At 71.6% G+C, this 52,463-nt stretch carries 34 protein-coding genes and 2 pseudogenes; 20 read left to right on the top strand and 16 right to left on the bottom strand.

All coding sequences use genetic code 11. From position 1 onward, the window contains the following. The 6 genes from Manayef4_RS10915 to Manayef4_RS10890 all read left to right on the top strand — a co-directional run. Nucleotides 1-1,792, top strand: a 1,792-nt coding sequence (locus Manayef4_RS10915; RefSeq protein WP_139140061.1) for an SDR family NAD(P)-dependent oxidoreductase, incomplete at its 5' end; no start/stop codon positions are given. Then, nucleotides 1,785-6,992, top strand: a complete 5,208-nt coding sequence (locus Manayef4_RS10910) for a type I polyketide synthase (RefSeq protein WP_070131506.1) — start codon at nucleotides 1,785-1,787, stop codon at nucleotides 6,990-6,992. The genes Manayef4_RS10915 and Manayef4_RS10910, both read left to right, overlap by 8 nt. After that, on the top strand, nucleotides 6,992-7,372 hold the full coding sequence (locus Manayef4_RS10905) for a phosphopantetheine-binding protein (protein WP_254665580.1): 381 nt from the start codon (nucleotides 6,992-6,994) through the stop codon (nucleotides 7,370-7,372). Before Manayef4_RS10910 ends, Manayef4_RS10905 begins: the two co-directional genes overlap by 1 nt. A gap of 6 nt (nucleotides 7,373-7,378) precedes the next feature. Beyond that, nucleotides 7,379-8,332 (top strand): alpha/beta fold hydrolase, encoded by a 954-nt coding sequence (locus Manayef4_RS10900; RefSeq protein WP_070131505.1) that lies wholly within the window; start codon nucleotides 7,379-7,381, stop codon nucleotides 8,330-8,332. A 10-nt stretch (nucleotides 8,333-8,342) separates the two neighbouring features. After that, nucleotides 8,343-9,533: a glycosyltransferase gene (locus Manayef4_RS10895; protein ID WP_070131510.1), complete on the top strand. Its 1,191-nt coding sequence runs from the start codon at nucleotides 8,343-8,345 to the stop codon at nucleotides 9,531-9,533. A gap of 61 nt (nucleotides 9,534-9,594) precedes the next feature. Next, on the top strand, nucleotides 9,595-11,457 hold the full coding sequence (locus Manayef4_RS10890; protein WP_070131504.1) for a class I SAM-dependent methyltransferase: 1,863 nt from the start codon (nucleotides 9,595-9,597) through the stop codon (nucleotides 11,455-11,457). Between the two features lie 77 nt (nucleotides 11,458-11,534). On the opposite strand, the gene Manayef4_RS10885 is transcribed toward Manayef4_RS10890, so the two are convergent. The 3 genes from Manayef4_RS10885 to Manayef4_RS10875 all read right to left on the bottom strand — a co-directional run bounded on the left by Manayef4_RS10885 (nucleotide 11,535) and on the right by Manayef4_RS10875 (nucleotide 18,459). Then, complete coding sequence (locus Manayef4_RS10885) at nucleotides 11,535-12,458, bottom strand: type IV toxin-antitoxin system AbiEi family antitoxin domain-containing protein (RefSeq protein WP_254665579.1); 924 nt, start codon at nucleotides 12,456-12,458, stop codon at nucleotides 11,535-11,537. 101 nt (nucleotides 12,459-12,559) lie between these two features. After that, nucleotides 12,560-14,893, bottom strand: coding sequence for a hypothetical protein (locus tag Manayef4_RS10880; protein WP_070131509.1), 2,334 nt, complete (start codon nucleotides 14,891-14,893; stop codon nucleotides 12,560-12,562). A 254-nt stretch (nucleotides 14,894-15,147) separates the two neighbouring features. Further along, nucleotides 15,148-18,459 carry an ATP-binding protein gene (locus tag Manayef4_RS10875; protein WP_070131502.1) on the bottom strand — a complete coding sequence of 1,104 codons (3,312 nt, stop codon included), beginning with the start codon at nucleotides 18,457-18,459 and terminating at the stop codon, nucleotides 15,148-15,150. 870 nt (nucleotides 18,460-19,329) lie between these two features. Here Manayef4_RS10875 and Manayef4_RS10870 point away from each other — a divergent pair. Next, nucleotides 19,330-19,983, top strand: coding sequence for a L,D-transpeptidase family protein (locus Manayef4_RS10870; protein WP_023841019.1), 654 nt, complete (start codon nucleotides 19,330-19,332; stop codon nucleotides 19,981-19,983). Nucleotides 19,984-20,057: 74 nt separating this feature from the next. Here the strand turns inward: Manayef4_RS10870 and gnd are convergent, their stop codons facing one another. Next, nucleotides 20,058-21,074 carry a phosphogluconate dehydrogenase (NAD(+)-dependent, decarboxylating) gene (gene gnd, locus Manayef4_RS10865; RefSeq protein WP_070131508.1) on the bottom strand — a complete coding sequence of 339 codons (1,017 nt, stop codon included), beginning with the start codon at nucleotides 21,072-21,074 and terminating at the stop codon, nucleotides 20,058-20,060. A 294-nt stretch (nucleotides 21,075-21,368) separates the two neighbouring features. On the opposite strand from gnd, the gene Manayef4_RS10860 reads away from it, so the two are divergent. Further along, complete coding sequence (locus Manayef4_RS10860) at nucleotides 21,369-22,850, top strand: NAD(P)/FAD-dependent oxidoreductase (protein ID WP_011435389.1); 1,482 nt, start codon at nucleotides 21,369-21,371, stop codon at nucleotides 22,848-22,850. Between the two features lie 79 nt (nucleotides 22,851-22,929). Here Manayef4_RS10860 and Manayef4_RS10855 read toward each other — a convergent pair whose 3' ends face one another. Further along, complete coding sequence (locus Manayef4_RS10855; protein WP_070131501.1) at nucleotides 22,930-24,717, bottom strand: glycerol-3-phosphate dehydrogenase/oxidase; 1,788 nt, start codon at nucleotides 24,715-24,717, stop codon at nucleotides 22,930-22,932. Nucleotides 24,718-24,978: 261 nt separating this feature from the next. Here Manayef4_RS10855 and Manayef4_RS10850 point away from each other — a divergent pair, with 261 nt between their 5' ends. Together Manayef4_RS10850 and Manayef4_RS10845 are read left to right on the top strand one after the other, a co-directional pair. Next, nucleotides 24,979-26,157 (top strand): acyl-CoA dehydrogenase family protein, encoded by a 1,179-nt coding sequence (locus Manayef4_RS10850; RefSeq protein WP_070131500.1) that lies wholly within the window; start codon nucleotides 24,979-24,981, stop codon nucleotides 26,155-26,157. Between the two features lie 87 nt (nucleotides 26,158-26,244). After that, nucleotides 26,245-27,354, top strand: coding sequence for an acyl-CoA dehydrogenase family protein (locus tag Manayef4_RS10845; protein WP_011435392.1), 1,110 nt, complete (start codon nucleotides 26,245-26,247; stop codon nucleotides 27,352-27,354). Nucleotides 27,355-27,393: 39 nt separating this feature from the next. On the opposite strand, the gene Manayef4_RS10840 is transcribed toward Manayef4_RS10845, so the two are convergent. Then, the gene (locus Manayef4_RS10840; RefSeq protein ID WP_070131499.1) at nucleotides 27,394-29,076 is read right to left on the bottom strand and encodes a glycerol-3-phosphate dehydrogenase/oxidase; all 1,683 of its coding nucleotides are present in this window, start codon (nucleotides 29,074-29,076) and stop codon (nucleotides 27,394-27,396) included. Then, a complete protein-coding gene (locus Manayef4_RS10835; RefSeq protein ID WP_070131498.1) occupies nucleotides 29,073-29,699 on the bottom strand; it encodes a TetR/AcrR family transcriptional regulator in 627 nt (208 codons plus the stop codon). Before Manayef4_RS10835 ends, Manayef4_RS10840 begins: the two co-directional genes overlap by 4 nt. Before the next feature lie 169 nt (nucleotides 29,700-29,868). Between Manayef4_RS10835 and Manayef4_RS10830 the strand changes: the two genes are divergently transcribed. The 5 genes from Manayef4_RS10830 to Manayef4_RS10815 all read left to right on the top strand — a co-directional run bounded on the left by Manayef4_RS10830 (nucleotide 29,869) and on the right by Manayef4_RS10815 (nucleotide 37,457). After that, entirely contained in the window at nucleotides 29,869-31,506 is a 1,638-nt protein-coding gene (locus tag Manayef4_RS10830) for an FAD-binding oxidoreductase (protein ID WP_023841016.1), read from the top strand. Nucleotides 31,507-31,571: 65 nt separating this feature from the next. Then, complete coding sequence (locus tag Manayef4_RS24955; RefSeq protein WP_023841015.1) at nucleotides 31,572-31,727, top strand: hypothetical protein; 156 nt, start codon at nucleotides 31,572-31,574, stop codon at nucleotides 31,725-31,727. A gap of 113 nt (nucleotides 31,728-31,840) precedes the next feature. Next, nucleotides 31,841-32,647 (top strand): SDR family NAD(P)-dependent oxidoreductase, encoded by an 807-nt coding sequence (locus tag Manayef4_RS10825; protein WP_083282395.1) that lies wholly within the window; start codon nucleotides 31,841-31,843, stop codon nucleotides 32,645-32,647. Between the two features lie 274 nt (nucleotides 32,648-32,921). Continuing rightward, nucleotides 32,922-34,091: a DUF2993 domain-containing protein gene (locus tag Manayef4_RS10820; protein ID WP_070131497.1), complete on the top strand. Its 1,170-nt coding sequence runs from the start codon at nucleotides 32,922-32,924 to the stop codon at nucleotides 34,089-34,091. 810 nt (nucleotides 34,092-34,901) lie between these two features. Then, nucleotides 34,902-37,457 carry an ATP-binding cassette domain-containing protein gene (locus tag Manayef4_RS10815; RefSeq protein ID WP_070131496.1) on the top strand — a complete coding sequence of 852 codons (2,556 nt, stop codon included), beginning with the start codon at nucleotides 34,902-34,904 and terminating at the stop codon, nucleotides 37,455-37,457. 679 nt (nucleotides 37,458-38,136) lie between these two features. Here Manayef4_RS10815 and Manayef4_RS10810 read toward each other — a convergent pair. Then, nucleotides 38,137-40,341 carry a protein kinase gene (locus tag Manayef4_RS10810; protein ID WP_070131495.1) on the bottom strand — a complete coding sequence of 735 codons (2,205 nt, stop codon included), beginning with the start codon at nucleotides 40,339-40,341 and terminating at the stop codon, nucleotides 38,137-38,139. Nucleotides 40,342-40,969: 628 nt separating this feature from the next. Beyond that, nucleotides 40,970-42,010 (bottom strand): nitroreductase family protein, encoded by a 1,041-nt coding sequence (locus Manayef4_RS10805; RefSeq protein WP_011435401.1) that lies wholly within the window; start codon nucleotides 42,008-42,010, stop codon nucleotides 40,970-40,972. Nucleotides 42,011-42,252: 242 nt separating this feature from the next. Between Manayef4_RS10805 and Manayef4_RS10800 the strand changes: the two genes are divergently transcribed. The 3 genes from Manayef4_RS10800 to Manayef4_RS10790 all read left to right on the top strand — a co-directional run bounded on the left by Manayef4_RS10800 (nucleotide 42,253) and on the right by Manayef4_RS10790 (nucleotide 46,490). Beyond that, the gene (locus Manayef4_RS10800) at nucleotides 42,253-42,912 is read left to right on the top strand and encodes a hypothetical protein (protein ID WP_070131494.1); all 660 of its coding nucleotides are present in this window, start codon (nucleotides 42,253-42,255) and stop codon (nucleotides 42,910-42,912) included. Nucleotides 42,913-43,000: 88 nt separating this feature from the next. Continuing rightward, entirely contained in the window at nucleotides 43,001-43,570 is a 570-nt protein-coding gene (locus tag Manayef4_RS10795) for a type 1 glutamine amidotransferase domain-containing protein (RefSeq protein ID WP_011435403.1), read from the top strand. Nucleotides 43,571-44,000: 430 nt separating this feature from the next. Next, complete coding sequence (locus Manayef4_RS10790; protein ID WP_070131493.1) at nucleotides 44,001-46,490, top strand: ATP-binding domain-containing protein; 2,490 nt, start codon at nucleotides 44,001-44,003, stop codon at nucleotides 46,488-46,490. 73 nt (nucleotides 46,491-46,563) lie between these two features. On the opposite strand, the gene Manayef4_RS25375 is transcribed toward Manayef4_RS10790, so the two are convergent. From Manayef4_RS25375 to Manayef4_RS10780, 3 genes and pseudogenes are all read right to left on the bottom strand, one after another. Then, on the bottom strand, nucleotides 46,564-47,094 hold the full coding sequence (locus Manayef4_RS25375) for an IS630 family transposase (RefSeq protein WP_255361190.1): 531 nt from the start codon (nucleotides 47,092-47,094) through the stop codon (nucleotides 46,564-46,566). Between the two features lie 76 nt (nucleotides 47,095-47,170). After that, nucleotides 47,171-47,353, bottom strand: a pseudogene (locus tag Manayef4_RS26640) (helix-turn-helix domain-containing protein); the annotation flags it as partial. A 131-nt stretch (nucleotides 47,354-47,484) separates the two neighbouring features. Further along, nucleotides 47,485-47,679 carry a hypothetical protein gene (locus Manayef4_RS10780; protein ID WP_023841010.1) on the bottom strand — a complete coding sequence of 65 codons (195 nt, stop codon included), beginning with the start codon at nucleotides 47,677-47,679 and terminating at the stop codon, nucleotides 47,485-47,487. A 127-nt stretch (nucleotides 47,680-47,806) separates the two neighbouring features. Between Manayef4_RS10780 and Manayef4_RS10775 the strand changes: the two genes are divergently transcribed. Beyond that, nucleotides 47,807-48,844, top strand: a complete 1,038-nt coding sequence (locus tag Manayef4_RS10775) for a helix-turn-helix domain-containing protein (protein ID WP_070131492.1) — start codon at nucleotides 47,807-47,809, stop codon at nucleotides 48,842-48,844. 103 nt (nucleotides 48,845-48,947) lie between these two features. On the opposite strand, the gene Manayef4_RS10770 is transcribed toward Manayef4_RS10775, so the two are convergent. From Manayef4_RS10770 to Manayef4_RS10760, 3 genes are all read right to left on the bottom strand, one after another. Beyond that, nucleotides 48,948-49,667, bottom strand: coding sequence for a hypothetical protein (locus Manayef4_RS10770; RefSeq protein WP_070131491.1), 720 nt, complete (start codon nucleotides 49,665-49,667; stop codon nucleotides 48,948-48,950). A gap of 417 nt (nucleotides 49,668-50,084) precedes the next feature. Continuing rightward, a complete protein-coding gene (locus tag Manayef4_RS10765) occupies nucleotides 50,085-50,357 on the bottom strand; it encodes an RNA-directed DNA polymerase (protein ID WP_070131490.1) in 273 nt (90 codons plus the stop codon). A 621-nt stretch (nucleotides 50,358-50,978) separates the two neighbouring features. Next, the gene (locus Manayef4_RS10760) at nucleotides 50,979-51,434 is read right to left on the bottom strand and encodes a transposase (RefSeq protein WP_011435410.1); all 456 of its coding nucleotides are present in this window, start codon (nucleotides 51,432-51,434) and stop codon (nucleotides 50,979-50,981) included. A gap of 77 nt (nucleotides 51,435-51,511) precedes the next feature. Here Manayef4_RS10760 and Manayef4_RS25940 point away from each other — a divergent pair, with 77 nt between their 5' ends. Continuing rightward, nucleotides 51,512-52,045, top strand: a complete 534-nt coding sequence (locus Manayef4_RS25940; protein WP_011435411.1) for an IS30 family transposase — start codon at nucleotides 51,512-51,514, stop codon at nucleotides 52,043-52,045. A gap of 38 nt (nucleotides 52,046-52,083) precedes the next feature. Here Manayef4_RS25940 and Manayef4_RS26635 read toward each other — a convergent pair. Beyond that, nucleotides 52,084-52,463 (bottom strand): annotated as a pseudogene (locus Manayef4_RS26635) (transposase family protein); the annotation flags it as partial.

The raw sequence follows: 52,463 nt of genomic DNA, 5'->3' as shown, positions 1-52,463 counted from the left end.
GGCGGCGATCAAGACTGTCCGCGGCATCGTCGACTGGATCGTCGCGTCGGTGGATCCGGATGCCGCCGGCGCGACCGAACCGGCCGAGCCCACCGGGCCCGGTCGGTCCGCCGGAGTCGCGAAGTCCGGGGGGGCCGGCTCGACAGCCGCGATCCCGCTACGGCGGTTCGTTGTCGAACCGGAGATCGTCCCCGTGCCCTCGACCCCGGAGCCGGTCGGACGTGCCGGGTCGCTGGCCGGGGCCCGCTTCCTTCTCGTCGAGGGTGGTCTCGGGGTCGGACTCGAGCTCGCCACGTTGCTGGAGCAGGCGGGTGCCGAGGCCCGCATCCTCGCTGCCGACGACCGGGGCCTGGTCGGTCAGGTTCGAGCCGGCGCCGGCGCGGACGGCCTGGTGTGGATCGCCTCGATCGATCCCGGTGCCGGCGACCACGCCGTTCTTCCTGCCGCGTTCGCGGCACTGCGGGCCGCGGCCCTCGGCGGCAGCCGGCGGATGCTCGTCGCGACCGGGCACGGCGGGCGCTTCGGTCGCCCGTCGCCCCACGGCACCGGAGCGCTCGCCCCGGGCGACGCCGGGGACGAGGGGATCCAGCTGACCCCGGGGATGGGCCTCGCCGGCCTGGTGCGCACGATCGCCTGGGAGGTTCCCGACATCGCGGTCCGCCTCGTCGACGTCGAACCGAAGGACGAACCGCGTCGGATCGCCGAGAGCCTGCTCGTCGAGCTGCTCACCCCCGGCGGGCCGTCCGTGGTGGGTTACCGTGACGGGGTCCGCGCGACCCCGCGGATCCGGCCGGTGGAGCTGGGCGTCGCGGGCGACGTCGGCGACGTGGGTGCGGCGGGCTATGCGGGCGAACTGCCCGCCGAGCTCGGTCCCTCCTCGGTGGTGCTGCTCACCGGTGGCGCGCGGGGTATCACGGCGGCCGTCGCCGTGGAGCTCRCCCGGCGCAGCGGCTGCGCCATCGAGCTGATCGGGCGTACCCCACCGCCCACCGGACCGGAGGATCCGGTGACGGCGGATGCGCTCGACGCCCCGGCGCTGCGCCGCGCGCTTGTCGCCACCGGCGTCCGCCGGCCGGCCGAGATCGAGTCCCAGGTGGCCCGGTTGCTCGCCGAGCGGGAGGTGCGCACCACGCTGGAGGTCCTTGGTCGGCTGGCCTCGTCGGTGCGTTACCACGCGATGGACGTGCGTGACGGTGCCGCCGTTGCCTCGGTCGTGGCCGACGTCTACGCCCGCCACGGTCGCCTCGACGGCGTGGTGCACGGTGCGGGCATCCTGGCGGACCGACTCCTGCGGGACAAGACGCCCGAGTCGTTCGACCAGGTGTACCGAACGAAGATCGACGGTGCCCGGGCGCTGCTGGCGGCGCTGCGGGACGACGTCGGCTTCGTCGTCCTGTTCGGGAGTGTCGCGGGCGTCTTCGGCAACCGCGGCCAGGTCGACTACGCCGCCGCGAACGACGCCCTGGACACGCTCGCCGGTGCCTGTGCGGGCCGCTTCGCCGGCCGGGTGGTCAGCGTCGACTGGGGTCCCTGGGGATCCGCGCGGGACTTCGTGGCACGGGCCGGCGGACCGGCCCCCGCGGTGACCGGGGGCGCGGTGGCCGGTGCGGCCGGTGTGACCGGCGGTGGGATGGTCTCCCCGGAGCTTGCCCGGGAGTACGCGCGCCGTGGCATCGGCCTGATCGATCCCGCCGACGGGGTGGYCGCCCTGCTGCGGGAGCTGGCCGCTCCGGCGGGCACGCCCGCGCAGGTCGTCTACATGTGCGCCTCGGTGGAGTCGTTCGATGCCTGAGCCCGGTGCCGGGCCGGGGGGGCGGTCGGCGTCGGGATCCCGGTCCGCGTCCGGGGGCGGCGCCCCACCCATCGCCCTGGTCGGGATGGCGGCGCTGTTCCCCGGCGCCGGCGACCTCGGCACCTTCTGGGGCAACATCGTCGGGGGTGTCGACGCGATCCGGGAGGTGTCGCCGGAGCGTTTCGACGTTGACGACTACTTCCGCCCCGACCTGTTTCGCCCCGACCTGCCCCGCGGTGACCGTCCCGGCGCCGGACCGGGCGGTGTGGGCAGACCCGGCGGTGTGGGCAGCCCCGGCGGTGCCAGCGACGCCTTCTACTGCCGGCGTGGCGGTTTCGTCGAGGAGTTCGCGTCGTTCGATCCGGCCGCGTTCGGCATCATGCCGCTGGCCGTCGACTGGGCCGAACCCGACCAGCTGCTGTCCCTGCGGCTCGCCGCCGAGGCGATCACGGACGCCGGCGGTCCCGAGCGGTTGGGGGACGCCGAGCGTGTCGGGGTGGTGCTCGGCCGCGGCGGCTACGTCGGTCCCGGGGTCGCCAAGCTCGAACAGCGGGTGCGCACCTCCCGCCAGATTGTCACGACGCTGCGCGAGATCCTGCCCGACCTGCCGGCCGAGRCCGTCGAACGGGTCCGGGAGGCGTTCGTCGCCCAGCTCGGACCGCAGCGCCCCGAGGCGTCCATCGGGCTGGTGCCGAACCTCGCCGCCTCCCGCATCGCCAACCGGCTCGACCTGCGCGGACCCGCCTACACCGTGGACGGGGCCTGCGCGTCATCGCTCATCGCCGTCGACATGGCGATGCGTGACCTCGGGTCCGGCCGGACCKACGCGATGATCGTCGGTGGCGCCCACATCGTGCACGAGGCGTCGTTCTGGAGCGTCTTCACCCTGCTGCGGGCGTTGTCCCCGAGTGAGATCATCCGTCCCTTCGACCGGCGGGCCGACGGCATTCTCATCGGCGAGGGCGTCGGCATGGTCGTCCTCAAGCGGCTTGCCGACGCCGAGCGCGACGGCGATCGGATCTACGCGGTGCTGCGGGGATCGGGCACGTCCAGTGACGGCCGGTCCGCCTCGCTGATGGCCCCGGCCGTCGAAGGCCAGACGCTCGCCGTCCGCCGGGCCTGGGCGGATGCCGGGCTCGACCCGACGGCGCCGGGTGCGATCGGCCTCGTCGAGGCGCACGGCACGGCCACCCCCACCGGCGACGCTGTGGAGCTCGCCACCCTCAGCCGGATCTTTGGCACCGCGTCGGGCGGACCGGCCGGGCCGGGTCGGGCGGACATCGGGATCGGTTCCGTCAAGTCCATGATCGGTCACGCGATGCCGGCCGCGGGCGCGGCCGCTCTGATCAAGACCGCGCTGGCGCTGCACCACCGGGTCCTGCCGCCCACGCTKCACTGCGACGAGCCGCATCCGGCGTTCGTGGGCAGCCGGTTCGCGCCGGTGCGCGCCGTCGTCGAGTGGGACGCCCCGGCCGGCGGCGGTCCCCGCCGAGCGGGGGTCAACGCCTTCGGGTTCGGCGGCATCAACGCCCATCTGGTGCTGGAGGAGGCGCCGGCACCCGCGGCGGTGACGGCGGCCCGTACGTTCGCCGCCCCGGCGGTGACCACGGTGGACCGGGCAGCCGACCCGGACGTCGGTCCGGACGTCGAACCGGTGCTGCTGTTCGCCGGGGCCGACGCGGCTGACCTGCTGGCCCAGCTCGACGTCCCGGACGCGGAACTGCTCGCCCGCGACGACGCCGCGACCCCGCCGACCGGTGGGCCGTGGCGGCTGGCCCTGGTCGCGCCGACCGCCCGTCGGCTGGCGCTCGCCCGCACCGTCGTCGAGCGCGGCACCCCCTGGCGGGGACGCAACGACCTGTGGTTCACCCCGGCAGGGATGTTCGCCCCCGCGCGGGCGGGTGGGGACTCCCCGGCGCAGACCGCTTTCCTGTTCTGCGGCTTGGAGGACAAGTTCACCCCGCGGATCGACGATGTCTGCGAACACTTCGGGCTGACGAAGCCGACCCTCGACGACACCGGGATGCTCGGCCGGCATGGCGTCGCGAGCGTTGAGGTCGGCCGGATCCTCGATGTGGCGCTGCGGCGGCTCGGGATCATCCCGGACCTCGTCGGCGGCCACAGCATCGGCGAGTGGAACGCGATGATCTCCTGCGGGCTGATCACCGACGAGTACACCGACGACTTCCTCGCCGGCTTCGACCCGACAGCCCTGGAGGTGCCGGGGGTCGTCTTCGGCGCGCTCGGCTGCGGCGCGCAGCGCGCGACGGAGGTCATCGCCGGGCTCGACGAGGTCGTCGTCTCCCACGACAACTGCCCGCATCAGTCGATCATCTGTGGGCGGGAGGACAGCGTGCGTACCACGCTGGACCGGCTGCGCCGCGACGGCGTGCTGGGCCAGATCCTGCCGTTCCGGTCAGGGTTCCACTCCCCGTTCCTCGAACCGTACCTGGACCCGATGCGGGCGCGGCTCGCCCGCACCACGTTCGTCGAGGCGAGCGTGCCGATCTGGTCGGCGACCACGGTGGCGCCCTACCCGAGCGACCACGACGCCATCCGCGCGCTCGCTCTTCGACACCTGGTCGAACCGGTACGCTTCCGCCAGCTCGTCGAGCGGCTGCGCGAGCGCGGGGTGYGTGCCTTCATCCAGGTCGGAGTGGGCAGCGTCGCGGGATTCGTCGACGACACCCTGCCCGGCAACGACCATCTCTCGTTGGTCACGAATACCGTGAAGCGTCCCGGGCTGGACCAGCTGCGGCGGGTCGCGGCGGCGATGTGGGCGGAAGGCGCCGCGCCCCGGATGGACCTGCTGCCCTGCCGGTCGCGACCCGCGCCGGCGGTGCCGCCGCTCCCCCGGGCGGCCAACGGACCGCACCGCGTCGGCGCCCCGGTGCGGTTGAGCCTCGGCACCCCCCTGATCCGCCTCGGCGGCGGGGCCGGCGACCTGCTCAACCCGGGCAGTGCCGATCGGACCCACCGGAACCCGCCGGCCTGGGCCGAAGGTGACGTGCCGACGCATCCGGTGATTGCCGAGCTGCGGGCCGCGCTCGCCGAGGCGGACGCGGTGATGTCCACCGTGGTCGACCGCTGGTCGCATGGGGCGACGCCGGCTCGGGTCCCCCCGCCCGGATCGGGGGGCAGGGCGATCCCGGGCGATGCGATCCCGGGCGGYGTGCGGTCGGGCGGCGTGCGCGGTGGTGCTCGGTTCCGCGCCGACGATGCTCCCCGGGGCGGTGGCACGTCCGGCGGTGCCGGCGGAAACGGCGACGCGGGTTCGACGGGCGTCCCTCCTCGCCGCGGCGCGAGCGCGGCCGACGGCGGGGCGGCCGGTCGGGGCACGGGCGCCGATCGGACGTCCGCGGTGGGCTGGGTACCCGTGCCCCGTGACAGTCCCGAACCCGGGCCGCGGATGTTCCGGCGACGGCTGTCGCTGGCGTCGATGCCGCACATCGTCGACCACTGCTTCTACCGTCAGCCGCCGGGCTGGGCGGACATATCCGATCTGTTCCCGGTCGTGCCGATGACCGAGGTCCTCGAGCTCATGATCGGCGAGGCCGCCGCGCTGCTGCCGGGCCGGGTGCCGGTCGGTGTCCGAGACGTCCGGGCGTTGCGCTGGCTCGCGATCGAGCCGGCGGTGGAGGTGTCCATTGCGCTCGCCCCCGCGGGGCCGGACGCGGTGCGGGTGACCGTGGACGGCTACGCCCGCGGCACGGTGCTGTTCGCAGCGGACCACCTGCCGCCGCCCGAGTCAACCGCGATCACCGCCGATCTGTCCGTGGGCCGGACGGGCCCGACGCTGCCCGTCGAGCGGCCCCCGCGGCATCGTGGCAGGGATCTCTACGGGGCCCGGTTCCTCTTCCACGGTCCCGGCTACCAGGGCATCCATCGGATCGAGGCGATCGCCCCGACCGGTATCCGGGGGCGTCTGCGGGTGCCGTCGGCGTCCGGCGCCCTGCTCGACAACGTGGGCCAGCTCTTCGGCTACTGGGCGATGGAGCATCTGTCCGACGACTCCCTCCTGCTCCCGCAGTCCCTGGCCGACGTGCAGTTCCACGGCCCGGCACCGGTGGAGGGCGACCTGGTGGACTGCGTCGTACGGATCCGGCAGGTGGCCGAGCGCACGGTGACCGCGGACATGGAGGTGCGGCGGGCCGACGGACGTGTCTGGGCGGTCATCACCGGGTGGACCGACCGCCGGTTCGCCAACGACGACGTGCTCTGGGCGATGGTGCGTGYGCCGGAGTTGAACACGGTGGCCCAGCCCTCCGGTGAGGGCTGGGTGGTCGCCGTGGACCGCTGGCCCGACGCGGCCTCGCGGGAACTGATCGTGCGCCACTACGCCGATGCCGCCGAGCGTGCCCGGCTCGCCGCGCTCAACCCCAGGGCGGCACGCGGCCGGCTGTTGGGACGGATCGCCGCCCAGGACGCAGTCCGGCGATGGCTGTGGGAACGGGGAGCGGGGCCCGTCTGGGGGATCGAGGTCGGGATCCGTAACGACGACGTGGGTGCCCCGGTCATCACCTCCCTGCCGGCGCGGCCGGGTGTCCCAGCGTTCGACCCCCCGGGGGTGTCGCTCGCCCACAAGCCGGAGCTCGCCGTGGCCTTGGTCGCTGCGGACGGGGAGGTTGGCATCGATCTTGAGCGGATCGTGTCCCGCGCCGCCGGGGTCGAGAAGGCGGCCCTGGCGCCCACCGAACTGCGCCTGCTCGACCGGGTCGCCGGCACCGATCCTCACCGGCGGGCCGTGTGGTTCACCCGGCTGTGGGCGGCGAAGGAGGCGGCGGCGAAGGCCGACGGAACGGGCCTCGCTGGCCGTCCACGTCGGTTCGTCGTGGACGGCCCCCATCCCTTCCCGGGGAAGGCCCATTCCCCGGGAAGGGATGGGCTCGCATCCTCCCCGGTGGGGGGCACCCCGCCCGACCTGGTCCGGGTCACCGTCTACGGGGATGGTCCCGACGGGTCGGTGCCGGAGYGGACCCGGTGGGTGGCGTTGCGTACGGTGGACGCCRCCGGCCGGATTCAGCCGGAACCGACCGRCCCGGCGCCCCGCGAGGGCGGGGTATCGCCGTCGCGGCGTCAGGACGCTGTGGGCGATGACGTCTCCACCGGAAGAGTCGATATCGCTACCGTCAGTTATGTAGTCGCCTGGACCTCCCCCGAGGTCGAGGCGCATGGTCTCCAGAGCCAGAAGGAGTGTTGATGATGTCTGCGCAGAGCACGACGAGGCAGGGTCCTCCCGGCCCGGATCCGGACGACCGCACCGACGCCGTCACGCGGGCCGAGGCCGAGGCCCGGATCCTCGGCGAGGTCACGGAGCTCCTGCGGGAGGTGATCGGGGAGGAGTACGTCGTGGACATGGAGATCACGATGRCCACCTCGTTCAATCAGGATCTCGAGCTGGAGAGCATCGAGTTCGTGGCGCTGGCCGACCGGCTGCGTGGGCGCTACGGCGAGGCGGTGGACTTCGTCGRCCTCCTTGCCGACATGGACGTCGACCAGGTGATCAACATGCGGGTCGGCGAGGTCGTCCACTTCATCGTCGACAGCCTCCCGACGCTGGCGCCGGCGGGATCGGCCTGAAGGCCCGTGGCTGAGATCATCGCGAACGGGATCCGGCTGCACGTGCAGCGACTGGCGCCCAGGGGCGGAGCGTCCACGGACTCGCCGGTCGTCGTGATGGTGCACGGCATGGTGATGGACAACATCTCCAGCTTCTACTTCACGCTGGGCAACTGCCTCGCCGATGCCGGCTGCGACGTCATCTGCTACGACCTGCGCGGCCATGGGCGCAGCGAGCGGACCCGCGGCGGCTACGAGCTGGCGGACTCGATGGCCGATCTGCTCGGGCTGCTCGACGAGCTCGGGGTGGATCGCCCGGTGCACCTGGTGGGTAACAGTTACGGCGCCACGATGGCGCTGGCTTTCGGGCTGGAGTTCACCTCCCGGGTGGCGAGCCTGACGCTGATCGAGCCGCCGTTCCTGATCGAGGGTCTTGGCGAGGAGATGGCCCGATCGCTGACCCAGATCCTCGTCGCGATGACCGACGAGGAGGTCCAGGAGTGGTTGGACAACGGCGCCGGACGCGTGGCCAGCCGCGCCACCCGGGCCGCGCAGCGGCTGCTGCAGGAGACGACGATCRCCACCGACATGCTGGCGACTCCGCCGTTCTCCACCGAGGCGCTGGCCGCGCTGAACGTCCCGGTGCTCGCGGTGTACGGGGAGAACTCCGACATCATCGGGCAGGCTGCGGGCCTGGCCGCGCTGGTGCCCGAGTGCACCCTGATCGTCCTGGAGCACCACACGCACATGGTGCTGCGGGAGGYCGCGCACTACCTGCGGGACCTGCTGCGGTGGTGGTTGTTCCGCCGCCAGACGCCGCCGCCGCCCTACGTGCGCGCGAACGGCCGGCGCTTCGCCACCCCGGACTGGGTGACGCAGCGGGTGCCGCCGCCCGATCTCAACGCCGAGCGCCGGCCGGCCCCGATYTCGGCCGACGCGGCAGTTGCGGCCGGCGAGGGGCGTGAGGGGCGAGGGGCGTGAGAAGAGTCTGATGAGCCGCGTGCTGTTCGTGGTGCCGCCCCTGACCGGGCATGTCAACCCGGCGGTCGGGGTCGCCGCCGAGCTGGCCGCCCGTGGTCACGAGGTGGCGCTCGCCGGGTACGCGGGCGTCATCGGATCGTTGATCCCGCCGGAGCTGGCCCTGCTGGCGTTACCCGAGGCGGGCCTGGGCGAGAAGTGGTCCCGGATCCAGGACGCGTCTCGGGCGCTGCGGGGGCCGGCGTCGCTGAAGTTCCTGTGGGAGGACTTCCTGCTCCCGCTCGGCTCGATGATGGCCCCGGCGATCGACAGGATCATCGACGACTTCCAGCCCGACCTGCTCGTCATCGACCAGCAGGCGGTGGGCGCCGCGCTCGTCGCCCGTCGCCGGGGCCTGCGCTGGGCGACCCTCGCGGCGACCTCCGCCGAGTTCGACAATCCTTACGGGGTGCTCGCGGGCCTGGGGCAGTGGGTCGTCGACCGCCTGCGGGAGTTCCAGACCGGGCACGGAGTGCCGCCCGACGAGGCTGCCATCGGGGACCTGCGCTTCTCCGAGGCGTTGACCCTCGTCTTCTCCGTCCGGGAAATGCTGCACAATCCCGGGATCCCGGACTACGCGGTCTTCGTCGGCAGCGCGGTCGGGAAACGGGCCGGGGCGGGCGAGTTCCCCTGGGACTGGCTCGACCCGGCCCGCCGGGCGGTGCTCGTCTCCCTCGGCACGGTGACCCGGGAGGCCGGCGGTCGGTTTCTGCGGGCGGCGGCCGAGGGGCTGCTCGGCCTRCCCGAGCGGGTACAGGCGATCGTCGTCGCCACACCCGGGCTCGTTGACGACCTCGCCGCCGCGGCGCCCGACGATCTGCTGGTCGCGCCGTTCGTGCCGCAGGTCGCGTTACTTCCGCGGTTGTCGGCGGTGGTGTGCCACGCCGGCAACAACACCGTCTGTGAGTCGCTGTCACACGGGGTTCCGCTGGTGGTCGCCCCGGTTCGCGACGATCAGCCGATCATCGGCGAGCAGGTCGTCCGTAACGGGGCCGGGGTGCGCGTCAAGTTCGGTCGGGCCGGACCCACCGCCGTGYGTTCCGCGGTGACGGCCGTGCTGGACGATCCGTCGTACCGGGCCGCCGCCGCCCGGATGCGGGCCGCCTTCGCCGCGGCCGGCGGGGTGGCCGCCGCCGCCGATCACCTTGAGAAGCTGGCGGTCTGATGCTCGGTCTGGCGGTCCGGTGATCGGTCTCGTGGTCTGATGCTCGAACGGTTCTGACGTCGTGCTGACATGGTTGCCGATCCTGGTGTGTGCCGGTCTGGCGATCAACGGTGTGCGGCTGCGCGGTCGGCTGCGTCGTCTCGACACCCTGCCGGCCTCCGGTCGCCCGGTGGACCCCGCGCATGAGTTCCTCGTCGCGACCGGGGTCCGCCTCTCCGACAGCGGCCGACGGGCGGCCAGTTACCACGCCAGCCGGGACCGGCTCGACGTGCTCGACCTCGTCCCGGCGGACCTGACGGCCGAACGGGCGCTCGACCTCGCCCGGATGGTCGACACCCGCACCTACCGGGCCGACCGCTGCGTGCCCGGCCGCGGCGCCTTCCAGGCGCTGCTGGTCCACTCCGAGATTCTCCAGCGGGCTGGGATCACCCGCCGGGACGGTTTCGACCCGGTGGAGCTCGTCGACATCACCGAGCGGCTGAAGACCTTCGCCTCCGGCTCGACGGATCTGGCGGTGCTGCCGGGGCTGCGTGCCGCCCGGGACGACGCGGCGATGCGTGTCCGCGTCCAGCAGCGGGCCTACCGGTTCACCCGGCAGAACCAGCTCTTCCCGTTCGTACCCCAGATCGCCACCGCGATCGGCTTCCATGTGAACCAGCCGTTCSGCCTCGCGGCCATGGCGCTGTTCTGGTTCCAGCCGTTCTTCGTCTGCGCCGGCCGGGTGCCGCTGTCCCCGCGCGATCTCATTCGTTCTCCCATCGTGCGCATCCTCGGYGGGGTGCTGTTCGTGGTCGACTCCGTGCGGGCCGGCCGGGCGCAGGCCGTGAAGGCGGCTGAGGCGAAGGCCGCCGGGCTTCCTCCGGACCCGGTCAAGCATGCGGCCAGGCAGGAGACCGCCGCCAGCCGCGCCTCCTACTCCCAGGACGTCCAGGCCGGCCTCGACCGGTTCCTGCGCCACGACCGGGCCGACTGCCCCTGGTGCGGATCGGTCGAGCTCGCCACCCGGGTGGAGTCGCCGGACCTGCTCCTGCGCAAGCCCGGTTCCTTCCGGCTGGACGGCTGCGAGCGCTGCGGGCATGTCTTCCTCAACCCGTCGTTGAGCCCGGCCGGGCGTGAGTTCTACGACCGGGACCGCTACGACGGCCTGCGCACCGATGTCGCCGAGCAGGTCCTGGCCGCGATCGCCCGCGAGCGGCGCGAGCAGGCTGCCGCCGTCCGACCGTTCGTGGTGCCACGGACCTGGCTGGACGTGGGGGCCCGGTACGGTCACTTCGCCAACGCGGCCCGAGAGGTGTGGCCGAGGACGGTGTTTGACGGGCTCGACACCTTTCCCGGCCTGGCCAAGGGCCTGGCGCGCGGCTGGATCGACCACGCCCACTACGGCCGTTTCTCCGACGTCGTCGACAGCCTCGCCGGCCGGTACGACGTCATCAGCATGTTCGACTACCTGGAACGCCGCGACGACCCGTCGGCGGAGCTCGACGCCGTCGCGAAGGCGTTGCCGCCTGGCGGGCACGTCGTCTGCGAGCTGGCCAACGCCGACTGCCGGCAGGCCCGCTGGCTCGGCCGGTTCTGGCCCGGCTGGGCGGTCCCCGAGCGCGCCCACTTCATCCCCGCGGAGAACCTGATCGCCGCGCTGGAGGACCGGGGGCTGCGGCCGGTCGCGGTGCGCTTCGCCGCGGCGCGCCGTCCCGGTGGGCTGACCGGCGCCCTGCTGCTCGCCGTGGCCATGATCGCGCCACGCCCCATGCCGTGGCTGCCCCAGCAGGCCGGCCCGGTCGGCGCGGCCGGCCGCGTCCTGGTGATGCTTGTGGCCAGCCCCCTACTGGGACTGGCCCGCCTCCTCGACCGCCTTGCCGGCCGGTACGCGCACGACGCCCGGTACGCCGGCACCTACCTGATGATCGCCCGCAAGGAGCTCTGACCTCGGCGGACCGGTTGACCGGAATGTGCGGCGCGGCACAGGGATACGGGACGCGACGAACGAATGTCCCGCGGAGCTCAGGAGGCCAGCGCCCGCGGAGCGCGCGGCACCGACGCCGACCAGYCGCGGTCACGCAGCGCCCCGCCTACGAGGGAAGCCACCTCGGCCGGGGCGTCCCGCGCCAGGCGTGCCGGCAGACGGATGAGGAGCTGGCCGGTCGGCTCGGCGACGACCGTCGGCCCAGGGACCGTCGCCTGGATCTCCACCCGCACGCGCCACGGCTCGTACCAGACGTCGAGGCGCGCCATCGGCTCGTCCGCGGGCCCGTTGACACTCGGGGTCCCTACCGGCAACCCCCACTGGGCCTCGATGCGACGGTACATGATCTCGGTGAGGCGCGGCGCGTCCCGGCCCAGGTCGTCCAACGTCTCGGTGATCAGCGTCCGGCGGCTGATCGGACCACGCCGGGCCAGCGCGATCCGCAGGCTCGCGACGGTGACGAAACGTTGACGGACAGCGTCAACGAGCAGGCCCTGCGCGTCCGCGCGGGTAGCCGCCCACTCGGCCATGTCGATGACGGACCGGGCGGGGGCCGTCCGCCGGGGCAGGCGGAGGGGATCGATCTCGGTGATGTCGAGCCGAGCGCTGTGCCGCAGAAGCACGCCCGGTGGCGCGGCGATCCGGCGTTCGGTGGGCAGGAGAACCGTCACCGGGCCGGTGCCGTAGCCGTCCAGACCCGCGAGCCCCGCCGCGCAGGCGCCCGCGAGCACCGCGTCCGGGCCGACGGCCTGCAGGGCCCCCCACAGCTCCTGCATCCTCGTCACGGGTGTGGCGGTTGTGATCAGCACGCCGCGGAAGGGTTGCTGCCAGCGACCGTCGTTCAACCGTCGGCGGATCTCGTCGCGGGTGATGCCGGCGTTGATCGCATCGCGTATCGTGATCACGCCGGCCTGCATGGTGGCGATCTCCTGCCAGGAGAGTCGGCCAGGGTTATGGGCCATGAGAAGACGATGACGGTTGTCTGTCTGTTGGGCCAGAACCTTTTTCGGGCTGTGGATAACTTTCGGCTGTCTCCTTCCTGACGGCCGCGTTCCGGACCGGGTCAGCCATGCCCCGGGTGGTGGTCCCCGACGCCGGGAACCCATCCCCGCGCCCCCGGGTGAGTGCTCTGGCCGCCGGGACCGCCGGGACTGCCGGGGCCGCTGGGACGCGCCTTGGGCGGGACGAGCCGGTAGACCTCCTCGTCGGCCGGCGGTTGCTGGCCGATGCCCGGAAACCCGACGGGCGGGGCAGGCTCGATCCGACGCTGTTCCTCCGCGCCGGTCCGCGCAGGGCCGGCCTGGTCCGTACCGGCCTGGATCACCTCGGCTCCGGCGGTTCCGACGTGGTGACCCGCCAGGGGCGTGGCGGCCGCGTCAGGTACGGACCAGCGGTCGGCCGCGGAGACCCCAGGCAGCAGGACGGTGCCCGGATTGCAGTCCCCCGGCACCACCCGTCCCGCCCCATCGACCGGGTTGACCAGCAGGAACGCGGTCGCCGGCAGGGTCTGGACGGTGGTCGGCTCCACGGTGAACTCGTATACCCGCTGGGAGGTCGTGCCGTCGGTTGTCGAGTCGCTCACCGACGAGTTTGTCGTGCGCTGCCAGGTCTGCGATCGCGACGCCGTCACCGRCTCCTGCCATCCGGCGTTCTTCGACGTGTTCTGCAACCAGGGCAGCAGCCGGGTGCCGTCGTAGGTCCGGCCGGTTCCGCCGCTGGTGCCGGTCGTCTCCGAGGTGCCGTCCTGGTAACCGACGCTGTCGCTGTCGCCGGCCGTGAAACTGCGCCCCACCTGGGCCGTCACCTGAGACATGACGAAGCGGTAACCACGCCCGATGAATTCCGCCGCGGTCGCGGCGTCCTTACCGTTCCCCAATCGCATGATGATCGTCGAGCCTCCCTGGCTGCCCAGCACCCGTTCGGCGTCGTCGGCGAGCCGTTCGAAGAGCAGCACGAGCCGCACCCCGGCGAGCTCGGCGTGGCGGGTCAGCCCGGTCAGGACCGCTCGGCCGAGATGGTCCGCCCCGGCGACGACCAGCATGTCCCGGCCGGTCGGCCCGCCCCGCTGGCGGCAACGGAGCTGGTGGAGCACGGTCTGGACGAGGAGCCGGTCCGTGAGTTCCTTGCGGTGGGCGGACGAGTCCCGGCTCGACGTGGCGAGAACCCGCAGCCCGGGTACCGGCCACCAGGCCGTCAGTGGACGGGGCGCGCTGTCGACCCTGGCCGTCGGCATCCTGGCCGTCGGCATCCTGGCCGTCGACATATCGGCGGCGGCCGCCAACATATGGGCCTCGACCGTCGCGGCCGGTGCCGTCGCGGCCGGTGCCGTCGCGGCCGTGGCTGGTGGTGGCGGGCTGAGCGCCTCCAGCGAGGAACGCAGGTAGCGCAGCTCGTCGGCGATCCGGTCACCGCGGCCGAACGCGTCCATGTGCGCGGTGAGCTCCCCGGCCTCGGCCGTCGACAGCGACGTGGCCGCGCTGCCGTCGTCGAGACCTTCGAGGACGCGCAGGCCCTCGGCGAGACGGCGAATGCTGAGCCGTTCGTACAGAACGACGGCGACGGTGGTGACCAGGTCCGCGTGCAGGGCGCGTCGGTGCGGATCATCGCCGCTCTCCTGGGACATGCCGAACGCGTCGGCGACGAGCTCGCCGGCCTCCCGCGGCCCGAGGCCGTCGAGGAGCGCCACCTCGTCGAGCTGGCGGGGCAGGTCCCAGGACTCCACCGGCCAGCGCGCCTGGCCGGCGAGGCGTGCCAACCCCCCGCCCACCGCCCGCTCGCTGAGATCGACGAGCAGGATGCCGGTGCCGCCGGTGAGCACCGAGCAGCCCGCGGTGGCCAGCAGGCTCGCCCATCCGTCGCCGGTTCCGCCGAACACGTCGATCCTGGGGGTCGCCGCGGGGGCCGAGACGGGATAGAAGACGGCGGTGGCCTCTCGGCGTCGCAGCTCGGCCCGGTCGTGCGCGTCGACCTCGGTCTGCCAGGACGTCAACGCCTGCAGGTGGCGGGTGTATCCGTCGGCCCGGGCCGACGCGGCCCGGGATCGTGTCCGGCCCAGCCGGTAGTGCAGGATCAGCGGAGGCAGGCACGCGACCACGGCGAGCGCGAGTCCCGCCGGGACGAAGAAGAACCCCCCCTCGCCCGCGAGCAGCATGCCGAACACCACGAAGGCCATCGGCAGGACGAGCCTGGTCAGCAGGGCGCGGACGGCATGGTTTCGCCGGGCCGTGAGCGCGGTCAGATCGGGCGATTCGGGCTCCTGCCAGACCGGTTGACGGTCGGCGAGCGGGCTCGGGGCCGATGGACCGGTGTCGACGAACTCCCAGCCCCAACGCTCCCGTGGAACGAAGAGCCCCTGGATCAGCCGGGCCTCAGTCGTGGTTAGCGTGCCCACCCCCATCGCCGACCCTCCGCCGTCCCACTCGCCTGCTCCCGCGTCGCAGCCCACCGTGCCGCAGCCCCGACGGCCGCAGCCCACCGTGCCGCAGCGACTCCCCGTTCCCGATCATCGTGCACCTGGAAACGATCTCGGCACGCCCGGTGTCAGTACTGGGGCGTTACGTGGCCATTRTGGCGCGTGGTGTCCACTCTGTCGCGTTCCGCCGTGCATGTCGGCCCCGCCGTAACGTCCCGACGGTCGACGGGCCCGGGCGCTCAGTCCCGCGCTGTCCCGAACGCGGATGCTGTCCCGAACACGGATGCTGTCCCGAACGCGGATGCTGTCCCGAACGCGGATGCTGTCCCGATGGACGGGCCGAGGGCGGTGGCCGCCGCGGTGGACTCCGGTGGGGCGCTCCCCGGTCCGCTCGGCGCGGGGCCGACGAGGTCGGAGATCTGGGTGGCCAGCTCGGCCAGTCCCTTGCCGGTGCATGCCTGGTGGAGCGCGTCCGACAGCGAGGTGGCATCCGCCGCGCCGGTGAGTTCCCGGACCGCCACGGTGAGGCCGCTGACCGCCGGATCACCGATGTTGACCTTCTCCCGGCCCGGAGCGTAGAAGGCACCGTTCTTCAGCCGGGTGAGCTGTTCGCCCACGGTCTCGCCCGGCAGGGTCAGGCCGCGCTCGCGCCAGGCCGCGGTGAGCGGATGCGGGCCCGCGCCGGCCCCCCGCCGGCGCACTGCGTCAACCAGCGCCTGCCGGACGTCCTGCCAGCGGTACATGCCCGCGGTCAGGTGCCGGGAGTCGACGGTGTTCGCCGTGTTCGCCGTGTCCGCCGTGTCTGCCGCGTCCGCCGCCTCTGCCGCGTCCGCCGGGGACGGCGGCAGGCCGAGGAGCCGGCGCAGCGTCGCGAGCAGGGCGGCGGTGAAGTCGTCCGGGTCGACGAAGGGGCGCAGCGCGGCGGCGCGGGCGTCCGTCGCCCGGTCGGCGGCATGGGCGAGCGCGCAGTCGAGGATGCGACCCGGCAACGCGGCGAGGGTGGTCCGCAGGGGTTCCGCCGGAGCGAACGGCGCGATCCCGAGCAGATGGGTGAAGCCCATGACCTGGTGCGCGGCCACCGCCTCGACCCACACCACCAGCAGGGGATCGCGGGCCGCGAGGGCGGACGTCTCCGTCTCCTCCAGGGTGCAGGCGGGGCCGGCGACGCAGGCCGCGCCGCAGCCGAGGCTGCGCCGTCCGGCCAGGGGCACCCGGTCGTAGCGCGCGTAGCGCGCGCTCTCCCGGTCGTCTCCGGCGACCATCCGGGCCAGCACGGGACGGTCCATGCCGTCCGCGCTTACCGCCGCCACCCCCGCCGGCAGCGCGACGACCAGTTCGGACTGATCGTCGCGCAGGTTCATTGTCGCGCCGACGGCTTCTCGGTCGTCGGCGGCCGGGAGCCGGTGCATCACCTTCAGTGCGGTGTTCTTGATAACGTCGGGAAGGATCTTCGCTGGGATCTGCTCCACGACAACGAGCCCCTCGCCGTAGGCGCGGATCTCCGCGAGCAGTGAGGCGAACAGGTCGACGGAGGCCGCGGCCGGGCCGTCGGTGACGTTCTTGAGCAGCCGGTGGGCCTCCTCCAGGACCAGGACGTGGCGCAGTCCGCCCGCGCCCGCGGTGGCGTACCGGACCCGCAGATGCTCCACGACGCGGATCAGGACGGCGCCGAGCAGGAACGCCTTGTCCTGGTCGCTGGTGATGTCCTCCAGCTCGAAGACGACGTTGCGCGCCAGCAGGGCGCCGATATMGATCGGATGCCCGCCCTCGAAGAACCGACCGGGAGAACCCTCTCGCAGGCTACCGATGCGCACGTCGACAAAGCCCCGGACGTCCGCCGTGACCTCCACGCCGTAGCCGATGTTCTCGACCACCCTCGTCGCGGTGCGCTGCAGGTCCCCGAGGGTCGGATATCGCCTGCGCACGTCGACCTTCGGGTCCTCCTCCGGCCCGGTCACCCGGAATCTGGGCCGGTGCGCGGGCTCCGGCCGGTCCAGCACCAGGTTCCATCCCAGGTCCTGGTAACAGACCGTCAGCGCGCGGGCGAGCACCTGGGGGAACGGCTCGTGYGCCTCGAACGCCGCCAGGAACAAGGCCCGGACGAGATCGATGTGGCTCTGCAAGGGAAAGCCGGGCTCGGGTTCCAGYGGGTTCAGTGACGCCGGTGGAGCGTCGAGCCGGCCCGGCCTGATGACGAGCACCTCGGCGAGGCCGGCGAGCCGCCCGGCCATCCGGGCGTACTCGGCCTTGGCCGGCTCCAGGACCAGCCACGGAACGGGCGCCGGAGCACGGGTCAACGACTCCAGCAGCGACCGCACGGTCTGTGACTTCCCGGATCCGGTGGCGCCGCAGACGAAGGCGTGCCGGTTGAGCGTCGCGAGGGAAACCGAGAACGCGCCGGCCGGCATCCAGCCGGCGTCGAGCACGTCGCCGAGCCGAACGGCGCCGGGCGTTCCCCGGGGGTCCGCGGGACCGGACCGGTTCGGACCCTCGGGCGTCACGTCGAAGGCGTGCGGTGTGATCAGGGTGATGCCCGGCAGCTCACGGCCGGGCGGCCGGGCCAGCGCCGCCAGCAGCTCCGCGCTCGCCCGCGGCGAGGACCGCGGTGAGCCGGCCAGCCCGCCGGCTCCGGCTCCGACCCCGGCTCCGACCCCGCCGAGGGCCCCCGCGAACGAGGTGACCGGGCCGGTCGGACGCAACGTGTAGGGCAGCCGGTCGAGATCGCTGGAGCTGCACAGCAGGGCGGCCAGCGAGACCGCGCCGGCCGGGGTCACCCCACCGACCAGGATCTCCACGTCCCACATGCCGCTCGACGCGCCCCGGCCCAGTTCCCGGTAGCGGGCCTCCGCGCGCTCCAAGTCGAGCCGGGCGCCCTGGTCGTTCTCCCGCCGGCGCAGCACGGGGATCGATCGCGCGAGGTCCGCCCGTTCCTCGGCGAGATGCTCGGGGGGCACCGGCCACGCGAGCACAAGCCAGGCGAACGGGCCGACGAGATGCGCGGCGTAGTCGTCGAACGATCCGCGGCGGGTGTCTGGCTGCCGGGCGTCGGTGCCGGGATCGGYGGCCCACAGGGCATCCGGGAGGCCTTCGCACCGCAGCCAGTAGGGGAAGCCGGCGAGCTGGGCGGGTACGGCGTCCGGTGGCAGCGCCACCGCTGTCGATCCCGGGGGGTACAGCAGCGGAACCGCGGTTGCGGCTGGTGTCGACGTGGCTGTTGCGAGCGACGTGGCCGCCGCGGTCGGGTCTGTCGCGGTCGGGTCCGCTGGGAAGAAGGGCCGGCCGCCGGCGAGGAACCGGATGTGCGCCTCACCCGGGCCCCGTAGCCAGGCGACGGCGATTCCCGGCCGGGCTGCTCCCGGCACCGGGTACGGGCCGCCGCGAGTGGACGCACCGGAGGCGGTGGGTTCGTGGCCGGGCCCGAGCGAGGTCAACTGCGCGTGCGCGCCGACGAGGGCGGCGAAGAGCGCGGCCGGTACGGGATCGGGCCGGTCGGGTGTGTCGGGTCGCCGAGGGGCGGTGAGGATGCGGTGGAACCGGAAACCGGCGAGCACGATCGGAGGGGCCTATTCGTGCCGGCCGCGCTGGGAACGGCTGCCGGCCGCCCGTACCACCATGCGGGCTCCTCGTGGTCTTCGTCTCGTCTCTCCGTGAACATACTTCTGATCATCGGTGCCGATGTGGCAATCTATCACCCTCCGCCGGGCATTGGATCCGGATCGTGTCCATCGTTGCTCGAAGTATCCGAATTCCGAGATCGGGGAGGAGTGAAGGTCGAACATGGAGGCATGGACGGCTGTCTTCGATCGTCACRGTCCCGGGCGCATGGACTCCCGTCGCCGTGATCGCGGTCTGCGGGTGTCGTGGGCCGACGCACCGGCGGCTGCCGCGGGATACCTCCCCAGGTCGGGGTACCTCGCCGGGCTGGGCGACCTCRCCAGGCCGGCGTGAATGATACGTATTGTCATCGCCGGTGCATCATGGCCGCAGCCGGATGGCACGGGCGTGGCGGCCGTCGGGGGCGGCAAGGGTCACGGGGGTGGCAAGGGTCACGGGGGTGGCAAGGGTCACGGGGGTGGCAAGGGTCAACAGCGCGTCGCAGCCTCGCCCGTGGCGTCGTCCCGGAAGTCGGAGGCATGGCCGATCATCGCAGGAATCGCCGCCGGACCGAGACGCGTACGAGCCCCCCGCGGGGTCGCTCGGTCGCGGTCGGTGCCGCCGCGGTGGGTGTGACGTTGGTCGTGGGGGCGGCCAGCGCACTTCATCTCAGCAGTCCCGCTTCGGACCCGGACTCCTCGCATGACCTGTCGGTGTCCGTACCGTCCGGGCCGAGAGGCGCAGCCCGGCTCGGACGCACATCCGGGCTCGGTCCCACCTCCGAAGCACGCCCGTCGGGCGTGGGTGGGCCGGTGAGGACGAGCCGGGTGGCCGGTACCGGCGCGGACGGCAGGGCGGGGCCCGCCTCCGACCTCACCGCGATCCCCGGGGTCGGACCGGTGATGATGACGAAGATTCCGCAGGCCGCCCGGCAGGTGATCGTGGTGAGCGGCATCGACCGGAATGCGAACACCAACAACGTGACGCTGTGGGAACGGGCCGATCCCGGCTCCGCCTGGAAGACCTACGGCGCCCCGCTGATCGGCCGCAACGGCGCCGATGGCTGGACGTACGACCATCGGGAGGGYGATCTGCGCAGCCCGATCGGCGTGTTCAGTCTCACCGCCGCCGGTGGCAAGCTCGCGGATCCGGGCACCGGTCTGCCCTACGAGTATCGCCCGTCGTTCTACCGGGCGACGGGTCCGCGGGGCGAGCCGATGCCCGATGCGTTCAACTATGTGGTCGCCATCGACTACAACCGACTGCCCGGGTATCCGCCGTCGGACCCGACCCGTCCGCTGGGCCCGCAGATCGGCGGGGACATCTGGCTGCATGTCGACCACAGATCGCCGACGCGGGGCTGCATCGCGGTGGAACAGGACGCCCTCGTGGCCATTCTCCGTTGGCTGACCCCGATGGCCCATCCCATGATCGTTATGGGAGACGTGGCGGATCTCGGCGCCGACAACGTGCGCCCCTGAGCCCCTTTCCTTGCCTATCCAGAGAGATAAATCGAGCACAAAAGCCTCTGGATAGGCAAGGAAGCCGACGAGGCTCAGCCGGCCGGCTTCTCCGCGTGCCCACCGAACTGCTTGCGCATCGCCGACAACAGCTTGTCGGCGAACAGGCCCTCCCCGCGCGAACTGAACCGCTCGTAGAGGGACGCCGTCAGCACATGGGCGGGAACGCCCTCCTCCACGGCGGCCAGTACCGTCCAACGTCCTTCCCCGGAGTCGGACACCCGGCCGCTGAACTCGGTGAGTCCGGGATCCTCCTGCAGCGCGGCGGCGGTGAGGTCGAGCAGCCAGGRACTGACCACGCTGCCCCGCCGCCACACCTCGGCGATCGCGGTGGTGTCGAGGTCGTACTGGTAGTACTCCGGGTTGCCCAGCGGGGCGGTCTCGGCGTTGTGCTCGGCGGACGTCGTGCCGATGTTCGCCTTGTCGAGCACCGCGAACCCCTCGGCGAAGGCGGCCATCATGCCGTACTCGATGCCGTTGTGCACCATCTTGACGAAGTGACCGGCGCCGTTCGGGCCGCAGTACAGGTATCCCTTCTCGGCCTGGGTGATCTCGCCGGTCCGGCCCGGGGTCCGCGGGATGGTGCCGACGCCGGGTGCGATCGTCTCGAACAGCGGCTCCAGGCGGGCCACGACCCCCGGTTCGCCGCCGATCATCAGACAGAAGCCGCGTTCCAGCCCGAACACGCCCCCGGAGGTGCCGACGTCGACGTAGTGGATGCCCCGCTCGACGAGCGACGCGGCACGCAGGATGTCATCCCGGTAGTAGGAGTTGCCGCCGTCGATGATCACGTCGTCCGGCGCGAAGTGCTCGGCCAGGGCCGAGACGGTCTCACCGGTCAGCCCGGCGGGCACCATGATCCAGGCAGCCCGGGGTGGACGCAGGGCCGCKGCGAACTCGGCGAGGCTCCGTGTCTCCGTGGCGCCCTCCGCAGCCAGGGCCTTAACGGCCTCGGGGTTGACGTCGTAGACCACGCATTCGTGACCACCGCGGATCAGCCGGCGCACCAGGTTGGCACCCATCCGGCCGAGTCCGATCATCCCGAGCTGCATCTTCATCTCTCCGCTGGTTCGTCTCGATGGCCCGCTCCGGCGTGTCGCCGGGACGGGCCCGGCCTGGCGCTCCTGACGCCATTCTCCGTGCTGCATCCGTGCTTCCCCGTCCGTGGTGCACGTGCTTCTCGTCTCCGAGTCGGCGCCCGCGCCGGACCGGACCGGCCACGGACCGTCCGGACCGGGACCCCGAAAGTTCCCGATGATCTTCAGTTGGCGTGGATCGAGCGGCAGATTGTGACGAGCAGCGACGGAGGGCTTGTGAGCGAGCCGGGTAGGGCAGGGGAGGCGGCCATGGATGCCGACGTGGACGTGATCGTGCTCGGCGCCGGGCCCGCGGGCGAGAACGTCGCCGGCCGCTGTGCCGACGCTGGTCTGTCCGTCATCGTCGTCGAACGCGAGCTCGTCGGCGGGGAGTGCAGCTACTGGGGCTGTATCCCGAGCAAAACCCTCCTGCGGCCGGGGGAGGTGCTGGCGGCGGCCCGCCGCGTTCCCGGCGCGGCGTCGGCGGTCACCGGACCCGTCGACGCCGCCGCGGCGTTCGCCCGGCGAGACTGGATGGTGGGCGACTACTCCGATTCCTCCCAGGTGCCCTGGCTGGTCGACAAGGGCGTCGAGTTGGTGCGCGGGACCGGGCGCCTGGCGGGGCCCGCCGGCCGGGTCGCGGTGACGCTGCTGGACGGCACCCGCCGGGTGCTGACCGCGTCCCGAGCCGTGGTCGTGGCCACCGGGACGCGGGCCACTGTTCCACCGATCCCCGGCCTCGCCGACGCCGAACCGTGGGACAACCGGACCGCGACCGGCGCCTGGAAGGTCCCGCACCGCCTCGTGGTGCTCGGCGGCGGCGCCGTGGGGGTGGAACTGGCCCAGGCCTTCCGCCGGCTCGGTAGCGCGGAGGTGACCTTGATCGAGGGGTCACCCCGGCTGCTCGTCCGGGAGGAGGAGTTCGTCGGCGAGCAGTTGCGGGCCGCCTTCGAGGCGGCCGGCATCACGGTGCGGCTCGGAAGCCGGGCGGTCGAGGTCCGCCGGGCCCGGACGGGACCGGATGGCCCGGCCGGGCCGGTGACCGTCACGGTGGAGCCGGTGGATCCGGCGGATCCGGCGGATCCGGGTGAGCCGGTTGAGCGGCGGCCGCGCCGCGATGCCGTGGTCGCCGACGAGATCCTGGTCGCCGTCGGGCGCACCCCGGCGACCGGCGACCTGGGCCTGGAGACCGTGGGCCTGCAACCCGGGCGGTTCATCGAGGTCGACGACCGGCTCCGCGCGGTCGGCGTGGCGGGGGACTGGCTCTACGCGGTCGGCGACGTCTGCGGCCGCGCGCTGCTCACCCACATGGGCAAGTACCAGGCCCGGCTGGCGGCCGACGTCATCACCGGCCGCCGGGACCTCGCCGGCGCTCCCGTGCGCGACCTGGCCGACCCGGCGGCCGTCCCGCGGGTGACCTTCACCGATCCGCAGGTCAGCGCGGTCGGACTGACCGAGCGGGCCGCGCGGGAGGCCGGGATCGCCGTGCGGGCCGTGAGCGTGCCGACCGGATCGGTGGCCGGCGCGTCGGTGCGGGGGGAGGAGATCACGGGCACGTCGAAGATTGTCGTGGACGAGGCCCGCCGGGTGCTCGTGGGAGCGACCTTCACCGGTCCGGACACCCAGGAGATGGTGCACGCGGCCACGATCGCGATCGTCGGAGAGGTGCCGTTGGAGCGGCTGTGGCACGCGGTCCCGTCGTTCCCGACAGTCAGCGAGGTCTGGCTGCGACTGTTGGAGGTATACGGATGACGTCGTTCCGTGGACGTCGTTGCGCGGACCGCGGCACCGAACCGCCTGGGCGGGGCCGCGGATCGGGTTGGCCGAGCCTTCAGGACGGTCCGCCGGTCRCCGCCGGGGCGCGGTGGTCCGTCCGGCCCAGCCGGCGCACGTCGGGCGCGCCGAGCCGGGCCGCGTCGGCGGTCGCGTCGTCGGCTTGCCGCTGCGAGGCCCGTTCGGCCTCCACCCGGGCGAGGTAGTGCGCGACCTCGCGGGCGCGGGTCACCTGGTCCCAGCCGAGCACGGGGGCGATGAGATCGGCCACGTGCTCGGCGGCCTCCACCCCCCGGTCGATGGTCTCGATCGAGACGCGGGTCCGCCGGGTGAGCACGTCCTCCAGGTGCAGCGCCCCCTCGTGGGAGGCCGCGTACACCGCCTCCGCGGCCAGGTAGGTCGATGCCCCGCGCAGCGGCTGGGCGAGATCCGGTCGCGTCTCGATGAGGTCCAGAAGCTCCTCGGTGAGGGTGCCGTAGCGGTGCAGGAGGTGCTCGATCCAGCCGACGTGCAGCCCCGCGCGGCGGGCGAGGGTCTCCCGGGCGTTCCACAGCGCGGGGAACCCGTCCGCGCCGAGCAGCGGGATCTTCTCGGTGCACGACGGCGGCACCGCCCGGTTCATGCCGTGCACGGCCGCGTCGACGGCGTCGGCGGCCATCACCCGGTAGGTCGTGTACTTCCCGCCGGCGACCATCGTCAGCCCGGAGACGGGGCTGACCACGGCATGCTCGCGGGACAGCCGCGAGGTGTCCTCGGACTCCCCGGCGAGCAGCGGGCGCAGCCCGGCGTACACCCCGGTGATGTCCGCCGCCGTGAGCGGCGTGCGCAGCACCCGGTTGACCGTGTCGAGCAGGTAGTCGATGTCGGCGCTGCTGGCCGCCGGATGGGCGAGGTCGAGGCTCCAGTCGGTGYCGGTGGTGCCGATGATCCAGTGGCTGCCCCACGGGATGACGAACAGCACGCTCTTCTCGGTGCGCAGGATCAGGCCGGTGACGCCATGGATGCGGTCGCGGGGCACGACGATGTGCACTCCCTTGGAGGCTCGGACCGACAGCTGGCCACGCCCGCCTACCATCGCCTGGATCTCGTCGGTCCACACCCCGGCGGCGTTGATCGTCTGGCGGGCCCGCAGCTCGATCTCGGCGCCCGACTCGAGGTCACGCACCCGCACGCCGGCGACCCGGTCGCCCTCCCGCAGGAAGCCGGTGACCCGCGCGCTGGTCGCGATGAGCGCCCCGTAGCGAGCAGCGGTCCGCGCGACGAACACGGTGTGYCGCGCGTCGTCGACCTGGCCGTCCCAGTACTGGATCGCGCCGACGAGGGCGTCCGGGCGCAGCGACGGGAACTCCCGCAGCGCCGCCTTGCGGGTCAGGTGCCGGTGATGGGGCATGGTGGCGTCGCCGCCCGGCCCGACGCGGGCCAKCCCCTGCCCGAGGGTGTCGTAGAGCAGCACACCACTGCCGATGTAGGCACGTTCCCAACCGTGGCGGGTCAACGGCAGCAGGAACGGGATGGCCCGGACCAGATGGGGCGCGAGCGTGTCCAGCATGAGGGACCGCTCCCGCAGCGCCTCCCGGACCAGCGGGGCGTTGAGCTGCTCGAGATACCGCAGCCCGCCGTGGATGAGCTTGCTCGACCGGCTGGACGTGCCGGCGGCGAGGTCGCGCGCCTCGACCAGGGCGACGGACAGGCCCCGGGTCACCGCGTCCAGCGCCACCCCCGTACCGGTGACCCCGCCGCCGATCACGGCCACATCCACCGGATCCGCTCCCATCCGGCGCAGTGCCTCGGCGCGGCCRACCTGGTCGAGTCGGGCGGTCGGGGTTCCGTGTCTGGTCGGCGTCATCGCCAGTTGCTTCCTCTCCTGCGAACGTCCTCGCGTCCCGTCGTCGTGATCGCCCGGGACGCTCCGGCGGCTCGCCACCCATCGTGCCGGCTGTCGGTGTCCGGTGTCCGGCGCCCGGGCGCGGGATCGTTGAACGTCCATGAACGTCTGTGAACGTCCGGCCGGGGCGTGGTGGGATGCGAGTGCGACCGTCCCGGGATCCCGCGTAAGGCGACCAGATGGGCGACCAGATGGAGGTCAACACCAGATGGAGGTCAACGCATGGACCTGACCCACCCGCCGGCCGAGGAACGGTTCCGTGCCGAGTTGCGGGCCTGGCTCGCCGAGAACATCCCCGCAGCCTGGACGGAGCCCGGGTTCTGGGCCGGCGTGGGGGAGGCCGAGGGCTTCGACCTGCGGCGGGACTGGGAGCGGCGCAAGGCGCTCGCGGGCTTCGCCGGGATCGACTGGCCGGTGGAGTACGGCGGCCGGGGCGGTACCCCGGGGATGAGGGCCATCTACGACCAGGAGACGCAGCTCGCCCGGGCGCCGCGCTCGGTCAACACGCTGGGCCTGGCCTYCCTCGCGCCGACGGTGATGGCGGTCGGGACGCCCGAGCAGAAGCGCGACATCCTCGGGCCKATGCTGCGCAACGAGGTGATCTGGTGCCAGGGCTTCTCGGAACCCGGCGCGGGCTCCGACCTCGCGGCGCTGCGTACGTCCGGGGTACTCGACGGGGACGAGTACGTGGTCAACGGGCAGAAGGTCTGGACGACGTTCGCGAACCGCGGAGACAAGATCTTCACCCTGGTCCGGACCGAGCCCGGCAGCCGGCGCCATCACGGCATCTCGCTGCTGCTCATCGACATGCACGCTCCCGGGGTGGAGGTCCGGCCGATCCGGCAGATGAGCGGCGTCAGCGAGTTCGGCGAGGTCTTCCTCACCGACGTGCGGGTGGCGGCGTCGGAGTGCCTGGGCGGGATCGGCAACGGCTGGGCGACGGCGATGCTTCTGCTGTCGTTCGARCGCGGCGCGTCCGGGATCAGCCAGTACACCGGATTCCGGCGCAGCTACGACGAGATCGTCCGGGTCGCCCGGGCGCTCGGGCGCGACACCGACCCGGTGCTGCGCCAGGAGCTGGGCCGGCGCATGGTCGAGCTCGAATGCCTGCGTTACCACTCGATGCACGTCCTCACCCAGGTAGAGCAGGGCCGTGACCTGGGGGCCGAGTCGTCGATCACCAAACTGCAGTGGTCGGAGACGTACCAGGACCTGTTCGAGACCTTTGATGCGCTGCTCGGCGCCGATGTGGCGCTCACCCACCCCACCGCGGACCTCGATCTGACGACGCTGCGGCAGGAGAGCTTCTGGACCCGCTCCGTCACCATCTGGGGTGGATCCTCGCAGGTACAGCGCACGATCGTCGCGGAGCGGGTCCTCGGCCTGCCACGCGGATCATGATTATGGTCGCGATTCGGGCCTGTGYCTGTGCCCGGGCCTGTTCATCTCGCTGATCCCGCCTCGCCCCGCCTCCGGAGGTCCGAGCCCGTGTTCTTCGCCCTCACCGACGAGCAGCGCGCGCTCGCCGCCACCGTCCGGGACTTCCTGGCCGACCGCTTCGATCTGACCGCCGTCCGCGCGGTCTTCACCGATCCCGACGGTGACGGGCACCCCCCCGAGCTGTGGAAGGCGATCGGCGAACAGGGCTGGCTCGCGGTGTGCGTGCCCGCGCGGTTCGACGGTCTCGGGCTCGGGTTGCTCGACGCACAGATCATCGCGCGGGCGTTCGGAGCGGGGGTGATCCCGGGGCCCTGGCTGCCGACCGTGCTCGCGGGCGAGGCGGTGCGGCTCGCCGGCTCGGCGGACCAGGCGGCGGCGGTGCTCGCCCCCCTCGCCGCCGGTGACCTGGTGGCCACCGTGGCGCTGCGGGGCCCGGGCGGGGGATACGACCATACCGGCATCGCGGTCCGCGCGACCGCGGGCGGTCGGCTGGGCGGTGTCGCGTCCGGCGTCGAGTATCTCGAGGTCGCCGGGCTCGTGGTGGTCGCCGCCGTCGGCCCCGCCGGGGTCGGGCTCTATCTGCTCGATCCGCGTGGCCCGGGGGTGACGGTCACCACCCAGCGCGGCTTCGACGGCACCACCCGGCTGGCCTCGCTGTCTCTGGCCGACGCGGCCGCGACCCGGCTGCCGGCCTCCGACGCCGCGGTCGCCGCGGACCTGGTCCGTCGTGGCGCCCTGCTCACGGCCGCGGACCTCGTCGGTGTCGCGCGGGCCGCGCTGACCCGGACCGTCGCCCACGACATCGATCGGGTGCAGTTCGGCCGGCCGGTCGGTTCGTTCCAGGCGCTCGCGCACCATCTCGCCGATCTGCATGTCGCTGTCACGATGGCCGAGCATGCGGTGCTGTACGCGGCGCACGCGCTCGACACTGCCCTGCCCGACGCGGAGCTGGCGCTCGCGGTGGCGAAGAGCAAGGCCAACCAGGCCGCCGGGGACGCCACCGCGGCGATGATCCAGTACCACGGGGGGATCGGCTACACCTGGGAACATGACGCGCACTTCTTTTACAAGCGGGCCAAACGCCAGATTCCTGCTTTTGGTGACACCCCTGCGCATCTGGAGCGCATCGCGGTGCTGACCGTCGACGCATTGCCCTGACCGCCCCCGATCCCGCAGCACTCGCAGYGGTGCTGGTCCTTAGCGCGTCAGCGTATGGTCGAACAGCTGCCGGGCCGGGCCCAGGGCCGCCCGGCGGTCGGCGGGAGCCAGCCCGATGCGCGTCCGGCGATCCAGCAGGTCCGCCGGGTCGAGCGCGCCTTCGTCCCGCACCGCGAACAGCAGCTCCGCGCCGGTGACCGGCGTCCCCTCGGCGACGGGTGCCAGCAGGTCGGGGTCGCCGTCGGCCAGGGCCAGCACCCTCGGTGCCTCCGTCCCGTACCGCTCGACCAGACGGCGCGGCGCGGCCACCGTGGCGAGGACCGATCGAGGTGCCGCACCGACCAGGCCGAGTCGCCGGGTACGGCAGGGGCCGGCGTCGAGGTCGCCCACCGCGACGGCGGCGTCCACCGCGTCTGCGGCCATCCGTCGATAGGTCGTCAGTTTGCCGCCGACCACCGTGACCAGGCCGCCCGGGTCGGTCCGCACCAGGTGCCGTCGGGAGAGATCGGCGGTGCGGGCGGCGCTGGTACGGGTGGCGGCGCTGTGGGGAACGACGGTGTGGTCGGTGCCGGTGTGGTCGGTGCCGGTGTGGTCGGTGCCGGTGTCGAGCAGTGGGCGCAGGCCGGCGAAGGCGCCCAGCCGGTCCGCCGGGTCGATGGGGGTGGCCAGCACGTTCGAGACGATGCCCAGCAGCTGCGCGATCTCGTCCTCGTCGGGCACCGGGACGTCGACGACCTCCTCGACCGGCACGTCGGTCAACCCGACGTAGACGCGGCCGTCGTCCTGGGGCAGCACCAGCGCGAACCGGTTCCGTTCACCCGGCATCGGCAGGGACAGCGCCGCGCGGGTCCCGGCCAGGACGGTGGAGCGCAGCACGAGGTGGGTGCCGCGGCTCGGCCGCAGCCGGATCCCCGGAGCCAGGGCCGGCGCCCACACGCCGGTGGCGTTGACCACCGTCCGCGCACGCAGGGTGATCCGGGTACCGGTGAGGGTGTCCACCGCGGTCGCCTCGATCCCACGACAACCGTGCCGGCTCGGGCCGCGGGGTCCGCCGTCGAGGCCGCCGCCGTCGAGGCCGGTCACCCGCAGCCGGGTCAGGATCCGGGCGCCGAATCCGGCTGCGGTCCGGGCCAGCGCGACTACGAGACGGGCGTCGTCGACGAGCCGGCCGTCCCAGTGCAGCACCCCGCCGCGCAGTCCGGCTTCCCGGAGCGCGGGAGCCACCCCGAGCGTCTCCACGGCGGTCAGCCGGCGTGGGCCGGGCAGGACCGCGCGGGGCGTGCCCGCGCCGCGGCGCAGCAGGTCGCCGAGCCACACCCCGGCCTGGACCAGCGCGGCGTTCGACCGCGGTACTCCCGGGGTCAGCGGGGTGAGCATGGGCAGCGCCCGCACGAGATGGGGCGCGGTGTGCCGMATCAGGATGTCGCGCTCGACGGCGCTCTCCCGCGCCAGCGCCACATCTCCGGTGGCCAGGTAACGCAGCCCGCCGTGAACGAGCTTGGAACTCCATCGGCTCGTGCCGAAGGCGAGATCGTGCGCCTCGGCGAGGACGACGGACAGGCCGCGGGAGGCGGCGTCCAGGGCCACCCCAGCCCCGGTGACCCCACCGCCGATCACCAGCAGGTCCACCGGGCCGCCAGCCGCGACGGCGGCCAGCTCCCGTTCCCGCCGCCCGGCGTTCAACGAGGTCGCCGTGGTCGGCGGGAGCGTCAGAACCGTCATGGTGATCCCCCAATGCTCTCCTTGACCGGTTCCGGCGCGAGGTAGCCGCGCAGGAGCCGGCGCAGTTCGGCGGTCCGGGTCGCCGCGGGGACACCGCAGCCGAGGGCCTCGGCGGACAGGACGAAGGACTGCACGACGAGCAGGACCATGAGGGCCAGCGCCGACGGGTCCTCGGGCCGCACGGCGCCGTTCGCCTCGGCGGTGCGGAACTGGCTCGTCAGCAGGTCCAGGATCATCTGTTGGGTGGCGCCACGTCGCTCGATCAGGTACGGGRTCAGCAGCTCGGGATCCGTCTCGATGATCCGCAGATAGAGCGGGTTGGTGCGGAACGCCTCCACCGTCGCGATGATGTGCTCGACGAGATCGTCGACCAGCCCGCCGTCCGGAGGCCCGCCGTCCGGCCCGGCCTGGGCCATGGCCGACGCGGCCGTCACAACCTGGGTCCACTCGCGCGTCATCACATCACCGACCAGCGAGCGCAGGTCCGGCCAGCGTCGATAGAGGGTCATTCGGCTCACTCCGGCGCGGCGCGCTACCTCGGTCAGGGTGGTCCGCCGGACCCCGACCGCCAGCAGGGACGCCTTGGCCGCGTCGAGGACGGCCTCCTCGCCGGCGAGAGCCATCCGGCAGYCCTTCCTCCCGCCCGTCGCCACGGGCGCGGGGAGCGGCGCCGCCGCGCGGGATGTGTCATCGTAGGACGAGACCTTGTGACAATGTGACGTTGGCTGTCACACTGTCTCGTAGGAGATTCTACCGAGGCACCACCGGATCGGACAGGCGGTACGCACGCCGATGACGAGCACCGACGAGGCCCACGAGAAAGCCTGTGAGATCGTCCTGGCCGAATCCGTCTGGTGGGGCTGGGGCCCCGCCGAGGCGCATGACCCACTGCCCGATTCCACCCGCCTGCTGCTGGCTCGGCTCGGCATTCCCGCCCGTCCTCGCCCGCCCGTCCCGCTCGCCGAGGTACGCCTGCCCGCGTCGCGGCTGCCGGATCCGGCCCGGGCCGCGCTCGCGGCGGTCGTTGGGGACGGCGAGGTCCGGGTGGACGATGTCGCGCGCATCCGGCACTGCCGGGGCCGCTCGACGACCGATCTGTTGCGCCTGCGGGCCGGGGACGCCTCCGCCGCGCCCGACGCGGTCATCCGGCCCGCCGATCATGACGAGGTGCTCGGCGTGCTGCGGGTCGCGACCAGAGAGCACCTCGTGGTCGTGCCGTTCGGGGGCGGTACCTCGGTCGTCGGCGGCCTTGCGCCGCCCGAGCGTGGCGACCGTGCCGTCGTCGCCCTCGACCTCGCCCGGCTGGACCGGCTCGGCCGGGTGGATCCCGACTCCGGCACCGCGGAGCTCGGCGCCGGGCTGCGGGGCCCTCGGGCCGAGGCGTTGCTGGCCGAGCACGGTCTCACGCTCGGGCACGTCCCCCAGTCCTGGGAGTACGCCACCATCGGTGGCTACGCGGCGACCAGGTCCAGCGGCCAGGCGTCCGGGGGCTACGGCCGGTTCGACGAACTGGTCGTCGGCCTGCGGGTGGCCACGCCGGTGGGTGGCTGGGAGCTCGGCCGCGCCCCGGCGTCGGCTGCTGGACCGGACCTGCGGGAGCTGCTACTCGGCTCCGAGGGCGCCTTCGGGGTGATCACCCAGGTCGTGGTCAGGGTCCGGCCGCTGCCGGCCCGGCGCGGCTACGAGGCCTGGTCGGTGCCCGACTTCGCGACCGGCACTCGGCTGCTGCGTTCACTCGCCGCCGGCGACCTGCGGCCGACGGTATGCCGGTTGTCCGACGAGACGGAGACCGTCGCGGGGCTCGCGCGGCCGACCCGGTCGGGCGGCGAGCGCGGGGGCGGCGCCGTCGGCTGCTACCTGGTGACCGGCTACGAAGGCGACGATCGCGCGGTGGAACAGCGTTCCGCGGCGGTCGCCGCTGTTCTGCTCGCCGGGGGCGCCAGGCGGCTCGGCGCGGCGGCCGGCCAGGACTGGGAGCAGGGTCGGTTCCGGGCGCCCTACCTGCGCGACGCGCTGCTGGACCAGGGCATCTTCGCCGAGACCCTGGAAACGGCGGGATTCTGGACGGCGCTGCCCGGGCTGTACGCGGCCGTCCGAGACGCGCTTACCACGACGCTGGCCGCCGCCGGCCTGGCACCGGTCGTCATGTGCCACATTTCTCATCTKTACGCCACGGGGGCTTCGCTCTACTTCACCGTCGTCTGCGGCGAGGGCGACGACCCGATCGGGAGCTGGCGGGCGGCCAAGGCCGCGGCCACGGACGCGGTCGTCGCCACGGGCGGCACGATCACCCACCACCACGCGGTCGGAACGGAGCACCGGCCCTGGCTCGACGCCGAGATCGGCGATCTCGGCGTCGAGGTGCTCCGGGCGGTCAAACGGACGCTGGACCCGGCCGGCATCCTCAACCCCGGGGTTCTCGTCGCCTGAGGGCACTACCGGGCGCACCGGGTCGACCCGGGTCGACCCGAGGGGAGCCCGGGTAGACCAAGGGTGTGGAGACCATTGCCGCCTGTGTGGTTGTCCTGCTCTTCCTGCTGATCCCGGCGGTCATCGTCGGTGCGGCCCTGGGCTGGGCCTACCACCGTTGCGCGCCGCTGCGGGCCCGGGCAGCCGTCGAGGCCGCCCGGGAGCAGCGGGCCCACCCCTGAAGACCGGGGGCGCGGCGGCTCGGAGCGGCCGACCGGCTCCGCCCGGCYCGATCAGGCCGGGCGGAGCGTCGATCCCCGGGATGTCCGGACAGCGTCTCCGTCAGGATGAGGCCATGAGCACCGGACCGTGCGAGCCGGCTCCGGGTCACCCCGGCGGGCCGGGCGGTGGCGTCGACCGTGATCGTGACCATGCCGGGGACCGTGCTGGGGACCCGGAGTTCGCCCCGGCGACCCGCGGCCTCGTCGYCGTGGGACCGGGGGCGAGCTTCGGTTCCGACCTGTTGCGCCGGTTCGGCCGGGAGGGGTTCGCCCTGGGGGTCGTCTCCCGGTCTGCCGACACGCTGACCCGGGTGAGGGACGAGCTCGCCGAGGACGGCCTGGCGGTGCACGGCGCCGTCGCCGACGTCACCGACCAGCCGGCCCTCACCACGGCCATCCAGCGGGTGGCGGCCGACGTCGGGGGGCTGACGGTGCTCGTCTACAACGCCAAGCTCAGCATCCGCGGCGGCGCCCTCACGGTGAAGGCCGAGACGATGAACCAGACCCTTGCGGTGAACGTCACGGGCGCGCTCACCGCGGTGCAGGTGGCGGCAGACCTCCTCGTGGACCGGCCGGCCGCGACCATCCTGTTGACCACGGCCGGATCGCGCACCGAGCCGGTGGCCGGCCGGTTCGCGCTGGCGATCGGCAAGGCAGGCCTCGCCGCCCTCGCCGATGCGGTACGGCCGATGMTGGCCGCGCGGGGTGTCCGGCTGCGCACGGTGGTTCTCGACGGCAGGGTGGACGCCGCGGGCCCGCTACGTCCGGGGGTGGTCGCGGACCACTTCTGGCAGGCGTTCGCCGCCCCGCGGGGCGACGTTTTCCGGCTCGCACCGGCCAGACGGGCCACTCCGGTGGCGCAGCTCCCGCTGGAGGTGTGAGCTGGTGGCGGCTGGCGGCTGGCGGCTGGCGGCTGGCGGCGGCTGGCGGCTGGCGGATCATGCTCCGGGCGGCGACCGATGGTATCTGGTTTGCCCGGTCTGGTCGGTCAAGTCGGTAATCCGACACCGATGTCGCACGGATAGATCGGACCCGCGGCCGTGCGGAAAGCACGGAGCATGCGACGATCCGGCAGGGCCAGRCACAGGACAACCGCCAGGCGGACATCGACAGGGCGACGGCGTGCTCCGGCGCAGCATGGCAGGAGATGGACCGGTGAACGACGGACGTGACGGTGACGGGCAGCAGCCTACGGACAGCACCCATGGGATGCCTCCGGACGGTGATGGGACGCGGCCCGCGAACCAGAACAGGCCGGCCCGTCCGGGCGCCCCGGTGGGACCACCGCCGCCCGCGGACTCGTTCCGGCCGGCGCGGCCGGTCGCGCCGACCCGGAGGGGCGACCGGCCTGCCGGTTATGAGCCGCCGGCCGGTTATGAGCCGTGGGCCGGCTCCGGCGCTCAGGGTGGCTACGACGKCACCACGGTCCTGGGCGCGACGCCCGGGACCATGGGGATGGGGAACATCACCGCCCGCGAGGGCGGCGGACCCCACGATCGGCTGCCCGGCGCCGTCGGCGGGGGTGGTAAAGGCCCGGAGGGATTCGCCGGGGCGCCAAGCGGCGGCACGCCCGCCGTGCCCGCCAAGCCGCGTCGCCGGCGCCGGAAACTGCTCATCGCGCTGGTCGCCCTGATYGTCCTGTTCGTCGTGGGCGACCGGGTCAGCGTGGTGATAGCCAAGGATCAGATGCGCAAGCAGGTCGAGGCCGGCGTAGCCGAGAACATCAAGCCGGGTGATCCTGTCCCGACGGTCAAGAGCGTGAGCATCGGCGGATTCCCGTTCCTTACCCAGGTCCTGTTCGGAAAGTTCACCAACATCGGAGTAGAGATCGAGGGCATCCCGACGCCGGGCCCGAAGATCTCGTCGGTGAAGGCCAATCTGAAGGGTGTACACGTACCGCTCGGTGATGCCATCACCGACAATGTCGGACAGGTGCCCGTCGATCGCGTGCGGGCCACTGTGGGCATGACCTACAACGACCTCAACGCCTACCTCGCCGGGCAGCAGGTGCAGGTGGAGCCGGTCGACGGAGGAAAGAAGATCGAGGTGACTGGCACCGTCAACGTGCCGGTGCTGGGTACCCAGCAGGTCGGTGGGATCACGACGTTCGAGGTCCGGAACAACATGCTCACCCTGGTGCCGAGCGAGGTGAAGCTCACCGGAGCTGTGAACCTCGGATTCAGCGTCCCCGGAGAACTCCTGCCGTCCATCCCGATCCCGATCTCCGGTCTGCCATTCAACCTCCGCATCGTCGAGGCATCCACGAACGCGACCGGTCTCTCACTCACCGCAACTGCCGAGGACGTGGTGCTCCCGGCGTCCTGAGTCCTGAGTGGCGACCCTGAGCCCTGACATGATTTCCGCCACAGTTGTGCCGGTCCGGAATGCCTCGCGCGCGGTGGTCGAGCCGTACCGACCGCACTCCCCCCGGCCGGGGCCCGGATCGGATCCGGTCGAGGCCGCCTGTGGCCCCTCTCTTCCCGGACTACGTCCTTCCCGGAGTGCGTCGACCTGTCGACGATCGTTCGACGCGCGGCACCTCCCGGCGTTTCATCAGCCGATTTCTGGTGGTCGTCCGTTGGCTGATCGTCCGCTTTCGTGGCGTGCGTCCCGGGTGCCGCCGAGGCCTGCGGTCGCTGGTCGGATCGGCGACAGATGCCACTGTCGGGGACCGTCGGCCGTCATTCTCATAGGGTGCCGGACGGGGGACATGCGTCATCGTCGTCACTTCCGGGGCACGGTCACCGAGCTTTCGCGRCACGGTCACCGAGACGATCTGATCACCCAGGGTGACGCAGTMCGGAAGGTTTCGAGCAGGGCAACCGGTAAATCGACCGATCATGAGGCGGCAGGAACCCGAGAGATGCCCGGAAGTCGACGCGACGGCAACGATCGCCGTTCAGCTGGTGGTAAATCGTCACCCGGGGTGGATCAAGGTCATCCCTCGACGCTACGATCGGGCATCCGGCGTGATCGGGCGGCCCGAGTGGCCGCGCGACGTGGTGACCCGGCACGCCATGGTGGCACCGCAGTACCTGGTAAAACCGCACAACGTAGTGACACCGCACAACGTAGTGACAAGGTGGAGTTCGGCGGGACATCCCGGCCAGCGTCCCGTCGCGAAGGGGGAAACACGTGCAGACGACCTTCCTGAGAGTCGTCACCGAGGCCGGTGYGGCCACCGTGCCGGCCGAGGCGCAGTTCATCGTCGGCCGTGCCCGGACCGCCGACTACGTCATAGCGGACAGCCGGGTCTCCCGTCGCCATCTCCTCCTTGAGCAGACCGGCAGCGGGTGGGTTGTTCGGGACATCAGTTCCAACGGCACCTGGATCGACGGGCAGCGCATGCCCGAGACCGTCCCGGTGCACGGTGAGGTGCGGCTTCGTCTCGGCACTCCGACCGGRCCCGAGGTCGTCATCCATCCCCAGGTGCCGGAAGGCCGCAGGCCGCTGGACGAGCCGGAGTACGACCCCGGTTACGACATGCAGACGATGCTGCCCAATGCCGCCGGTTACTCTCCGCCACGGCCCACGGGCTCCTCGCGAGGTGGGCGCGGGACCTCGCATCAGGGGCCGACCGATCCGTCCCAGCGCGGGCACGACTACGACGACCAGGACCAGGGCGAACGGGTGAGTGGCGTCACCAGCCTCGAGCAGGAGCACGAGCGGCGAACCACCTATCGGCTGCGCCCGGGCACGATGTCGATCGGCCGTGCCCGCGACAATGACATCGTCATTACCGACCTGCTCGCCTCCCGCCGGCACGCCGAGCTCTACATCGGCCGGTCCGGCCTGCAGATCGCCGACCTCGACTCCGCCAACGGCGTGTTCGTCAACGGTCGTCGGATCAACCGGGCGTCCGTCGGCCAGGGCGACGTCATCGCCGTCGGTCACCACGTCTTCCAGCTTGAGGGCGACCAACTCGTCGAGTACATCGACTCCGGTGACGTCAGCTTCGAGGCCGACGCCCTGAACGTCTGGGCCGGTCAGAAGCAGCTCATGCACGACATGACGTTCAAGCTGCCCGGCCGGGCGCTGCTGGGCGTCGTCGGGCCGTCCGGGGCGGGCAAGTCGACGCTGCTCAACGCGCTCACCGGCTTCCGCCCCGCGGACAAGGGCACCGTGCGCTACGCCGGCCGGGACCTCTACTCCGAGTACGACGAACTGCGGCGCCGGATCGGCTACGTGCCGCAGGAGGACCTGCTGCACACCTCGCTCACCGTCCGCAAGGCGCTCGAGTTCGGCGCCGAGCTGCGCTTCCCGCCGGACGTCACGAAGGCGGAGCGGCGCACCCGGGTCGATGAGGTGCTCGCCGAGCTGGGCCTCACCCAGCACGCCAACACCCAGGTCTCCCGGCTGTCCGGCGGCCAGCGCAAGCGGACCTCGGTGGCCTTGGAGCTGCTGACCCGGCCGACCCTGCTCTACCTCGACGAGCCGACCTCCGGCCTCGACCCGGGCATGGACAAGAACGTCATGGAGTCGCTGCRCAAGCTCGCGGACGACGGCCGGACGGTCATCGTGGTCACCCACAGCGTCGCCCAACTCGATCTGTGCGACTACATCCTCGTCCTCRCTCCCGGCGGCTATGTGGCCTACTTCGGTCCGCCGCAGGRCGCGCTGCCCTTCTTCGGTAAGCGGGACTACCCGGACGTCTTCCTCACCCTGGAGGCGACGCCCGGGGCCGAGTCGGCAGCCAAGTTCCGCAACTCGCGCTACTACGTGCCCGCCTCGATCACCGCTCCGTCGGCCCGGCCGGCTCCCGAGGAGCTGCCGTCCCTGCGGCAGCAGTCGGTGATCTCGCAGCTCGTGACGCTGAGCCGACGAACAATGGCGGTCGTCGCATCCGACAAGTCATACCTGCGGCTCATCATCGCTTTCCCGTTCCTGCTCGGGCTGATACCCAGGGCCATCGGCGGGAACTTTGATCTCACGGCCGAACAGGCCAAACAGTTCTCGCCGAACTCGGATGCCCCGACAGTTCTTTTGATCATGGTTCTCTGTGCCTGTTTCATGGGCATGGCGAACTCGGTCAGAGAGATCGTCAAGGAACGGGCGATCTATCGAAGAGAGAGAGCCATCGGTCTGTCCCGGACCGCGTATGTCGGTTCGAAGATCCTCGTTCTTATCGTGATCACTGTCGCCCAGGCGATCCCGTTCACGTTGATCGGTCTTGCCGGGYGAACGCCGGACAGGGGCGTCGTGCTCGGGAACGCCCTGCTCGAACTGCTCATCGCCGTGATCGTGGTCTCGCTTGCGTCGGCCATGCTCGGGCTGGTGATCTCGGCGATGGTCGACAACGCGGACAAGACCATGCCGCTCCTGGTGTTGATCACCATGGCCCAGCTCATCTTCAGCGGTGGCATCGTGCCGGTGAAGGGCACGCCCGGTCTGGAGCAGATCAGCTACATCGCGCCGGCCCGCTGGGGCTTCGCGTCGATGGCCTCGGTCGGTGACCTGAACCGCATCACCCTGGCCGGCGTGCTGCGGCYGGACAACCAGAAGCCGGTGAACCCGAAGGTCGTTGACGACCCCTTCTTCGACCACAGCGCTTCGGCGTACCTCACCGACATCGTCGCCGGTCTCGTCGTCGGCGTCTTCCTCGTGATCATCACCTCCCTCCTGATTCGCCGGATGGACCCGAAGACCGTCAAACGCGCCGCCGCCGCACCGGTCAGCGGCCCACCCCGCTAGGCCCCTTGCCTATCCAGAGGTATAAATCAGGCACAAAAGCCTCTGGACAGGCAAGGAAGCCGGGAGCCTCGGGCGTCCGTCCCGGGTTCCCGGGCCGGCCGGCGGGGATTCACACTTCGGCAGGGCCACCCGCGCGGGCTCGGAGAAGTGCCATCCGGACGACTTTCGTCGTCCTCGCCGCTCCCGTCGTGACATCGCGCCAGACGCTGACGAAGTCCCCCTTCGCCGGGCAGCACGACATCGACGGGTTCGTCGGGCCGCCAGCGGGAGAGGGCGGGAAGGCCGTGCAGTCGGGCCGCGGTACGTCCGCAGATCGTCCCTGCCACGATCGACAGCGCCGCTCGGGCAGGGCTCGGGTTTCGTCCCGAACGGGCGGCACGGGCAACGTGCCCCGCACCGGGGAGGTCCAGCCGTGCCTGCGTCTACGAACGTTGATCGCTTGGTCCGACATCCCGAGCTGCCGGGCATGCCGACGGGTGATCATGCCTGCCTGCCTGCCTGCCTGCGGGCGAGTGCGACGGCCTTCTCATGGGACTGGGTCACGTCCCCAGCGTCGATCACGGTTCGAGTATCCTGCCGGGCTCGTCCGCGATCTGTGCATAACCGACTCCTCTCGCCGGCTTCCTTGCCTGTCCAGAGGCTTTTGTGCCTGATGTATCCCGCTGGATGGGCAAGGAGCTCAGCCGGCGTTCCAACGGGCGTGGCCGTTGAACCCGCCGGTAGTGGTGAGCTTGCGGTCACCATCGTTCAGATCGTCCGGATTCAGAACGTAGAGCTGCCGGTCATCGGGGTTCGTGGGATTGCGCTGCCCGCTGAAGGCGATGCGACCGTCCGGCGCGTAGGCCGGGTCCTGGTCGTCCCCGCGCACCCGGGTGAGCTGCCGGGCGTCGGTGCCGTCCGAGTTCATCTCGAAGATCTCCAGATCGCCGTTCTTCGCTCGGGTGAAAGCGATCTTTCTGCTGTCCGGGGACCAGACCGGGTCCGAGTCCCCGTTACCCTGATCCTGCGTGATCGGGGTCGGCTGGGCATCCGGTTGGGTCGGGATCACCACGATGAAGCCGCGGTTGCCACCGGTACTGTTCGACCAGTAGGCGATCCGCTCGCCATCCGGCGACCAGGCGGGGTCGGTCGCCTGTGGCTTCGCGTTGAGCCRTCGCACGCTCGAGCCGTCCAGTTTCACCACATACAGGCCGGGGTTCAGCGTTCCGGTCTGATCCGTGGTGGAACGGATGACCAGGAAGCCGCCGTCGGGGGAGAGCGAGGGCCGGGCGTCGTCCGCGATCGTCAGCTTGGCGGCCGGGCCCAAGGTGAACAGCTGTACCGGTTTCCCGGAGCCATCGGCGGCGATCGCCTGCAGCGTATTCGGGCTGCCCTTCTTGAAGTAGACGATCGTCTTGCGATCGCTGCTGATCGCGGGCAGCATCTCCTGGTCCGGACCGGTGACGATCGGCTTGTCGTTCGCGAGCGGCCCGTTGTCCGTGACCTGCCCGGTGAACAGGTCGTAGTTGCCGTTGCGGTTGGACGCGTAGACGAGGGTGTCCTTGCCAAGCGGCTGGGCCGCCCTGGGCAGCGTGAAGGCCGCCGATTGGGCCGATTGGGTCGATGTGGCCGGAGCCCCGGAGACGGTGGCCGGATTGGCCGCGTCGGTCCCGGAGCCGCCGTCACCACCCGCGCTGAGGGCGAATACTCCCGCGAGGATCGCGCCGACGACCACGACACCTCCACCGACGAGCAGCGGGGTGCGGTTCCTGCTCCTGCCCGTGCCGCCCTGCCGGCCGGGGCCATCGGCTCCACCGCCCCCGGGACCCCCGGGACCCCCGGCGCTGGCGGGTAGCCGGGTCGGGGCGTCCTGGTCGACGGTGTAACCGCTGCTGACGGGGGCCGCTGCCGGCGCGGGGAATCCGGCCCCGTGGGGCCCGGTGCTGCCTGTGGCAGGGGTGCCTGTGGCCGGGGCGCCTGGGCCGGGCACCGGCAGCTTCCAGCCCTGCAGGACGTTCGTGACGTCCTGCGGGTTGACGGCGGCGGCGGCGTCCGGGCCGGTGCCCGACGGGTCGCCGAGCAGGCGCAGCATGAGCTGCTGGGCGCTCGGGCGGGTACTCGGGTCCTTGCGCATCGCGTGCCAGACGATCGGGCGCAGCGCCGGGTCGACGTCGTCGAGTTGCGGTTCCTCGTGTAGGGCGCGGTAGAGCAGCACCTGCGCCGAGGCCTCACCGAAGGGGTAGTGCCCGGTGGCGGCGAAGGCGACGAGGCCACCCCATGCCCAGATGTCGACCGCCGAGGTGATCGGCCGGCTCTCGATCTGCTCCGGGGACATGAACGCCGGCGTCCCGAGCTGCTGGAGATCGCCGGTGAGGTTGCTGCCGGCGTCCACTGCCCGGGCGATACCGAAGTCGATCACCCGAGGGCCGAACGGTGAGAGGATGACGTTCGCGGGCTTGAGGTCGYGGTGCACGATCCCGGCGCTGTGGATGGCGGTGAGCGCCGCGGCCACGCCGACCGCGAGTTGTTCGAGGTTGGCATCGGCGAGCGGGCCGTTGCGCTGGACGTACCGGGCGAGGGTCTCGCCCTCGATGAACTCGGTGACCAGGTAGGGCCACTCGGCGTCCGGATCGGCGTCGAGCACCTCGGCGGTGCAGACCCGGGCGACTCGCCGGGCGGTCTCGGCCTCCAGCCGGAACCGGGCTCGGAACTCGGGGTTTCCGACGGCCTCGTTCCGGATCACCTTGATGGCGACGAGCCGGCCCTTCCCGGAGCGGCCCAGATAGACCATGCCCATTCCACCCTGGCCGAGTTTGCCCAGCAGCGTGTACGAGCCGAGCTCGTGGGGGTCGTCCGGGCCAAGGGGGGCGGATCGTGCCGCCACAMCCGCATCCGATGACATCATCGACCTGTACCCCCACCCGCCGCGTGCCGACCGCGGCCTCGCCCGGGAACGCCGCGCAGGTCGCGGGCCCGCCGGTGGACGCGCACCGACTCTTGATCCATCATGGAATTTCCCGATCAACCATTACGGTCAACCGCTGGGAAAATCTTAGGCGAGAGTGACCGGGCACCGGGCCGTCGGGGCCCCGATAGCCCCCGCCACCTCGATGTCAATGCAGCGACAGGCATTCGGCACCCGCGTGGCTTCCGTCCTCCGGTCACGTCCTGCCACCTCGTCGGCCGGGGGCCGACCAGGGTACGGTCGGGATCTGACCGGGGCCGACCGGGGCTGGCCAAGGTCCGGGCGGGGGAGTCTCCCGGGAACGCCGCGTCGCGTCCCCGGGAACCCCCCGAGTCACGGCCGAGCCGTCGCGGACCTCGCGGCATCTCCGATTGCCGGTCGGTCCACCGGCGACCCGGTCTGGTCCCGATCAAAGCGGCTGGCGGCCCACGCAACCCCGTATCTGTGCGGCCTTCGCCAAATGTGTCAGGAAGGGACGCTGAACGGCTGAACGTGAACGGCTGACCGCGCACGGCCGGCCATGGGTGGTCAGCCGTGCACGGTCGGTCTCGAACGGAGCCGAACGGTGCTACGCCCGATCATTCGACCCGACGACCTCCAGGACCTCGTCAACGTCCCGGCGGGGAGTGGGGCCGAGCGGTTGCGCACCCGGCTCGGGATAGCCGGCCCGCAGGATCATCTGGACGTGCCCGAGACCGCTGGTGGTGCCGCGGAACTGCTCCCGCATGCCCTCGACGTCGATCGCCTGCGACATCGGCGACGAGGCGAGACCGAGCAAGGTGGCGGTGAGCAGCACACGTTGCATCGCCTGCCCGGCGCGCAGCCGGTCGGCGGTCGTGTCCGTATCGGTGCCGATGATCAGGATGCCGGGCCGTTCCACATCCGTCTCGTCCAGCACGGTCCCCGCCTCGCCGACCACGTCGAGGTCCCGCATCGGAAACTCGGACTGGCGCGGGGCGTCGGTGTGGACGACTGCGCTGCGCGGGATGCCGTCGGCCGACGTGGACCCCGTTCGACTCCACGAGGCCAGTTCCTCCCGGTAGGCCGCGTTGTGCGCCTCGATCCAGTCCGCCCGGGACAGCAGGACGCTGACCTGGACGCGCAGCTCCGGGTCGATCGGCGCGGTAAGCCAGCAGCCCTCCGCCTCGGCCGCGGCACGCAGGCGGCTGATTACCTCGGTCGGCAACGGCTGGTCGTCGAACGGCCGGCGATCGGTGTGCCGCCGCGGGATGGCATCGGCCAACGCCCGCTCGTCGTCCTCGGCAGGCTGATGGCCGATCACCGAGATGGTGGCGAGCGGAGCGGAGCGGAAGTCGTCAACGCCGTCGGGTAGCGGCTCCACCACGGGGACCTCGCCGCGGGCCCGCAGCGCCAGCCGGGCGTTGAACAGCGCCGCTCCGCAGCTCAACAGCATCTGCCGGCCCTCGGGATCGGCGACCTTGAGCTGGCGGGTGCTGTCGGCGAGAAGGGTGAGCCGGCCTGCCTCCAGGCGCCAGCGCCACGGCTGCGTGTTATGGATGGACGGCGCTGCGGCGGATGCGGCGACCACCTCCCGAGCCAGGTCGGGAGTCAGGGGAACCAGCGCGGACCGTGCTGCTTTGGTGGACATCTCAGCCTCCCTTCTCTCAAGTGTCTACCCCCAGCCTGCCCTCCCGACCGGGTAGAGGGCATGTGCCGAGGGGAACAGCCGGGGGTGGACCAACGGCCGGCAGGCGGAAGTCGGGCGTCGGGTAGCGAGGCGTCGGGTAGCGGGCCCGAGACACCGCCGCGGACGTGGTGGGTGGGTACCGCCCCGCCGGGGCGGCATGGCCGGGGCGGAGTGATGGCGGGTATCGCGGGTAGTCCCACTGCATGGCTGGAACCGACACAGAAGCGGTGCTCGCCGAACTGCTCGCCCGGCATGGGCGGACCTACGCCGACGAGATCGGCGCCGACGTGCCGGCTGACACCGCGGAGGCGATGTTCAAGATGATCGTCTTTGCCCTGCTCGCGAGCGCGCGGATCCGCACGTCGATCGCGGTCGCCGCCTGCCGTTCCCTGATGGACGCCGGCTGGACCGACGCCGCCGCCATGGCCGAGGCGACCTGGGAGGACCGTACCCGGGTGCTGAACAGCAGCGGGTACGCGCGCTACGACGAGAGCACCTCTCKGATGTTGGAGGCGGCCTGCCGTTCCCTGATGGACACCTACGACGGTGATGTCCGCCGGCTGCGGGATGCCGCCGAGCACTCCCCGGACCGGGAGCGAGAGCTGCTACAGAAGATAAAGGGGATCGGGCCGGTCGGTGCCGACATCTTCCTGCGCGAGGCGCAGGCCGGATGGGACGAGCTGGTGCCCTACCTCGACGAACGCACCCGGAGAACGGCCGGAGCGCTCGGGCTGCCGACCGACCCGGCGAGGCTCGCCGCGCTGGTTGGCCGGCAGGACTTCCCGCGGCTGGTCGCCGCGCTGGTGCGGGCGCGTCTCGAGCACGACGTCACCGACCTGCGGGAGGCGGCGAGCAGGCCCTGACGCCAGTCCGGTCCCGACCCCAACCGGCGAGGCAGCAGGCAGGCAGGAGTCAGATAGGCAGGCAGGAGTCAGGTAGGAGGACGTGTCGATGACGACGCACGACGACAGGATTCAACGCAAGATCGCGTTTCTGGTGGCGCCGGAGGGCGTCGAGCAGGTCGAACTCACCGAGCCGTGGAAGGCCATCGAGCAGGCCGGCCTGAGTCCGGTGCTGGTGTCGACGGAGGGAGGCAGGGTGCAGGCGTTCCGGCACCTGAACCCCGCGGACACCTTCCCGGTCGACATCACGGTCGCCGAGGCGGATCCCGCGGACTTCGACGCGCTGGTGCTGCCCGGCGGAGTCGCCAATCCGGACGAGCTGCGGTGGCAGCCGGGTGTTGTCGAGTTTGTCCGGTACTTCTTCGACGCCGGYCGCCCGGTGGCGTCGATCTGCCACGCTCCGTGGACCCTGATCGAGGCGGACGTGGTCCGCGGACGGCGGATCACGAGCTGGCCGAGCCTGCGCACCGATCTGCGCAACGCCGGGGCCGAGGTCGTGGACGAGCAGGTCGTCATCTGCCGGTCCGGGCCGAACACGCTGATCAGCAGCCGCAGGCCGGACGATCTGCCGGCCTTCGACAGCGCCCTGGTGGAGCATCTCACCTCGGTGGGCGTCTGATCACCTCGGTGGACGCCCCAGCTCGGGATGCCGTTCACCGTGGATGCGAAGGAACCGCCGGAAACGGCTCCTTCGCCCGGGCTGCTCGCTACCTCGGATCAGGYGGGTCGCTACCCCGCACCAGGTGGATCATTGCGGGGTATCCCGTCGCCGGACATCCGTAACCTGGAACAGCGATGATGCGGCATTCCGGCCGCCGTGCCGGATGGCGCGGGCCGGCTCGCCGGGGTCGCCGTGGTCGTTCGTGGACACGCCGTCGTTGTCGTGGACATGTCATTACCAGGGTGGGGTCACCAGAGCCGGGTCACCGGGCGGGTCGGAAGATCTGCGGGGGAGGGGCTGTTACCCTTCCTGGCTCACCTGACGGCGTTGRCTCGCAGCCCGGGAAGCCGCAATCCAAGAATCCGACCGCGACCGGGAGGGAGAGYCGGTGCCGACCACGCAGGACGTCGAGCGCGCCCGTGAACAGGCGTACCTGGACACGCTGTACATCCGGTTGGACGAGGTCCGCGAGATCACCCGTGGGCAGCTGCGCCGGGTCCTGCTGGAAAGTGGCACGGGCACCCCCCAATCACTCGTGGAACGGGACGTGTTCGCGGCGACCCACGCCGACCGGCTCGCCCGCCTCGACGCCGCCGAAGGGCGGCTGTGTTTCGGCGCGATGGACTACRCCGACGGGCGCCGGACGTACATCGGCCGGATCGGCCTGTCCGACAGCGGGCAGGAACCGATCCTGGTGGACTGGCGGGCCCCGGTGGCCACCGCCTTCTACCGGGCGACGCTGGCCGATCCGCATGGTCTGGTGCGCCGGCGTCATCTGCGGACCAAGGGCCGGGAGGTCACCGGCATCGCCGACGACCCGTTGAGCCTGCCGGTCGACATGGCCACCGGCACCGGTAGCGGCACGGCCACGGGCAAGTCCGGCGGGGTGACGGCGTCCGGCGACACGATGCTGCTCGAGGCGCTGGCAGCGCCCAGGACCGGGCGCATGCACGACATCATCGCCACGCTGCAGGCCGAGCAGGACCGTATCATCCGGGCGCGGGCGAACGGCGTGCTCGTTGTCGACGGCGGACCGGGGACCGGTAAGACCGCGGTGGCGCTGCACCGTGCCGCCTATCTGCTCTACAACGACCGGGCTCGGCTCGACCAGTCCGGCGTGCTGGTCGTGGGGCCGAGTCCGGTGTTCCTGCGCTACATCGACCAGGTGCTGCCCTCCCTCGGGGAGACCGGGGTGATCTTCGCCACGCCGGGACGGCTCTTTCCCGGGGTCGACGCGCACGGCGTCGAGGACGTCGCGACCGCGGCGCTCAAGGGTGATCCGAGGATGGTCGAGGTCATCGCCGCCGCCGTCAGGGACCGGCAGCGGCTGCCGCGGCGAGAGGTGCTCATCCCCTACGACGATCGCATGCTGCGCCTCGGTCGCGACACGGTCGCGCGGGCCCGCACCCGGGCGCGGCGCAGCCGCCGCCCGCACAACTCGGCCCGTCGGATCTTCCTGCGCGAGCTGTTGGCTGAGCTGACCACCCAGGTGGTGAACCAGATCCCGGGCGGGCTGCTCGACGCCGACGAACGTGGCCAGATCACCCGGGACCTGTGGTCGGAGGAGGGGGTCCGTACGGCGCTCGACGGCCTCTGGCCGCTGCTGACCCCCCAGCGGCTCCTCGGGGAGCTCTTCGCCGATCCGGCGGCCCTGGCGCGCGCGGCGGGTAGCCGGCTCACCCCGGCGGAACGATCCCTGCTCGAGGACCGGCGGACGGCCGCGGCGTCCGCCCGGATCCCGGTGCAGCGCGACGGCGCGGGTACGGCGGGTACAGCGGCCGTCGATCGGGCCGATCGGGCGTGGACTCCGGCCGATGTGCCGCTGCTCGACGAGGCCGCCGAGCTGCTCGGCGACCCGGACGAGGAGACCGGCCGCGAGACCGCCCGCCGTGCCGAGCGGGAACGCGAGGAGGAGCGCGAGTACGCCCGGGGCGTGGTGGACATGCTCGGACTCGAGGGGCAGGTCGACGCCGAGGCGCTCGCCGAGCGGTGGAGCGGGCCGCGGGCGCGGCGCAGTGCCGCCGACCATGCCCGCGAGGACCGTACCTGGACCTTCGGTCACCTGATCGTCGACGAGGCCCAGGAGGTCTCGCCGATGTTGTGGCGGCTGCTGTGGCGGCGCTGCCCGGGRCGCACGGCGACCCTCGTCGGTGACCTGGCCCAGACCGCCCGGCCGGGCGCGCCGGCGTCCTGGGGGGAGCTGCTGGGGCCCGCGGTCGGCGACCGGTTCACGGTCGAGCGGCTCAGCGTCAACTACCGCACACCTCAGGAGATCATGGATGTCGCCGCCGACGTCCTGCGGGCGCAGGACCCGACGGTCTCCGTTCCCCTCTCGGTGCGTTCGGTGGGCTGTGCCCCGACGGCGGTGCGCGTGGGCGACGTGACGGCCGACGAAGTCTCGGGCCTCGTCGGTCTGCTCGGGACTGGTCTGCTCGAGACTGGTCCGCTGGAGGACAGGCGGACCGTCGCCCAGGCGCATCCCGGGGACCTCGTCGCCGCCGTGGTGTACGCGGCGAGCCGGGCCGCGAGCGAGGTCGGTGACGGGCGGGTCGCCGTGATCTGCCGCCCGCAGGACATCCCGGGGTTGCGCGGCGCCCTCATGGCAGCCCTCCCGGATTTGGCGGTCGCGGCGGACTCCGTCGACCCCGCCAGCGCCGTCGGCAATGCTCTCGRCGCGCCGGTGGCGGTGCTGAGCGTGGCGGAGAGCAAGGGTCTCGAGTTCGACGCGGTGGTGCTGGTGGAACCGGCCGCGCTGCTGGCCGGGCCGACCCGGGGGCTTGCCGACCTCTACGTCGCGCTGACCCGGGCCACCCGTTTCCTGACCGTGGTGTATTCCGGCGAGCTTCCGCCGGTGCTGGGCCGGCTTGCCCCGCGGTGACGTGCCCGCCTGCGGACGGGTTCCGGATCCGTCCGCAGGTAACAGCTGGCGGAGCATGATTCTGATTCCTTTGTCAGCCGTTGTTGGCAACCAACTTCTTGATGTTGGTCTCGACGAGTTCGACCTTGGCCAGAATCTCCCCGGCTGTCGCGGTCCAGACGAACGGCTCCGCAGTGGAGTTCCAGTGCTCGATGTAGTCCCKGATCTGTTTGATCAGCACCTTGACCGAGCTGAAGGTGCCCCGCCGGATCGGCTGCTTGGTGATGATACCGAACCAGTTCTCGATCTGATTGATCCACGACGATCCTTTGGGAGTGAAGTGGAACGTGATTCTGGGGTTCTCCTCGAGCCACTTCATCGCGTCGGGCGTCGTGTGCGTGGAGAGATTGTCAAGGATGATGTGGATCTCTTTATCTCTGTGAGGCTCAACGGCTTTCTTGATGAACTCCAGGAAGTCGTCGCCCGTGCGGGTGGGGTAGCATTCACCGAAAACCTTTCCCGTGCCYACATCGAGGGCCGTGAGCAGGTTGGTGGTGCCATGGCGGACATAGTCGTGGGTTCGCTTCTCGGTGGCGACGAAGTGCCAGGAGACCGAGACTCCGATGGTGCGGGTGACGTACTTCCGCCATCTGTCGGGACGACCAGTGCCTCAGGCCCGTCTCCACCGGTGGAGTAGAGCGTGTGAGAGCGAGGACACGGCTGCGGATGTTCGCGGGGATCTGCTCTCGCGGTGCGGCGCGTGAACGGTCAAGGAGCCCGGCGCTTCCCTCGGATCCGTACCGCGAGATCCACAGGTTTACAGTCGGCAGCGAGACGCCGGCAAGTCTGACTATTTCCTCTTGGGTCGATGCTCGGCATGCCACGGAACGATTCGCGCCCGTGTTGCAACGTTCGCAGGAACGTCGCGATCATTGATCATGCCTCGGAGTTCCGCGATCTCTTCCGTCGAGAGTTCCACGCTGCCATTACATTGCAGTGGGTAGCCTATCGTCGATCATTTTCGGCGGCTAACATGTCGCCAGTCCGACCCGGTCTGGGCACGCAGCGCCTCGATCTCCCTGTTCGCCCGCTCCAGCGCGGCCTCGGTCCCGGCCAGCCTCGCCAGCGCCTCGGCGAGCGCCGTGGCCTGTGTAACGACCAGCGCCGCGAGCTCGTCGTACGACGGCGCGGACGGATCTTCGGGCACCATCGGGCGATGTGCGTCGTGCCTTCCGGTTCGCCGCTCGAGGCGCCGCTCATGCCGGTCGGCCTACGCTTGCGGCATGCCAGGCCATCCACCTCGATCCACCACTAGGGGCAGTACTTATGCGTGTCTTATGCGTCTCCTCTCCCTACTGCTCGTGCTGTGCATCGAGGGTGGGCTGACCGAACTGAGGCTGTACTCCGACCTTGTCCACCAGGCCCAGCAGCGAGCGCTTACGATCTCGCGTGCCGTGGCATCCGACCCGCGCGTGGCCCGGGCGGTCATCGCGAGGGACCCCGAGGGGGAGGTGCAGGCCCTCGCCGAACACGACCGGCGACTCACAGAAGCGCAGTTCGTGGTCGTCACCGACAGCCGGGGTATCCGCTGCTCCCATCCCGATCCGAAGAACATCGGCAAACCKGTCAGCACCGACCCCTCGGACGCCCTCCACGGACGGGAGACTGTCAGTTTCGAGTCCGGGAGTCTGGGGCTGTCCGCTCGCGGCAAGGCTCCGCTGCGCGACGCCGACGGTGTGATCGTCGGTRAGGTCAGCACCGGCTTCAGTGCGAAGGATCTGCACCACCAGTTGCTCGCGCAGCTGCCCAGCGTCGCGGAGAATCTGGGCCTGCAACTGGTCGCCGGCACCATCGGTATCGTGATGATCACGCTACATCACCGGGTCGAACTCAAAAAACTTGCCCGCGAAATCGACGTTCTCCGGGGTCTTCTCAGGGACCGGCCGCGCGCCAGTGAAGGGCACCAGACGCCTCCGAGCAGCGATCGACAGCCCGACCAGCCCGCGGCGCCCGACCAGCCCGCGGCGCCCGACCAGCCCGCGGCGCCCGACCAGCCCGCGGCGCCCGACCAGCCCGCGGCGCGGTCCCCCGCAGGTAGTTCACCCGTGCCAGACCTCCGCCTCGGCAAGTACCGCTCGCGCCAGATTATGGAGGAGATCGTCGCCGTGCTGCGCTCGGCGCCGGAGCCGATCTCGACGGCGCAGATCGCCGACAAGATCGGCCGGGACCGGTCCACGGCCCAGCGGTACCTCAAGGATCTCGAGCGGGACGACTACGTCACCATGATCTTGGACCGCGGGTCCCGCGGGCGTCCCAGGCACCTTTACCAATGGCGCGACAAACCCTCGCCCCCGCCCGCCCGCCCGAACCCCTAATGACCACGGCCGGGTACGCGGACGCGGAGTATCTCTGTCCTCTCCTCTCCCTCGGTCGATGAAGACATGCGGAAGCCCGGCAGGGTCGCGGCCTGTCAAGTCATCAGGCGGCGATTTTGCTTGCGACACGGACGGCGCCTTCAAGGTCAGGGAGAGGCACGCCGAATTCCTCCGCCACCTCGGCGAGTGGTTCGCCGGCGTGGAAGCGGCCCAGGGCGTCTTCGACGCGGGCGCCGCCATGAGTGAAGATCGGCTGACCGAAGCCACGGTGGGGATCGACGATGACGGAGCCGGGCTCGTACCGCGGTAGCCGGATGAGCCGGGGGTAGCCGTCCGAGGCGAACTCCACCAGCCGGAGGTAGGACTCGACGATCTCCCCGAACACCCGCTGCCCGTTGYGCACCACGACCAGTTCCCGGGCTCCGCGTGCTTCGGGCGTGTCGCCCTGGCTCTCAGCGAAGTCGTAGAGAACCTCGGCGCCGTCGGTGTACAGGGCGCGTGAGGCGAGGACGTGCTCGATCCCCAACTGCTCGGACAGGCGGGCCAACGCGGGGCGGATCCGCTGTAGCGGCACCCCAGCGGCTCGGATGGCTGCCAGGATCATCCCCTCGGCAAGCCCGATGAACGGCACGACGGCCGTGCCATGGCGCTGACGGGGCAGCACGGTGACGATCGGCTCACCATGGACCGGGACGCGGCCCGGTGCGTGCCGGGTGTAGCCGTAGGCCCAGGTCGCGAAAGTCGACGTCGGCACGCCCAGGTGCCGGCCCGCCTCGGCGACGCTGTACAGGGGCAGGTCGAAACGGCCGCGATCCTGAATCATCGCGCCTCCTCTCAAGCCTGCTGGATCCGAAGGTCCCTGCCACGCAGCACCATGATCATAGCTCCTTGCAGGCACGACGACGCCGGGGAGGAGGCCACCGCAAGCCGTGCTGCCGCAGTTTCTCCGGGGCCGGATCGGGTCGGCATCGTCAACAAGGGTCCGGCCGGTGCGGTGGTCGGTGTACGGCGTCCAAGCCGTGCGGCATGTGCACCTCGGGTGCGGACCAGGGACCGGTCCGATTGCCCAAAGGCGCTGGTCAGAAGCCTGGATCCTCTGCGAATACGACTGGGACCGTCCTTGCGGAGGCCCCCGCACCGATCCCAGCGTGCGGAATTACCGCACTGGGCTCCTGCCTCGGGTTCTGGCGTCGAAGCGCACGCTCGGCATCGGGTGGCGTGGGCGGGCGGGTGGTAGCCATCAGTCGGCATGGCGCCCCATGCGCGCCCAGGTCAGTCGCGTGCGCCGGCTTCGTCGGCGAAGCGCCTTGAACCAGTGCCGTGTCGCCTGGATGCGGAAGGACGCGACCGCGTCCGTGTTGCCGCGCACGGCGTAGTAGTTGAGATGCCCAACCACCACACTGCGTAGCCGCTGCCCTTGGAGCGGGACGGGTTGGTGCCGGCGCCGCTTCAGTTCCTCCTTGATCTCTTTGWGCTTCGCCCGCATCCGCCTCTTGCCCGTGACGCGCCTCACCCAGAAGTTCCCCTTCTTGGACGTCGCGCACAGACACGTGAACCCCAGAAAAGTGAACGTCTCCGGCTTCCCGAGACCGTGGGTCTTCCGCTACTGAGTTTTAATCCGCGTTTTAATCCGCGAAGTCGTGTGGAAGCATAATGATCCTTCACCTTATTGCTATCTTTGGGTGGGTGGTGAGGGTTCTGTTCGGGTAGCCGGCTGGTTGAGCGGGAGACCGAGCGTGAGGCGCTGCGGGCTGGGCTCGCGGTGCTGCGGAAGATCGCGTTCGGGCGGTCGCCGGAAAAGGCCGGTGTGGGGTGGGCTGGCGGTCGCGGTCCCGGCAGCGCTGCTCGCCGGTGCGGGCCAGCTCCTCGCCTGCGCAGAATGCGCAAAAAGCTGTCTATTCACAAAACTTGCCGGCTCGTTCGCAGCGTTCACCGCTGTGCGATCTGCGTGCCAGCCCCACGGCGGTGACACGCCGCCGGCGGTTTCTTCCGCTGTGGCCGGCGGCCCCTCACCACCGGCCCCGATCCGCAGAATGCGCAAAAAAGTCATTTATTCACAAAACTTGCCGGCTTGCCGGCCCGTTCGTAACGTTTTTGGAAGGGCGGCAAGTCCTACCGGCCGKAAGAGCTACGACTAGCGCGGACCAGCGCGCACGAGCCCGTTGATGAACGATTCGGAGGCGGCGGGATGACGTCCATAGCCGTGGGCAAGCCGCCGGTGGGCGGTAAGCCAGGCGAGGGTGCGTTCGACCACCCCTCGTCCCGGCAGGGCCCCGGAGGTTTTCCGGCCGGGGTTCTCCCGGGTGGTCTCGACGGTGGTCTTCAGGATGGTCCACGACCCCCGCGGGCCGGGTCCGCCCCGCGACGCGCCCTGGGCCCTGGCGGTCACGCCCTTGTTCTTCCACCGGTCGAAGAAGCCGCAGACCGCCCGCCACGCCGGGAAGCCCGCCGGCAGCGCCCGCCACGCGATCCCGTTGCGGGCCACGTAGCCACGTACCGGATGGCGCCCACGATGCCCCGGCGGCAACACCGCTTCGGCAACCACCCACCCGGCGTCACCAAGACCCGACCGGTACCGGTGTGTACCCACCACGGCCACCCGGGGCGGTCTCAGATGATCAGAGCATCAGTGCTGGTAGAAAGATGATCCACTGATCGGAGGGCTGAGTGCGCGGCGTCGAGTTGACCTTGGAGGAGCGGGAGGCGATCTCCAGGGGCTTGGCCGAGGGACTGTCACACCGGATGATCGCGGCCCGGCTGGACCGAAACCAGTCGGTGATCAGCCGTGAGGTCGCGCGCAACGGCGGCAATGCCGGATACCGCGCCGCGGACGCGCAGAAACGCGCCGACGAGCGGCGGCGGCGACCGAAGGCGTTCAAGCTGGAAACTCACGTCCGGCTGCACGACGCGGTGGCCGAACGGCTGTCGGCCGACTTCTCGCCGGAACAGGTGTCTAATCGGCTGAAGAAGGATTTCCCGGATGATCCGGAGATGCGCGTGTCGCACGAGACGATCTACCAGACGCTCTTCGTTCAGGCGCGTGGCGAACTGAACACGCGGCTGAAGCTCGCGCCGCGGTCGGGCCGGGCGGAGCGCCGGCCGCGGGGGTCGACTCGGCCGAAGCAGGCCAGGATCGCCGGCATGGTCGGCATCTCCGAGCACTCTGCCGAGGCCGCCGACCGCGCGGTACCCGGCCACTGATTTTGCTGGTGGTAGGCTTGTGTGACTCTCTGGGTAGGAGCCGTGGGCTTCTTGCGGGCGAGCGTGGGCGGCCCGGCCGGGCCGCCCAACCCTTCGTAACCGAGGTCGAACAGCACCTCGTGTAGGTCGGCGGTCCACTCCTCTTCCAGGATCGGCGGCGCGCCGGAGGCGCGCAGAGCGGTCGAGTCGTGTTCGCGGCCGGGGGGCACCTCCGAGACCCACAGCGGCCAGCCGTCGTCGGGGGTCGACAGGATTTGGACGTTGCCACCGTGATCGGAGATCTTGCCGGACCACCACAGGTCCACGCCCTCGCTCGGACCAGGCACGCGCAGCCGGTCGGTCTCGATGACCGTGCCATCGACGATCAGATGGCGATAGCCTGCGATCCTGGCCCGCATCAACGCCTCGCGCAGGTCAG

The sequence above is a fragment of the Frankia sp. CgMI4 genome (genome assembly GCF_001756285.1).
Classification (GTDB): Bacteria; Actinomycetota; Actinomycetes; order Frankiales; family Frankiaceae; genus Frankia; species Frankia casuarinae.
Note: the sequence above shows the minus strand (reverse complement) of the source record. Positions and strands in the feature narration are given on the sequence as shown.

What these genes read in the sequence shown, in the direction of transcription:
- Manayef4_RS10860 (WP_011435389.1), top strand. Translation starts at nt 21,369, where the DNA reads ATGGATGCCGACGTGGACGTGATCGTGCTCGGCGCCGGGCCCGCGGGC.
- Manayef4_RS10805 (WP_011435401.1), bottom strand. Translation starts at nt 42,010, where the DNA reads ATGTCCACCAAAGCAGCACGGTCCGCGCTGGTTCCCCTGACTCCCGAC.
- Manayef4_RS10780 (WP_023841010.1), bottom strand. Translation starts at nt 47,679, where the DNA reads ATGGTGCCCGAAGATCCGTCCGCGCCGTCGTACGACGAGCTCGCGGCG.